The 48,643-nt window shown below is 38.0% G+C and carries 47 protein-coding genes (1 of these 47 running past the window's edge); 24 read left to right on the top strand and 23 right to left on the bottom strand.

The features are described 5' to 3' along the window. The 16 genes from CH364_RS18740 to CH364_RS09715 form a co-directional block, all read right to left on the bottom strand. Positions 1-248 (bottom strand): hypothetical protein (locus tag CH364_RS18740; protein ID WP_208859277.1); only part of this gene is annotated, 248 nt, incomplete at its 3' end. After that, the gene (locus CH364_RS09790; protein WP_100787857.1) at positions 236-2,218 is read right to left on the bottom strand and encodes a Piwi domain-containing protein; all 1,983 of its coding nucleotides are present in this window, start codon (positions 2,216-2,218) and stop codon (positions 236-238) included. The genes CH364_RS18740 and CH364_RS09790, both read right to left, overlap by 13 nt. A gap of 106 nt (positions 2,219-2,324) precedes the next feature. Then, entirely contained in the window at positions 2,325-5,285 is a 2,961-nt protein-coding gene (locus CH364_RS09785; RefSeq protein ID WP_100787856.1) for an Eco57I restriction-modification methylase domain-containing protein, read from the bottom strand. 319 nt (positions 5,286-5,604) lie between these two features. Further along, positions 5,605-6,009 carry a type II toxin-antitoxin system tRNA(fMet)-specific endonuclease VapC gene (vapC, locus tag CH364_RS09780; RefSeq protein ID WP_100787855.1) on the bottom strand — a complete coding sequence of 135 codons (405 nt, stop codon included), beginning with the start codon at positions 6,007-6,009 and terminating at the stop codon, positions 5,605-5,607. After that, positions 6,006-6,236: a type II toxin-antitoxin system antitoxin VapB gene (gene vapB / locus CH364_RS09775; protein ID WP_100729144.1), complete on the bottom strand. Its 231-nt coding sequence runs from the start codon at positions 6,234-6,236 to the stop codon at positions 6,006-6,008. The genes vapC and vapB overlap by 4 nt, the downstream gene beginning before the upstream one ends. 270 nt (positions 6,237-6,506) lie before the next feature. Further along, entirely contained in the window at positions 6,507-7,166 is a 660-nt protein-coding gene (locus CH364_RS09770; RefSeq protein WP_100787854.1) for a hypothetical protein, read from the bottom strand. Between the two features lie 14 nt (positions 7,167-7,180). Continuing rightward, the gene (locus CH364_RS09765) at positions 7,181-7,846 is read right to left on the bottom strand and encodes an HNH endonuclease (RefSeq protein WP_100787853.1); all 666 of its coding nucleotides are present in this window, start codon (positions 7,844-7,846) and stop codon (positions 7,181-7,183) included. A 223-nt stretch (positions 7,847-8,069) separates the two neighbouring features. Next, positions 8,070-9,758, bottom strand: a complete 1,689-nt coding sequence (locus CH364_RS09760) for an ATP-dependent nuclease (protein WP_100787852.1) — start codon at positions 9,756-9,758, stop codon at positions 8,070-8,072. Positions 9,759-9,974: 216 nt separating this feature from the next. Next, entirely contained in the window at positions 9,975-11,240 is a 1,266-nt protein-coding gene (locus CH364_RS09755) for an STAS-like domain-containing protein (RefSeq protein WP_100787851.1), read from the bottom strand. A 263-nt stretch (positions 11,241-11,503) separates the two neighbouring features. Beyond that, complete coding sequence (locus CH364_RS09750; RefSeq protein ID WP_100787850.1) at positions 11,504-12,091, bottom strand: hypothetical protein; 588 nt, start codon at positions 12,089-12,091, stop codon at positions 11,504-11,506. A 397-nt stretch (positions 12,092-12,488) separates the two neighbouring features. After that, on the bottom strand, positions 12,489-13,379 hold the full coding sequence (locus tag CH364_RS09740) for a hypothetical protein (protein ID WP_100787848.1): 891 nt from the start codon (positions 13,377-13,379) through the stop codon (positions 12,489-12,491). 199 nt (positions 13,380-13,578) lie between these two features. Beyond that, positions 13,579-14,373, bottom strand: coding sequence for a hypothetical protein (locus CH364_RS09735; RefSeq protein WP_100741155.1), 795 nt, complete (start codon positions 14,371-14,373; stop codon positions 13,579-13,581). Positions 14,374-14,841: 468 nt separating this feature from the next. After that, positions 14,842-17,130, bottom strand: a complete 2,289-nt coding sequence (locus CH364_RS09730) for a DNA polymerase domain-containing protein (protein WP_100743302.1) — start codon at positions 17,128-17,130, stop codon at positions 14,842-14,844. Positions 17,131-17,151: 21 nt separating this feature from the next. Next, positions 17,152-17,409: a DUF8156 family protein gene (locus CH364_RS09725; RefSeq protein WP_100743301.1), complete on the bottom strand. Its 258-nt coding sequence runs from the start codon at positions 17,407-17,409 to the stop codon at positions 17,152-17,154. A 1-nt stretch (position 17,410) separates the two neighbouring features. Then, the gene (locus CH364_RS09720) at positions 17,411-18,016 is read right to left on the bottom strand and encodes a hypothetical protein (RefSeq protein ID WP_100743300.1); all 606 of its coding nucleotides are present in this window, start codon (positions 18,014-18,016) and stop codon (positions 17,411-17,413) included. 294 nt (positions 18,017-18,310) lie between these two features. Further along, positions 18,311-18,688: a hypothetical protein gene (locus CH364_RS09715; protein WP_100743299.1), complete on the bottom strand. Its 378-nt coding sequence runs from the start codon at positions 18,686-18,688 to the stop codon at positions 18,311-18,313. 414 nt (positions 18,689-19,102) lie between these two features. Between CH364_RS09715 and CH364_RS09710 the strand changes: the two genes are divergently transcribed. After that, positions 19,103-19,666 carry a penicillin-binding protein activator LpoB gene (locus tag CH364_RS09710; RefSeq protein WP_100743494.1) on the top strand — a complete coding sequence of 188 codons (564 nt, stop codon included), beginning with the start codon at positions 19,103-19,105 and terminating at the stop codon, positions 19,664-19,666. On the opposite strand, the gene CH364_RS09705 is transcribed toward CH364_RS09710, so the two are convergent. Genes CH364_RS09705 through CH364_RS09695 form a run of 3 tightly spaced genes read right to left on the bottom strand, consistent with a single transcriptional unit; the run spans position 19,654 to position 23,708 of the window. Next, positions 19,654-20,940: a hypothetical protein gene (locus CH364_RS09705; RefSeq protein ID WP_100743298.1), complete on the bottom strand. Its 1,287-nt coding sequence runs from the start codon at positions 20,938-20,940 to the stop codon at positions 19,654-19,656. The genes CH364_RS09710 and CH364_RS09705 overlap by 13 nt on opposite strands. A 32-nt stretch (positions 20,941-20,972) precedes the next feature. Further along, positions 20,973-23,219 carry a phosphoribosylformylglycinamidine synthase subunit PurL gene (gene purL / locus CH364_RS09700; protein ID WP_100743297.1) on the bottom strand — a complete coding sequence of 749 codons (2,247 nt, stop codon included), beginning with the start codon at positions 23,217-23,219 and terminating at the stop codon, positions 20,973-20,975. Positions 23,220-23,228: 9 nt separating this feature from the next. Continuing rightward, positions 23,229-23,708 carry a flavin reductase family protein gene (locus CH364_RS09695; protein WP_100743493.1) on the bottom strand — a complete coding sequence of 160 codons (480 nt, stop codon included), beginning with the start codon at positions 23,706-23,708 and terminating at the stop codon, positions 23,229-23,231. A 104-nt stretch (positions 23,709-23,812) separates the two neighbouring features. Between CH364_RS09695 and CH364_RS09690 the strand changes: the two genes are divergently transcribed. The 4 genes from CH364_RS09690 to CH364_RS09675 are packed head-to-tail and all read left to right on the top strand — an operon-like array spanning position 23,813 to position 27,282. Then, positions 23,813-24,187, top strand: a complete 375-nt coding sequence (locus CH364_RS09690; RefSeq protein WP_100743296.1) for a Fur family transcriptional regulator — start codon at positions 23,813-23,815, stop codon at positions 24,185-24,187. A 41-nt stretch (positions 24,188-24,228) separates the two neighbouring features. Then, a complete protein-coding gene (gene mutL / locus CH364_RS09685) occupies positions 24,229-26,055 on the top strand; it encodes a DNA mismatch repair endonuclease MutL (protein WP_100743295.1) in 1,827 nt (608 codons plus the stop codon). A 59-nt stretch (positions 26,056-26,114) separates the two neighbouring features. Then, positions 26,115-26,720, top strand: a complete 606-nt coding sequence (locus CH364_RS09680) for an RNA polymerase sigma factor (protein ID WP_004784002.1) — start codon at positions 26,115-26,117, stop codon at positions 26,718-26,720. 4 nt (positions 26,721-26,724) lie between these two features. Further along, positions 26,725-27,282, top strand: coding sequence for an LIMLP_12425 family protein (locus tag CH364_RS09675; protein ID WP_100743492.1), 558 nt, complete (start codon positions 26,725-26,727; stop codon positions 27,280-27,282). A gap of 4 nt (positions 27,283-27,286) precedes the next feature. Here CH364_RS09675 and CH364_RS09670 read toward each other — a convergent pair whose 3' ends face one another. Beyond that, the gene (locus tag CH364_RS09670; RefSeq protein WP_100743294.1) at positions 27,287-28,159 is read right to left on the bottom strand and encodes a hypothetical protein; all 873 of its coding nucleotides are present in this window, start codon (positions 28,157-28,159) and stop codon (positions 27,287-27,289) included. A gap of 8 nt (positions 28,160-28,167) precedes the next feature. Continuing rightward, on the bottom strand, positions 28,168-28,455 hold the full coding sequence (hpf, locus tag CH364_RS09665) for a ribosome hibernation-promoting factor, HPF/YfiA family (protein WP_100743293.1): 288 nt from the start codon (positions 28,453-28,455) through the stop codon (positions 28,168-28,170). Positions 28,456-28,558: 103 nt separating this feature from the next. Here hpf and CH364_RS09660 point away from each other — a divergent pair, with 103 nt between their 5' ends. The 3 genes from CH364_RS09660 (at position 28,559) to CH364_RS09650 (ending at position 31,165) form a co-directional block, all read left to right on the top strand. After that, positions 28,559-29,302: a DUF4912 domain-containing protein gene (locus tag CH364_RS09660; protein WP_100743292.1), complete on the top strand. Its 744-nt coding sequence runs from the start codon at positions 28,559-28,561 to the stop codon at positions 29,300-29,302. Further along, the gene (locus CH364_RS09655; RefSeq protein ID WP_100743291.1) at positions 29,302-30,891 is read left to right on the top strand and encodes a glycoside hydrolase family 57 protein; all 1,590 of its coding nucleotides are present in this window, start codon (positions 29,302-29,304) and stop codon (positions 30,889-30,891) included. The genes CH364_RS09660 and CH364_RS09655 overlap by 1 nt, the downstream gene beginning before the upstream one ends. 67 nt (positions 30,892-30,958) lie before the next feature. After that, on the top strand, positions 30,959-31,165 hold the full coding sequence (locus CH364_RS09650) for a hypothetical protein (RefSeq protein WP_100743290.1): 207 nt from the start codon (positions 30,959-30,961) through the stop codon (positions 31,163-31,165). A 69-nt stretch (positions 31,166-31,234) separates the two neighbouring features. Here the strand turns inward: CH364_RS09650 and CH364_RS09645 are convergent, their stop codons facing one another. Next, complete coding sequence (locus CH364_RS09645; protein WP_100743289.1) at positions 31,235-31,672, bottom strand: SET domain-containing protein; 438 nt, start codon at positions 31,670-31,672, stop codon at positions 31,235-31,237. Between the two features lie 105 nt (positions 31,673-31,777). Here CH364_RS09645 and CH364_RS18700 point away from each other — a divergent pair, with 105 nt between their 5' ends. The 14 genes from CH364_RS18700 to CH364_RS09580 all read left to right on the top strand — a co-directional run bounded on the left by CH364_RS18700 (position 31,778) and on the right by CH364_RS09580 (position 45,219). Then, entirely contained in the window at positions 31,778-31,930 is a 153-nt protein-coding gene (locus CH364_RS18700; RefSeq protein ID WP_165779494.1) for a hypothetical protein, read from the top strand. Between the two features lie 23 nt (positions 31,931-31,953). Further along, on the top strand, positions 31,954-32,421 hold the full coding sequence (gene ribH, locus CH364_RS09640; protein ID WP_100743288.1) for a 6,7-dimethyl-8-ribityllumazine synthase: 468 nt from the start codon (positions 31,954-31,956) through the stop codon (positions 32,419-32,421). Further along, positions 32,418-32,840, top strand: a complete 423-nt coding sequence (gene nusB, locus CH364_RS09635; protein WP_100743287.1) for a transcription antitermination factor NusB — start codon at positions 32,418-32,420, stop codon at positions 32,838-32,840. The genes ribH and nusB overlap by 4 nt, the downstream gene beginning before the upstream one ends. Before the next feature lie 8 nt (positions 32,841-32,848). Then, positions 32,849-34,951, top strand: coding sequence for a tetratricopeptide repeat protein (locus tag CH364_RS09630; RefSeq protein ID WP_100743286.1), 2,103 nt, complete (start codon positions 32,849-32,851; stop codon positions 34,949-34,951). Continuing rightward, the gene (locus CH364_RS09625) at positions 34,948-35,751 is read left to right on the top strand and encodes a class I SAM-dependent methyltransferase (protein ID WP_100743285.1); all 804 of its coding nucleotides are present in this window, start codon (positions 34,948-34,950) and stop codon (positions 35,749-35,751) included. Before CH364_RS09630 ends, CH364_RS09625 begins: the two co-directional genes overlap by 4 nt. Positions 35,752-35,759: 8 nt before the next feature. Next, positions 35,760-37,364, top strand: coding sequence for a DEAD/DEAH box helicase (locus CH364_RS09620; protein ID WP_100743284.1), 1,605 nt, complete (start codon positions 35,760-35,762; stop codon positions 37,362-37,364). Next, positions 37,328-38,440 (top strand): N-acetylmuramoyl-L-alanine amidase family protein, encoded by a 1,113-nt coding sequence (locus tag CH364_RS09615; RefSeq protein WP_100743283.1) that lies wholly within the window; start codon positions 37,328-37,330, stop codon positions 38,438-38,440. The genes CH364_RS09620 and CH364_RS09615 overlap by 37 nt, the downstream gene beginning before the upstream one ends. Next, complete coding sequence (locus tag CH364_RS09610) at positions 38,415-39,242, top strand: LIC_10740 family protein (RefSeq protein ID WP_100743282.1); 828 nt, start codon at positions 38,415-38,417, stop codon at positions 39,240-39,242. The genes CH364_RS09615 and CH364_RS09610 overlap by 26 nt, the downstream gene beginning before the upstream one ends. A gap of 379 nt (positions 39,243-39,621) precedes the next feature. After that, the gene (locus CH364_RS09605) at positions 39,622-40,467 is read left to right on the top strand and encodes a flagellin N-terminal helical domain-containing protein (protein ID WP_100743281.1); all 846 of its coding nucleotides are present in this window, start codon (positions 39,622-39,624) and stop codon (positions 40,465-40,467) included. Positions 40,468-40,641: 174 nt separating this feature from the next. Next, a complete protein-coding gene (locus tag CH364_RS09600; RefSeq protein WP_100743280.1) occupies positions 40,642-41,490 on the top strand; it encodes a flagellin N-terminal helical domain-containing protein in 849 nt (282 codons plus the stop codon). A 172-nt stretch (positions 41,491-41,662) separates the two neighbouring features. Next, complete coding sequence (locus CH364_RS09595; protein ID WP_244280404.1) at positions 41,663-42,553, top strand: hypothetical protein; 891 nt, start codon at positions 41,663-41,665, stop codon at positions 42,551-42,553. A 124-nt stretch (positions 42,554-42,677) separates the two neighbouring features. Then, a complete protein-coding gene (locus tag CH364_RS09590; RefSeq protein WP_100743278.1) occupies positions 42,678-43,970 on the top strand; it encodes an adenylate/guanylate cyclase domain-containing protein in 1,293 nt (430 codons plus the stop codon). Further along, complete coding sequence (locus CH364_RS09585) at positions 43,967-44,809, top strand: alpha/beta fold hydrolase (protein WP_100743277.1); 843 nt, start codon at positions 43,967-43,969, stop codon at positions 44,807-44,809. Before CH364_RS09590 ends, CH364_RS09585 begins: the two co-directional genes overlap by 4 nt. Then, on the top strand, positions 44,806-45,219 hold the full coding sequence (locus CH364_RS09580; RefSeq protein WP_100743276.1) for a DoxX family protein: 414 nt from the start codon (positions 44,806-44,808) through the stop codon (positions 45,217-45,219). Before CH364_RS09585 ends, CH364_RS09580 begins: the two co-directional genes overlap by 4 nt. Here the strand turns inward: CH364_RS09580 and CH364_RS09575 are convergent. Further along, positions 45,195-46,790, bottom strand: coding sequence for a DedA family protein (locus CH364_RS09575; RefSeq protein ID WP_100743491.1), 1,596 nt, complete (start codon positions 46,788-46,790; stop codon positions 45,195-45,197). The two genes, CH364_RS09580 and CH364_RS09575, sit on opposite strands and share 25 nt — an antisense overlap. A 93-nt stretch (positions 46,791-46,883) precedes the next feature. Here CH364_RS09575 and CH364_RS09570 point away from each other — a divergent pair, with 93 nt between their 5' ends. Next, the gene (locus tag CH364_RS09570; RefSeq protein WP_100743275.1) at positions 46,884-47,426 is read left to right on the top strand and encodes an NAD(P)H-dependent oxidoreductase; all 543 of its coding nucleotides are present in this window, start codon (positions 46,884-46,886) and stop codon (positions 47,424-47,426) included. Further along, positions 47,419-48,643: the 5' portion of a monovalent cation:proton antiporter-2 (CPA2) family protein gene (locus CH364_RS09565; RefSeq protein ID WP_100743274.1), read on the top strand. 629 nt of this gene lie beyond the right edge of the window; only the first 1,225 of its 1,854 coding nucleotides appear in the window; the start codon lies at positions 47,419-47,421; its stop codon lies beyond the right edge, outside the window. Before CH364_RS09570 ends, CH364_RS09565 begins: the two co-directional genes overlap by 8 nt.

The following is a 48,643-nucleotide window of genomic DNA, read 5'->3' as shown; positions in this document are numbered from 1 at the left end:
GTATAAATATTACTACTATAGTCTATTCCTTTAACTGGACTTCGAGAGATTACTCTATTGATCTCTTCATAGGGTATTGAAATTGATTTATAGCCTTTGATTGCAATTTCATCAATTTCTCCTTTTATAGACATTGATTTTTTATCAATCGAATCTTTTGAGAAAAAATAGTAATATAAATAATCTTGAATGCTCTCGGTTAAGCATTTATCACGAGCCCACGCTATCAGCTCTTTCAAATAAACCAAAGTTTATCTCCCATCTTCTTTAATAATTCATAATCCCAGCCTTCAACTTTTTTCAATTTCTCGGTCAAATTGACCAACAGATTGGGGTATGAAAGTGTTACGGGCTTTTTAGCTGCCATATAACTTCGGTAAGACAGATGTGAAAACCAATATATTTGTTTAGCAATATAGTATAAGTCAACGAATGTAGAACGACGATCGATATATATCAAAAGAGGGATTGTGCTTTTTGGTTCAAAAGTTAGCAATCCACGTAAATCATCGATTTTTATAAATGAACCTTTCTTATTTTCTGATTTTCCATCATTATTAAAAATTCTAAAATTGTGCCCAAAATCTAAATGGACGATTGAATAAGTGATCTTTTGCGCAGGGAAACTTTCGACGACGTTATAAATAGCCTTAAATTCATGTTTCTCACTCGCAGACTTATAAACATGAAAGACGAGTCGAATTTCGCTATCTTCTCCAAAATTGAAATCAGCTATATATTTTTTTAAATATAATTCTAGATTCTCTGAATAGTTTTCAAAAGTTGAAATTGACGTACAATCAGAAACGAGATATTTCCCATTATAATTAAATATCTGAGCAATACCTAGCACAGTTTTGGTTGAATCATCGGTCGTAGACGCAATACCAATCACTAGTTCGTTCTTTAGTTTGTCTTCTTTTTCAATGGTCCAAGGTGTTCCGCCTAATTTAGCATATATATTTAAGACCATATTATCTAATATGAATTCATTGTACTTTTTTACGTTATGGATCATTACCTCTTGAGTTGGGATTTCGTGACCAAGTAATTTTGCTTTGCAAAAGTAATATGGATCATGTTTCCTTGGCAAATTCTTATGTTCTTCGGACAGAACGACAATGACTAAATCTACAACCTTGAAATCAAAGCTGTAAAGTGCAGTAGAGTATCCATTTAAATCATTTGTTGCTACAAGCTTAATATCATATTTTACTTTTTTTAATTGAAAAACAGAAAAGAGTAGTTCTTGAATTTTTTTCAAAAATAGTTCAACGGTCCCTTCATTTTCCTTTAGACAAATTATGCCAATTACAATCTCCTTAGACTGAAAGTTTTCTAAGCTATAGGGTCTTAAATTTTTAATTCTGTCGCTAATCTTTCCGCTCCCCGATTTTTCTGAATAGAAGTAATACTGCGGAATTGGCAATACTTCTTCTTTTAGCAGATTGTTTTTATAGGGAAGATATACTTTATGAACAGAATCGATTTTTAGATCAGATATAATTTCTATATTGCTAATATTCTTTCTTATCCATTCAAATAGGCGTATAATAATTTTAAAATTTTCCGAATTATTATTTATTTTTGCTATGATAGTCTCGTATTCTTTTTCTTTTCCTGTCGCCTCAAGGAAACGAGATATAGATTGTTTGTTGGCAAATATACGATTGTCGTTTTGTTTTAGGTCTTCAACCGCGATACCATTTTTTTTAAATTCCTCACGACTCCAAATGAACTCATTCTTCGTATTTGAAGAAATGCAAATACCGAAGTTGGCTACTCCTGCATCATAATAATAAAACGAGTTTAATAAAACTTCTCGTTTTACCATTAGACCAGGTATTTTATTATCTAATAAGTCTTCAGTTTCTTTAATTATGCTCCAAGTACTCGAATACTTATCTTTCTTTACTTTGTATTGATTCAAACCTCGTAATGATAATGCAATCGATTGAGAAATAATAGATGAAACTAATGAAGGTTTTTCATCTATATTTATTTTTACTTCTTTACCTCCAAGCCTTTCTATTTCAACTCCACCAGTTGGCCAGAAATATATCCAATCATTATCTCTATAAAATTCAATGCCCAAATTTTCTTTCTTTAAAGATGAGAAAGCATCCTTTGTTTTATAAGCAGCATATGGAATTCTTTTAATGTCGAAACTTGTCGAGTTAAGCTGAACTTGAAAATAATTTAAAAATGTACCAGACATATCGGTTAATACTTTGAGTAGTTACTTTATTGCATTCATTAATTCTAATGAAAGTTTGTAAATAGTTTAATAAGCCTGCCACGGACGGCGTATCTTATAATTTTTATCAAATCGTATATAGCTCTTCAACTAACGTATCTATTTTTCCCTCCAGAAATTCAGCATCCTTTAGTTTCTGATTTTTCTTAAATTCAATTATATTTTTCGAGAATTCCTCAATTTTCTTCGTGATAGCGAATTTCACAGTATCGTTTGAATCGGGAACATAGATCGGTAAAGATTTAATGAATCTAGATTCGAAACTATACCAGCCACCTCTCATTTTTGTGGCAATTCTTTTGTTAAATTCATCTAGCAATTTAGAATTTAGCAAGCCGAGAAGATAGTATGGATTAATATTTTCTTTCGGAAGTATCCCATATCCTCCCGCTGCACCACCTGTAAAAAACATTTCACCTGAATCATCGAATGTATAAGAAGCGATTGGAGCAATGTCGGGAGTAAAGATTTTTGGTCGGGATATTACTTCAAGAGCCTGTGTTCTACCGAAGGCATACCAATTGCTACCTTTCATTTTTCCGTTTTCTCTGTTTTCGAGATAAGATTTACATTCTTTTAAATAGTTATAAATCTCTGGATATTTCTCTTTAATTTCTTTTTCAGGAATTAGTGAAACTTTTTCATCATTCTGCTTATCATAAGGAAAAAGGATTAACAATCCAGTATTTCTGTTTAGCGCATATCGCTTTGAGTCACCACCCTTCATTAAAGGATGAAGTATTTCTTTTTCTAGTTTCAGATCTTTCTCAAGATGTCTAGAATATACTTTATAAAACTGCTTAGTTTCTTCTTTAAGTTCTAGGATATAGATTTTATCCGCACTAGTTTTTAATCCTTGGAAAATTCTTTCGGTGACATCTTCTAGAGTAGTAGTGATATGTGAAATCTTTTCGATTTTTTGAATATCCTCGCCAATGGAAAAATTCCAATGATTAGAAAGTGAGTTTGAGGCTACTTTTCCAGAAACGGATTCTCCGTTTTTTATCCAGTTCTCTAGATTTTCTACTTTTGAAACCGAGATATCTGTATTTGAAAATTTTGTTAAGAATAGAAGGCAAGTATAGGTAGTCGCCTGGTTAAATATTTGAATATCTCCAAAATGTACAATTTTAGATAAATGGTTCCCTTTTTTTATTAAATCTCTTATATGGTCACCGTAAGCTGCATTTAAAAATTTATGGGGTAAAATCATTCCTGATATTCCGTTTTCATTAAGGAGATGAAGTGTTTGTTCAATGAATAAAATATAGATGTCAAAGTTTCCTTTTGATCCAGATTTAAAAATTTTCTTATAAAGTTCTACTTCCTCTTTCGCCCATTTTTGCAATTCTTGTATTCTAATGTAAGGTGGGTTCCCAATTATACAATCGAATCCACCAAAAGGAAATTCCGTATTCCAATCGAATGTCTTTATTTCGGTAGTCATTGAATGAGTCATCTTATTAGAATCATTTTCGGTCATTTTGAACATATCATTTGCGAATAGATCTTCACGACTTATCAATGAATTGCCACATTTTATATTTTTAGTCATGTCAGGCAATATTTTGCCTTTCAAAAATAGGTAAGAGTCGTCTTCTAATCCTTCTTCTAAAAGTTTTAAATATAAACTTAAAATAGCTACTTCTGTTGCTTCTCTATCCAAATCAACTCCGTAGATATTATTTAATAAAATCTCACCTTTCTTCTTAGCCGAAAGCTTGAGTTCACCATTTGCATCTATGAAAAAATCATCTTTGTACTTCTTTGATTTATCTTTTTTGTAAAAATCAATATGATAATTCATAATATATTGATAGGCGCCTAAAAGGAAACTTCCTGAACCGCAAGCTGGATCTAGAATTTTTATCTTTGTAATTGTGTCGGGAGTCATTTTTTGGATTTTTTTTCCGACAGTTTCTTTTACTATTTCCTCTACTATGAATTCTGGTGTGTAGTAAACGCCTTTGGCGTGAATGACTTCAGGTTTTTCCTCAACCTTTGCAAGATGTTTTTCGGTTAATCTAATTTTTGAACCAAGGAATTTCTCGTAAATTCGACCTAAAATTTCTGGCTCAATTATATCAAATTGAAAAGGTGATTTAGGGTAACAAAGTTTTAATGCAATTTCTTTAATAACTTTATCATCTACCAAAAGTTTTTCACTTAGGTGAGGTTTAAAAAGTAAACCATTATACTTTGCATTTAATTCACCAAAAAATGGCAATAGATTCGAATAAGTTTCAGTATTTTTTTGAATCAAATTTCGAAGTGTATTTTCTTCAATGATATTTCTATCCTCGAGTTGTCTTATAAAAACTAGACGATCCAAAATTCTCTGTACGGCTTCGTTTAATTCATCAACTGAAAGTGTAAGATTTTTTCTAGCGATATTAAGTGCTAATGTTTCTCGCCAATTACTTAGTTGTGTTAAGAATTCATCATCTAAGGTTTTTGTAGATTTCGAAATTTTACCGCGTAGTGTATCTAAACTACCGTTTAGAACAGCTTCCTTAGAAAAATTATCATAAATAAAATCCCATTTTTCTATGTAATCAGTATATTTTAGATCAAATTCTTTAATTAAACCTTGTGTTGGATTCTCATAAATCGGCTTCTCAAGTGCATTGAATACTCTAAACTCCTGAAAATCAGTTATGATAACAATCGGTGCTTTTCCTCTTGTTGAATAAGCATATCTCTTTGCTTGAAATACCGGGTCTTTATCAGTTAAGGGAACCCACGGTGCCTTGGCTTCGACGAAGAACATCAGTTTGCTGTTTAGTCTAAAAGCATAGTCTGGTTTCTTTGTTGAAGAATTGTCTTTTTGTGAGTATTCTCTATGAACATCCCATAAATTTCGTGGTATATTAGTTTGATCAAATTCCCATCCTAGAGACTGGAAAAAAGGATCGATAAAGCGATTTCTTGCTTCCGTTTCTTGAAATGTTTTTGAGAGATAAAGATTTTCATTTTTTCCAAAATCTTCTACCTTTTTTTCAATTATTTCTAGTCCTTTGTTTTTCATTTAGTTCCTTTAAAGTTTTATAAAATAACTGATTTGCATATTTTTATTACATTAAATTTAGAAAAAATCTTAGCGAAAATCTTTTTATTTTAGCCTGCCACGGACGGCAGGCGCTATAAATGAAGGGGCGCGGCATGGCAGATAACGAACTAGACTAACCGACGTAGGCTGACCCTGAGTCCCGGAAACGGGACGTTAGGGACTGGCCACGACACTTGCGTAGGCAAGGGGAGTGCCAGAAGCCTATGTGTCGCAGACCGAGCGAGGGCGTAAGTCCCGAAGCGAAGCGGTTAGTTGCTGTTATACGACGGTCAGCATTCTAGTTAATCCAATTTTCGATTTTAAGTTCTTTAATTCTCTTAAATTCTTTTTCATTATTTGTAACTAGTATAATATCATTTGCGATAGCTTGAGAAGCAATGAGTAAGTCGTAAGGACCTATAATTTCTCCCTTTTTTTCTAGTTTTGTTCTTATTGATCCAGCTATAGAGGCAGATTCAGAGTCGAAGTGAATGATGTTTAGAAATCCCAGAAATTCATTAAGAGTTTTTTGATTTTGTTCTGATTTTTGACTTTTTTCAACTCCATATCTAAGTTCAAACTCAGAGATAGCAGAAATAAAAATGTTATCTAGGCTTATTTTTTTGAATTTTTTATAAACGATTTCAGGCTTTTGGTTAATGATATAAATGCAAATATTTGTATCTAACAAATACTGATTCATATAGAATTTCGCTTATCGAAAGTTTTCGGTTGATTTCTTTCAATGTTAAAATCATCAGAAAAATCATTGAGAGATTTCCATAGTCTATCAACAGCATCATCGATCGGCGATATAATGACACAATTTCCGTCTTTTCTGATGTAGACTTCTTTACCTTTAAAACGAAATTCTTTTGGAAGCCTAACCGCTTGACTATCGCCGTTTTTAAATAATTTTGCACGATTCATATATACATTTTAGTATATATGTTTTAGCTTTGTCAAGTCTGAAATCGCTAGATTTTCTTCAGCTTTTTCCATCTCCTGAGTGATATTTTTGCTGACTGTCGTATAACGAACTAGTCTTCCCGAAGTTCCCTGTAGCCGAGCCTACGAAGTAGGCGTTGGCGTCGGCGCGTCTTCTTGCGGAGCAAGAAACGTGACGGAAGGGAATTTGCCGTAGGCCGAGTGAGGCCTTGTGCCGAAACGTAGCGGGAAGACGCTGTTATGCGTAGTTGCTCATTGATGCAATGAATACAGCTCTATTTCTTTGCTAACAGAATCATCATATAGACTTATATGTTCAAAGATTCTTTTTATTAGTGCGATAAAATCATTTTCCCAGGAAGTTAGTGTTCCTTCTGTTTTAGCCTTATTATACTTTTGGTTATTATCATTTCTAAGTTTTGTGTAAATAGGTAGAAAAATTGATGAACCACTTCCGATGGCAGCCACCACAATTTTATCAGATATTGGGTAAAAGTTATAGGAATAAAAGTAGGACGAATATTCATCTGAAATATTTCTATAAATTTTTGTATAGAAAGTATTCGTTGTTTTGTATGAAACTGTTAGCTCATCTGGGGAATCAGATTTATTAGCGAAATAATAATCATCAAAAAAATTGAAAATTGTATCTTTTAAGTCAGATGGAATTTTACTTTTAAGTAATTCAATTTTGCTTATTACTCCAGCACCACCAATTATAGTATTATCGTTTAACTGTAAAATTTTAGTACCAGAGTTAATTCTGATTTTCGGTGCTTGCATATGTATGGTCGAATTTCCCATTTTCAGGGTAGCCTTAACTGGATTTTCAATTGTACCGTCGATTGAATGCATTTTGTCGCAAATTTTTATAGTTTTTTCTTCTGTAATTATATCTATGATTAATGTCATACAAGCTGTTCCTATTAAGTAATTTCTGGTTTTAATTTTCCATCAGTTAATAGTTCAAGTTCTTTGAGTTTTTTATCTAGTTCCTTAGAAGATAAAAGTCCTGACCTATAAAGGTCTCTGACATAGTCATCGCCAGTTTTTCCTGATTTCTTAGAATTACATTCATGACATGAAGCAACAATATTTTTATATGAATTACTTCCTCCACTAACTTGCGGTAAGACGTGGTCAAGGACGTAGTTATCTAAGTTTATTTTCCTGAAACAATAGAAACATTGATTATTTTCTCTTTTTAATATAGATGGTCTAAACTTTGCTTCTTTATAAAAATCAATTTGTTCAATGTCTTTTTCTTCAAGTGTTTGTGATTTTGGTGGAATACAACCTGAAATCTGTTCTGGAAGATATAATTCAATTTGTAATCCATCTCTAGTTGTTTCTAGAATTCTGATACAACCCTTCTTATCTAATTTTCGAATTCGATCACGAGCTGAATAATCGGTCATTTGTACCGTTTTAGGTGCACTCGATATTACAAATTGAAGCTCATTCTTTCCAATTAGTTTTGAGTGTCGAAAAAGATGATAATAAAGTGCCTTTTCGTATGTATCTAAATTTAGGAATGGTATTAAATAATCTTCGATTTGAATAATTATTTTCTCTAATTCATTTTCATTCATTTTTTAATTCCTTTTTAGAATAAAATTAGAGCAATTACGCATAACGAACTAGACTTAACGACGTTCCTCGACCCTGAGTCCCTGAAGGGACGTTAGGGACTGGAACGAGGCTTGCGGAGGCAAGAGGAGTTCCAGAGAGGAATGTGTCGCAGACCGAGCGAGGGCTTGTCCCGAAGTGAAGCGTTAAGTCGCTGTTATGCGCAGTGCAAAGATTAAATTCAATCTAATTCCATAATGAGTTATTTTCTAATTTATTCTCTAATTTGTATTTTGAAATTTTTTCATTGAATTTGGTTTCGGAATTTTGAAAGACTAATGTTTCTCTCTTTAATATTTTCGTATATTGATCAAATAACAGCTTATATTCAGAGCTTGTTTTATCGGAAAGAAGTTCAATAACTCTGTCCACTTTTCCATTGGATAATTCTTCATTTAAAAATTCACCTTCAAAATTGGGAACTTGAACATACAAATTAGAATTGAGCGAGAAATCGATAGATTGACGAATTCTCTCATTTATTGTCCACATAGCTGACTGAATATATTTTTCTTTACGTTTTATTTTTGGAGTGTCAGAGTCATGAATAACAATATAAGGTACTTTGAATTGATTTAGGATTCGTGCAAACAAAGTAATATTTGCTTTTCCGAAACAATTTATTACATGAACGTTTAAGTCTAATTCTTTTGCTATATGGTGAATAGCAATTTGTTCGGTTGGTCCCTCTACTAAAATTATATTTTCATAAAAAAAGAATTCATTAACCATTGGATTTGAAGCACGAATCATTTGTAGTCTTGTTCGCTCATCTACTTCAAACGATATTTTGTCTGTCGAGACGTATCGCTGAGTGGGAGAGGTTGCATCGACTCTAATAATTGTTGTGTGATCTTTGGATAAATCAATAAAAACAGGAGAATGAGTTGTAGCTAATACTTGCCAATCTGGATTTTGCAATGCAAAATCATATAAAGATTCTCTAGTTTCACGGATTGTTGGGGGATGCAGAAATGCTTCTGGTTCGTCTATTAATAGAATTCTTGTAGCTTCTCCAGTTTGTTTTGTTTTCTTTTTTCCATCGCTAACGTCAGACATCACAGAAAGTGCTGACCATAGTAACGCACGCTGAATTCCAGTGCCTTGTTGCATTAGTGGACTATTATAGGTATGATCGGTTCCTACTTTCAAAAATGATTCGGCTCCGACTATTTTTTCATCAATTGCATCTTTTGATTGGGGAATTAATTCTATTTTTGTTCCTGGAAATATATTAGAAACATTTTTTGTAATTCTATTTGCTATATCATCGAATGCAGTTTTCGATTCAGAAAAAATAGTTTGAGCTAATTTTTCAATTTCATCAATTGCTGCTTTTGTTTTACTTGAATCAGCTTTTAATCGATCTTTAACTATTGTTTTTAATAGAGTTACAATTTTTGTTTGAGTAGTTTCGACTGACTCTGTAGGTTTAATTCTAATCGGCTGTGGGATTCTACTCTGGATAAGTGTATCCCAACCGCCCATGCCACCTTCTTCAAAAATATTCGTCTCTGGATTAAATGATTGTTTTGTTGCCTTTTTTTCAGGTAAAGTCCATATCCATCGTAATTTAATACATTCGCCATAATTTAAATCATTATGTTTCCATTTTTTCCCGATGGTATCCTCGTCATCTGCTGTTATTGAATCGAAAATTCCAGTAATTTCTATAGGCTTTGAAATGTCTTCATTATGGAAATATGTTTTTGCCAATTCTTTTCCAGAAGAAGCAAATGACTCGTATGCATCAAGAATAGTCGATTTGCCAGCGTTATTTTGTCCGATTAATACTACGATTTCATCAATCCTTATTTCATAAGGAATGTCTCCAATGATTTTATAATTTTTTACAATTAAGCCTGCTAGTCTCATTTTTATTATCCTTTTTTAATTTGATGTTCTTTGCATTGCACATAACGAACTAGACTAACCGACGTAGGCTGGCCCTGAGTCCCAACGGGACGTTAGGGACTGGCCACGACACTTGCGGATGCAAGGGGAGTGCCAGAAGCCTATGTGTCGCAGACCGAACGAGGGCGCCAGTCCCGAAGTGAAGCGGTTAGTTGCTGTTATGCGAAGTTATATTGCTTAATGATCTGGTGTATATTCTTCGAAAATATATTCCACAATTCCGTTAATGTCTTTTGTGCCGTTTATTACTTTTATTTTTTTATAGGCAATCAATCCTAGTTTTTCTATTGGGGATGCAATTAAAGCATTAATGAAGCTATGTGGCGAACTCGTTACATTTGAAAAATCAAAGATGACATTTTTTCCTTCATTGATGGCGGGAATAATTTTTTCCTCTCTAAACTTAATTGCTTTTTCTTTGTCTTCTGCAAAAGAGCCAAAATGATTAAAAATATTTACGTAAAATTTGTTTGTGTTTTCTTTAGAATCATTGTGCTTTTGTTCTTCCTGCGCAGATTTCCTGAAAGTTTCTAATAGATTATCAAAGCTTTCATTCAATTGTCGATTCAATTTGATCGTTAGGTATATAAATGTACCTGGCCAGTTATATTTTAAATTTTTAGTTGTCATATCGTTTGGTGAAATATGGACCATGCCATTTCCTGATATTATATACATATCTGAATGCAATCTTTTTACTATATTTGAAGATAAATACAAACCCATTCCGGCATTGTTAATTTGTGAGTATGGATTTCGCATTCTTTTCGCGAATGTACCCGATATGTTTGGTTTAAGTGAATGCGTAATAGCTTCTATATCATTTTTGAAACCAGGATATGTTTGTTCAATATGCTTTTTTATTCCAATTCCTAAATCTGCTATCATAAATGATATTTCATTTCTTTTTTCGTAGAATGAAAATTGAACTGTAGCAGGAAGTGGAAAACTTTTATATCCGTGATTGTAGTAAGAGCAACCGTGTTCAATCGAATTGTAAAATAATTCTGAAAGTATATAACGTAATGTTTTTTCATATTGAATATCGAATTCATCGGTAAAGTCCGCTATTTTGTTTAATATTAATTGAAAATCTTTGTTTGATCTTAGGGCAAACATCGGCTTAAATTTGTTACTTACAAAATTATTAGTTTCATTTAATAATACATTGAATAGTCCTTGGGCTCCCATCTTCTTCCACATATTCGAAGCACTTCTCGGGTGGTCATTGTAAATTATTTTGATCAGCTTCCCTTCGGATTTTTTTTTCATTATAAAAGGGACTAATAGACTTAATGTTTGATAATTTGCGTCGAAGCATTGCTTGAAATCAATTGTAATTTCGTTTTCTTTAGTCTCCCAATTGAAAACACTTAATATTTTATCAAAATCTATTATTCCATTATTGCTAAAATTAAATTCTGTCGGTATTGTTATTATCATAGTTTATTTTACTGTTTGCAATATAATTTCGCATAACGAACTAGCCTTCCCGAAGTTTTCCGCCCTGAGCCTTCGTAGAAGGCGTTAGGGAAGCGGAAAATTTGCCGCAGGCCGAGTGAGGCCTTGTGCCGAAACGTAGCGGGAAGGTGCTGTTATACGAAGTGCCTTGGTTATATAAAGAGTATTTCGATTTTTATCTTATGCTTCGGAAGTGAAAATTTTTGAGAGATGTAGTTTCGGCCTAAAGAAATATAACTCAATGTTTAGTAAGCCGTGATTGAATATAAGAAACATTTCTGATCAAATCCACTGGGGCAACGAAACCAAATGTCCAAATCCCGTGAGTCATTATAGGGTTCGTCCGGATGAAAATATCTACCTCCAAAAAAGGCTACATCTACTTCTTTATTTTTCATAGCGAAAAATCGAATCTCCCTTGATTTATTTAGCCAATCACGAGGAGAAATTAAAGATTTGATAATTTCTTCATTGCTAGGTAACAAAACCCTAAATTTTGTCTGCATTATAGTTGAGTTAAAAAACAAATCACAGATAGAAAATTTATTATGTTTTTCAAGGTATCGATCGATTTTTTTAAAAGTAAAGCTTACATCTCTAAAGTCACTTAAATAATAATAAACCACTTCATCAAGATTATCTTGAATTGCTTTACAATCATCGCTTTTAATATTCTGAATGAACTCTTTATAAAAATGGCCATCGCCAATTTCTTTATCTACTATAATTTTTGGTTCTAGTTTAGTTTCGATAGTCTTATCAACACTTTGTTCAGTTTTAAAACAAGATAGCATAACAAATGGGAAAATCAGCAACAAAGGTAATTGTTTCATTGTTTATTTCCCTTCGAGTGGGAGTGAGATTTATTTCTTTTCATTAGATCTCCAATTATTTAATGTATAATACTTATATATTGCATTTTGAATGGCTGAATTTATTTGGACTAGTCTTCTGATTAACTAAATAAGGTGTTATTAAATTGATTCTCTGATGTGATTTATAGTAATAAACTTTTTCAAGATGAGTTTTTTTCATGCTTATTTAAGGCATTTCGTATAACGAACTAGTGGAGACGACGTTCCCTGACCCTGAGTCCCGGAACGGGACGTTAGGGACTGGCACGGAGCTTGCGTATGCGAGCGAGTGACAGAAAGGGAATGTGGCGCAGCCCAAGCGAGGCCGTAAGTGCCGAAGCGCAGCGTTTCCACGCTGTTATGCGACGTTTTGAAGTTATATATTTGCTCCGATTTCAATAACGACAGAACTAAAAGTTTCTGTTTTTGTATAATTGCCGCGAGTACCATATTCGATATTTTGTATGGTATCATATCTAGAATCTCCAGAGTAAACTCTCATATCGTCAGGTTTGATTTTTGCTACAATTGATTTTAAACCTATAGTCATAAAAACATTTTCAGTAAAGAAATATCCAGCTTTCAAATATACCTCTCTGCCAATATATTTACTATAAGGTTGTATATTAACATTAATGTATCCCTGATCCGTATTCAAAGCAGTAAAATAGTAATTATTATAGATTCTTCCATATAGTTGAAAAAAACTTAGTCTTGTAGCAAAGAAGAAGTTTGCATATTTATCAGATTGATATTCAAATCCAATTTCAGGTCCTATATACTTTTGGCCAAATTTGATAGAATAGATATAAGGATAATTATCGGTAAGTTCAGACTTAATGTATCGTGATCCAATAATGATATTTAAGTTAGTAAAGTTCGGTAAAGTATATAGAAATCCAATTCTAATTTGAGATCTAAAATAATCTCCAATTGAAACGGGTGCTGTTGCAACTAATTCACTATTTTGATAGAAGTCATATTGCTGTGAGAAAGCTCTTTTGTTAAATTCAAGAAAGTCTGTATATATAGAGAAATTTGAATTTTCCAATTTTTTCTTAAAAGAAAACTCGAAGTTATTAACAGTTTCATTCCCCTTATTTCTATAACCTCCAATAGTATCTTTGAATTCATACTTTTCATAAGGAAATAAATAGGTTGAATTTCTAATAAATGTAAAAGTCCAAAGTTTTTCATTTTGAACTGCATTTTGTTCCGAATATACAGATGAACTTGCAAGTAGAATAGCTAATATAATTTTTTTCATGTAATTCTTAATAGTTTTCAAAATGTCGCATAACGAACTAGACTAACCGACGTAGGCTGGCCCTGAGTCCCGGACGGGACGTTAGGGACTGGAACGACGCTTGCGTAAGCAAGAGGAGTGCCAGAAGCCTATGTGTCGCAGACCGAGCGAGGGCGTAAGTCCCGAAGCGAAGCGGTTAGTCGCTGTTATGCGACGGTGTTTATTTTAGCTTTAAGACACTTTCCCTCAAAATTTTTACATTGTCAGTTATCCACTCGAATCTATTAGAATAGTAAAGTCGAGTTCCAGTTTCCGGTTCATCAGGAATTAATCTGGAATAATCGTTCCATTGTTCAACTAACGCATTTAAATTTTCCATCGCTATTAATAACTGCTCTTGAACATATTCATAAGCGACAGTTTCCTTAATATGTTTTATAGAGAGGTCAGGGTAATGTAAATATTCAGAAAGTAGTGGACCAGTCATTAAGTTTCGATAATCAACTGTATTTTTAGTATTAGGATTGTATACTAAATATGGTATTGGCTTTTTTAGAAGATTTTCAATATCAATATTTAGAGATTGTAAAACATTCAGAACGCTATCTGTTTTCTTTCGTTCGAATGCTAGCATTTCCGCTTGTTCAATTTGTTTTTCAAAAAGTATATTGTTCCTTTCTGATTCTAATCTGTTTTGAGCAATTTGTTCGGAAGCAAACTTTAGTTCTTCTCTTGTCGCTCTTAATTCCTCTATCTGAAGATATATTGTAATTATCAGTAATAGGACAGTTATAAAACTAAGAAATGTTCCTATCGTTCCAGAGATAAATCCACCAAATTCACTCCAATGTTCATGAATAGCTGAAAGTTCAGTTCCAAAAGTTTCTCTGTAAAGTAATAATATTTGGATAATATAATAAATCGATAGGAATAGTATGATTATGAATATGATATTTAAATATTTATTATTTCTAATTGTTTGCATTTTTTTAAAATTTATTAAACACTGTCGCATAACTCTCCCTATTGTTGTTTCGGTTAAATGCCAATAGATGTTTGCTCTTTGAGTTGTTGTTCGTTTTATGTTCTCGTACAGTTGCTATTCGATCAGCGTATTCGGGTGGTATAAGGTTGATATATTGTTAACGGGTTATCTTTTGATCCGTCTTAGTTTCTGTAATTCGTTTATCATGCTCCTGGCAATTTTATTCTGTTGTTTTGATTGTATGAGACATAATAACTTTTCGTTTTCTACTTTTTGTGGCTGGGCATAGCTCCGCCCCCTGAGTCCCAATTGCTTAAAAACGAATCTGAGTCTTTTTTGTGATGGGGTTGTTGCAAACGTTTTTTAAATGGGCCTTCGAAATTCTCATCTAACAGCATTTCTTTTATTTCGTATTTTGTGATTTTTTTTTTAATTTATGCAATAAAAGTAAATTTGCATATTGTAATGAATCTTTTTTTATTTTGTATAGTTCTAAAGTTAAAATGGTAATAACGGCTCATTGCTAATGAGGTCATTAAAGTTATTGAAAGTTGCGATACTTATCCAAATTTCTTTGAATGAAGAAAGTAATAGTTTTCTGTAATGGTTTTTGTCGTAGATTAGAATGTTTTGCGGGTTTTTTGTTTCTATTCTCTCTTCTGTTTTGTATCTTTCTCCTTTTCGTTCCGACTGTTTGTTTACTACCAAATAACGAATTTTTTCTCCAGCTTGGACATGAATTCCCATTTCTAAGAGGTCTTTGACTGCTACTGCGCTCGGGGCATCGACACTATAACCTTCTGGATCTTGTGATGTGGATCTGAGGATAAGGAGGTCTTTCCAAAAAATATCTCCTTTCGAAAGTGGGGTGTCAAATTTTTTGAAGATTTCTAGAATCTCTTCTTCTCGCGATTGCATCTCCGCTATGGTTTCAAACTGACACATCCATCGGATCATTTCATCTTGTGCTTTTTTTATATAACGAGGAAAGTCTTTCCGTCGTATAGCAATTCCTCTTCCTTTGAAGTGACCATTGATGAACCTTCCCATATAACGGTTGCCTACTGGCATTTTTTCATCTTGAGTGGATGGTGGAAAAGATAACCAAGAAAAGATACCTTCTACATCCATTGTTATTTTTGTTTTTTGTTTTATCGTTTCACAAATCATAACAAGGTTTTCTTCGCTAATGGGTGACTTGTCTTTTTTTTGTATGAAGATACAGTCTGTAATGGCATGTACTAAGTTGTACCCATGATCTTCTGCAATTTCTTTTGCCATAAGTAATTTTTCTCTTCCGAACGCAGTGACAGCTTCATGACTTTCTAGTTTTCCAAATTTTGCATTCCTGTAACCTAGGTAACCGAAAGAGGTAACCAACATCCATTTTAAACTAGATTGTTTTTGTTCGATGTATTCTTTGTTGACGATGTTTTTGTCTTTTATTTGCTTTTTGTAATGAGTTCTTCTTTCTATAACGTGCGCTAGTGCCTCAGAAACAACACCATTTCTTTTGTTGCAAACTCTATACTCAAGTGATGGAACTCTTTCTCCTTCAAAATCATTTTTGCAGCACAAACAATTGATGGTTTCGGGAGATATATTGTGCGTGACCATTACTTTGGGATACATTTGAGAAAAATCTAATTGAGCCACATTTTCTAATACAAACCCGTTTTGAATGTCTGCTTGAAAAACTAACCCACCTTTGTCGGCGTTTAAAAGTTCAAGTGCTGTTTTTGGGGCTTCTAGTGCACTTTTTTGCCAAGGAACAAGATAGTTCATCCTCAAGGCCACATCTACTTCAATGTAAGTGAGTGCTTTTCCCGTGGATGCTCTTGCCATTTTTTGGATCGGTAAACGAGAGATTCGAGCCAGTTCGATGATCCCCATAAGATCGGCTTCTTTATAAACAAAACCATTTTTTGAATCAATATGCCAGCGACCAAAAAGTGGGTAGGAGGGGGCTCTGAATACGATGGTTCCATAGGTATTAAAGCTAGTCCCTTGTGTTTGTATGGAACGTTTGATAGTGCTTGTTTTGTCTCTGTCGAATTCTGTTGTTAGGTGATTTTCTTGCGACGTTTTGAAGAGGTAAGGAAATAGGATTTGATCTCCGTAGGACGTGAGGACGATATCTGGGTCATGTTTTATAAAGATCTGATTTAATTTTTGAATTAAGTTTTTAGAATCATTTGTGGGTAGTTTGTACTGGTCTAACTGAGTTTCTACAATGAGTGTATTATTCCCAAGAGGAATCCTGTGGCTTTTTTCTAGGTAAATAGAAACGGTTCTGAAGTTTGGAACTTCGTAATCTAAGTCTGTGATACTTGTGAAACACTGAATTTTTTTGATTTGGTTTAACGTATTTTTTGTTTCATAACTTATTTCTAAATATGCCAGTGGGTAGATGTCTTTTTCGACCATATAACCTGTGGTAATTTCTATATCTGAGTGGTAGATGTCGTATTTTCCATAAAGATAAAAAAGTTTATTCGTGATTTTGGGTAGGAGTTGTGGTTTAGAAATTACCAGTTTCAGAACTGAAATCGTTCTATTTTCATAGAACAGCTTTTTCTCCACAAAGGTCGGAATTTCTGCCAATGCGTTTAAGTCATAGAATCGTTTGACTAACTTTTTAAGTATGTTTTGGGGTGCATCAATATAGATTGTTGGTAAAAACTCATCGGAGAATAATCTTAATTCTCCTTCGAGAGACCTTAGCCAAAGGTAAATTTTTTGTTCAGAGTGGTAGATATCAAACAGGTAACCTTTGAATGTTTCCATAATCTTTTTGTTGTATCATACTCACTTGTCTTGGATTTTTTTTAGGCTTTTCTTTGTTTCGTTCACTTCTTTTTTTAAATCAATGAGCATAGATAGAATCATTGAGTCGATTGGGTATGGTAATGAGGCCATAACACCAGCTTGTACTTGTAATTTGGAGATTCTGATGAGATCATCAAAAATTTCTTGGTCTTGTTTGCGGAGAGACCTTCGGAAGTCTGATAAGTTCTCTTCTATTTGTAACATCTGGCGAGAATAGGGGGCAATGGTTCTTCCCATATTATATTCCTGTAATTGAAGTTTTTCTTGTACGAATGCGAGAAAGGCCTTTATCTGTTTTTAATTCCCACAGGTTTTGTGTAGTGCGTAGTAGTTTGGGAAAGAAGATTTGAAAGTTTTTGTGAGAATAGGTCCAGGATTCGATAATGAGTAGTGGAACATTTTCGTTAGGAAATTTTTCTATAAACTGTAACATTAAGTTTAACAGAAATAGGCCCTCGTCTTCTTTGACATCCCCATCCAAAAATTGTTTGCAAGGAGCTAACAAAAAGTAAATGGTGTTTTCTTCTTTTGAAGTTAATATGATTTTAAGTGCATCTAGGATTTGATAGGGGGTGAAAGCTCTTTGGACTTTAATTTGTTCTAAAAATGGTTCTGGTTGTAAATTTTGTTTCCTGGTTTCTTCAGCAATGGTGAAGGGATTAAACCGAATGGCACAGTCTAGGTTGAAAACTTGGAACCCAGAACAAACCAGGGCATATTGCCAAAAATGAGCAAGCCGGTACATCCCTCTTTCTCCGGTCAGTAAACCTAAATCTCTCTGGTTCCAATTCTGAATGGGTTCGTAGACATTGGTTGAAACTTGAGATTGTTCCGTGAGATCCATGTTTACTATTTATATGTATAGTAAAAATATGTAAAGTGTAATTTGTAAATGGGTTTCTTTTTTCATCTGCTTGAAAAAGTAAGTCACTTACCTTTTTTACTAAAAAAGAGCACCCGATTCGCTCTTCTATCCGAATGGATCTGATATCGGTTGGGAACAAAAATGAAAAGAGTGATTGAAAATCAGAATTGATAAAAGAATGAAATGGGCATTGAAATGGTAGAATATGGCATTCAATGACAATCGTGCATCTCTAGAGGCTTTTGGGGCCTCTAGAGAAAAAAGAACCAGAACTTAGAGAGGAGGAACTTCTTGGACCGTTTTGATTCCGGTCACAAAGTAACTAGTTTCCGCAAAACAGCTGAAGGGAACTCCAACATGTTCTTCGTATTCTAAAACAACTCGTTTGCCAATGGAACCATTCAGTTGTTCCGCAATGGCTTCATCTCGAACACTGAAGAAGAACTTTTCTGTCATCGTTCCTGGCATTGTGACAAGGGCCATTTCCCCTTCCCAAGTTTTGCAAACCCAACCTTTTTTGGAAAGTTTTTGAATGTATCCGGCACGGTCTCCCTCAGAGTAACTCCACCGGAGAGTGAGCCAAGTGTAACCCGCAAATAGAATGGCGAGGAGGACGAGAAAAAGGCTGAAACGAATTAAAAATTTACCCATGATTTAATCCAGAAGTTTCGCAAACGAGAGGAAAGATTCAAGACAATATTTGAGGTGAAAGTTGACAATTTTTAAAATGCGAGGGGATCTTTTACGCCAGGGGTATGGAGGGCTTGGTCTGCCTTTGGCAGACGGGAGCGAATGCGGACCCCGGAATGACCCGGTCCTTTTTGCAAAGAGTCATCTCCACTAACAGAGTGGAGGCGCCCAAAACAAAAAAAAATGATCCAAAGTATGAACTTTTTGAATCATTTTTTTTTTGAGATGTCGAATCGAAGTGGCAAGTTTTGGCCACTCGTGGTAAGTGTGAACCATTGGGTGGCGGGTCTAGTTCCCCACCCAAAGTCGGGCGGGGATACTATATTCGCACAATCTTTCTTGCCAAACTCCCGATCCCCCACCAAACTCTCCCCAATGCGCATTTTATTTTTTTCCATTTTTGTCTCGTTTTTATTTGTTAGTTGCTCTAGTGTTTCCTATCAAAAAATAGACAAAGCAAAGGCGACCAAACAATGGGGAGTATTGGAAGTCAAAGAAACAGCTCGCAGTATGAGCCATTCCTTATCTACATATTATAAGTCCGATTTGAAGACCGGGTATTTGGAATGGAAGGCAATCCAAAATTCCACATCAGAACATATTGATACAAAACTTATCAGCAACGAAATTTTAAACCAACTAACAAAAGATAAGGTGCCGTTTGTAGATACTTCCATCCGTGAAGAGGCAACCGCTGAAATGGCATTTGGGAAAACGGGAATGGTTTCAGCTGATTCTCGTTTGGCGGTAGGAAAGTTTAAATCACCTTCCCATAAAATCAAAGGTGAAATTAATGAAGTGGTGAATTTCGAATCCGGGTCTCGCATCCAATACATCACTGTGACACTTTTTCTTGTGAGTTTGGAAACCAATCAAATTGTTTGGTCGGAACAAACCAACTTTTTAAAAAAAAGTAGAGTGGAAGGTTATGGCCTTTGATTGTCAGGGAAAAAACCAAACCGAACTTTTACTTTTCCCATAGCGGGACTTAACGTATAAGGTAAGGTTTCAGGATTCATCTGGAGTTTTGGTGAAATTAGAGCTGACTTTGACTTTCCTATCCAAACATATTCTGGAAAAAAACGAACATAACGATATTCATCGGAGACATCTAAATCTTTTCTCATATTCCTTCTCGCATCATCGTAAGAAGTTTCAATCCACTCTGCACCGAGTTTGAAACCCGCATACATAGTGGCAACCCCGAGCCCACTCAATTCTCCAGAGTTCACTTTGACACCAGCATACACAACACCAGCACCAAGGGCAACAATGGTAGCACTTGCAAGGATGGCACCTGTGACTTTCACCGTTCCCTTGGTTCCTTCTTTTAAGGCACTGGCAGAAACAAGCTGAAAGTATCTCGAATCTTGGATGAGTTCTGAGATTTCATTATCACGAGTTAGGTGGCGTTCGTACCAACTCAGAGTATCTTTTTCTAAAACGAGACTTGTTTTTTGAACACCATCGACGATTGTGAGAGGGGATTGTTTTCCTGTTTGGCGGAATTTGAGGTTTCTTAGGCCTCGAATGAAGTTTAGGTTTACGGATGGGTCCATTTCTGGCTCCGCACCAGGGCCACCAAAAATCAAAATGAATTCTTCGTTTTTATCGTACCTTTCATTTGCCATTGCGCGAAGAGCGGCAGAATGGGGTTTGAGTTGGCTCGCTTTTCTGAAATCAACCTTTGCCTCATCAATGGAACCTGTGGAGAGCCAAAGCGAAGCAAGTAATAGACGTAAGGTGGGGTCATCAAATTGACCTTCCGCACTCCATTCTCCACTGAGTAAGTTCCCGGCGAAACGTGCTTGGATTTTTCCCTTATCAATTTCTCCTGCTCTTACATAATACAAACCAAGGAGGATGTGAAGGTAAATAATTTCTGCTTCAGAAGCGTAGTATCCTTCCTCAGTTTCCAGATAAAAAAAAGATTTTAGGGATCTTGAGGCACTGAAACGAAGGCGTTCCTTACTTTCTTCTGCAATTTTTTCTAAGGTTTTGTAGTTTGTTTCCCCTTTTAAAAATCCTAAGTGTGCTTTTTCGAGAACAGCAATAAAACCTTTCTTTTCTTCTGTGGGAAGGTAATCAATAGCCTTTTCTAAATTTGCTTTTTTGTAAGCACGAAGGGAATCTTCATATTCTTGCCGTTTGGCGATACTTGTACATTGGATACAAAGTAATAATAAAACAAAGGAATAGAAGGATAGGCGCATTCGGCCTATCCTCTAAAAAAAAATAGATTTGTCTATTCGAAATAGGTTTTTAGACCAGATTCAAATTCTGTTTCTAAGGACTTTGCAGTCCATTCCCATTGGAATCCATTTCCTTTGACAGAAAGAGCCGATTTAGAATTGGATTTACCTAAAGTTGTAAAACCTAGTCCTGCTTTCGTATATTTTTCTTTGACTTTTTCTTCGTCTTTCGCAAGGAAACTGATCACAAAGGATGCTCCCGTTTCACCAAAACAAAGTTCGTCGAGGCGAGAAAAACTTTTTTGTAACCCTTCTAGGTTTACTTCCAAACCTTTGTTACCCGAGATTACAATTTTTGCAAGTGCTACAAGGAGTCCACCGAGTGACAGATCTTTGGCGGAAGTAAGAAGTCCTTCTTTTCGGCAAGAGATGAGTGTATCAATACTTGCTTTTTCTTTGGCGAGAGAAATGTTTGGAATTTTTCCCGTATCTAGACCATGAAACCGGTAAAGGTATTCGGAGGCTGAAATCGTAGGTTGGAATTCTCCCACAAGGGCATACAGAACTTCTTCTTCTGTCCGCGGGTAGGTGTGAAGTCCTTTTGCTACGTCATCAATCACTCCCACCATACCAATGGTAGGTGTTGGGAATACTGGGCCTTCGGGAGATTCATTGTAGAAGGATACGTTTCCACCAGTCACAGGAAGTCCAAGGAACCGGCATGCATCCCCAAGTCCTCTCACACATTCGCTAAAGATATAATAGTTTTCTGGGATGTAAGGGTTTCCAAAGTTCAGGTTGTTTGTGACCCCGTAAGGTTCTGCACCTGTAGATGCCACGTTTCTTGCCGATTCACAAACAGCAATTTGTGCCCCTTCGTATGGATTTAGATACGTATAACGAGAGTTACAATCTGTGGCGACAGCGATTCCTTTTTTAGTTCCAGGAATCCGCACAAGGCCTCCGTCTTCTCCCGGCTCTACCACTTTCACAAGTCCCACTTCTGTATCATACTGTTCGTAGAGAGGTCGTCTGGAGCTGATATTTAAAGAAGAGAGAAGGGTATTTAAGGTTTGGGAAACAGTGTCTTTGGATAAGTCATTAATTTTTGTTGGATCAAACTTTGTCACCTCATCCAGGTAAGCCGGTCTTTTTTCTTCTCTCACATACCTGGGAGCACCACCACCAAGGACCAGTGAGTCAGCAGGGATTTCGGCTTTGAGTTTTCCATCCTTTCTAATCCGAAGGATTCCGTCACCGGTAACGGTTCCAATCTCCACGGCGTTCAGTCCCCATTTATGAAAGATAGAAACAAGTTCTTCTTCTTTTCCCGTTTCAGGAATGACAAGCATTCGTTCTTGGGATTCGGATAACATAATTTCGTAAGCATTCATATCCGATTCACGAAGAGGGACTTTGTCTAAGTCCACATCCATTCCAGTTTTACCTTTGGCACTCATCTCTGAAGTCGCACAAGAAATTCCGGCAGCACCCATGTCTTGGATTCCCACAAGGAGGTTCTTTTGGATGGCTTCCAGGGATGCTTCCATTAGAAGTTTTTCCATAAAGGGATCACCCACTTGCACAGCAGATCTTTTCTCTTCCGATTCTTTGGTGAGGTCTTTGGAAGCAAAACTGGCACCGTGGATTCCGTCTCGTCCCGTTGTGGCACCCACGATGTACACTTTGTATCCTACTTTTCCTTTGGTAGAAGCAGAAGCCATTTGGTCATGACGAGCAATTCCCACTGTCATTGCATTCACCAGTGGATTTTTGGTAAACGTGGGATGGATGAATAGTTCTCCACCACCTACTGCAATCCCAAGAGAGTTGCCATAGTCTCCGATCCCTTTCACGGCACGAGTGAGTAAATACTTGTTACGTGCTTCTTTTGGATCACCAAACCTGAGTGAGTTGAGAGAAGTGATGGGTCTTGCACCCATCGTAAAAATATCTCGCATAATTCCACCAACACCAGTGGCCGCACCTTGGTAAGGTTCTACAGCGGTTGGATGGTTGTGACTTTCGATTTTGAAGACTACGGCAAGTCCATCCCCAATGTCCATGGCTCCTGCATTTTCTTCCCCTGCCTGAGCGAGGAGTTTATCCGACTTTGTCGGAAGAGTTTTTAATTTTAAAATTGAATTTTTATAAGAGCAGTGTTCCGACCACATGGCGGAGAAAATTCCCAGTTCTGTGGAGTTGGGCATTCTTCCTAAGATCTTTTGGATCTCTACAAATTCAGTTTCTGTAAGTCCGTGTTCTTTTGCATCTTCCAGATTCACTTTCTCTTTTTCCATACTGATTCCTTAAACGAGTTCCCTATAATTGCGATTGAAGTAGAGGAGAGGAGAACCTTCTCTGGTGACCACTGCTTCCACAAGACCGATGAGGATCCAATGGTCCCCCGCATCGATAGTTTGGTTCACTGTACAGTCAAGTGAGGCCAACGAATCCGGTAAAACTGGGGCACCTGTGGAAAGAGTTCCTGGTTTTAGTCCTTCCAAAACAACCGCTTTGTCCAGGGAACCAGAAGCAAAATCAGCGGAAATTTGTTTTTGTTCGGAAGAAAGAATATTCACCACGAAGTTTCCCGCTTTTTCGATGGGTTCTTTGGCACTGGAATCTTTGGCCAAACAGAATAAAACTAACGGCGGTTCGAGGGAGACAGAAGAAAAACTAGAAACAGTAATTCCTCCTTTTTTTTCTGTGGATTCATAAGTAATCACACACACTCCACTCGCCCAAAGCGAAAGTGAAGATTTAAACTTGTCGATGGATGCTGGCATAAAGGCTCCGTATTGACAAATATCAATTTCTGGAAGGATTCTAAAAACCAAATTCCATTTGACCCTTTGATAATTTGCGAATGATTTAGGGGTAGGGCAATAATATGAAAGCACTCACAAAACATAGAGAACTAATTTTCAATGACCTAAAAGAAAGAAAAGACCACCCTACAGCAAAGATGGTTTTTGAATCCGTTCGTGGAAAGGCTGACAAAATTAGTTTTGCCACTGTCTACAATTCTTTGGAATACTTGGTAGAACACAAGATGGTGAACAAACTGAATATTGAATCGGATTCGGTCCGTTACGATGCATTTTTGGACGACCACTCCCATTTGCTTTGCAGCGAGTGTGGAAACATTTTGGACGTGGCTCCATTAAAACTCAGTGCTGACACCGATTGGCAAGGATTAGGATTTCAGGTGAAACATGTTGATATCGTGGTTTCAGGCACCTGTTCTTCCTGCCACTCTAAGTAATTTTTTCTGGATAGGGAGGTTCCCTATCCCATGATTGTCCTATGGGCATCATTCATTCACTTTCGGCGGACTTAATCAACCAAATTGCCGCCGGAGAAGTGATTGAATCTACCCATTCGATTCTTAAAGAACTCATCGAAAATTCCATCGATGCCGGTGCTACCAAAATCGAAATAGCCACTGATTCCGCCGGATTCGGTCGCATCCTTGTTTCCGACAATGGACATGGAATCCAAAAAGAAGATTTACCTCTTGCCATCAAACGTTACGCCACTTCCAAAATCCAAGATTTCCATGACTTAGAACATCTCTTTACCTTTGGGTTTCGGGGAGAGGCTCTTGCCTCCATTGCTTCTGTATCTCGGATGGTTTTGGAATCGGGAACAGAGGGAAACCGCACTGCCTACCGTGTGACAGTCGAGGAAGGGAAAATTGTTTCGGAAGAGGAGATTCCTTTTTTTATTGGAACCAAAATTGAAATCAAAGATTTGTTTTATAATACGCCTGTTAGGCGGAAATTCTTAAAAACCGAAACCGGAGAAGAGAAAAAAAACAGGGCCCGAGTACAAACCATGGCGGTCTCCGAACCAAAAATTGGGTTTCGGTATTTGCAGAATGGAAAGGAAGTTTTGAATGTAGTTCCCGAAGACGGCCTCGAACGAGTGTTATCTGTTTACGGCGAAAACTTACGTGACCATCTTTTGCCAGTGAATTCCAGTCGCAACGGTATGACCCTTCGTGGTTGGATCTCCCATCCTGATTTTTATAAATCATCCCGCACGGGACAATTTTTCTTTGTGAACAATCGTTCTGTGGAATTAAAATTTTCGGCTCAAATTCTCAAACGTTGTTATGGAGAGCTCCTTCCTAGCGGTGCCTTTCCCTATGCCTTTTTATTCTTTGATCTTCCTCGTGAATTTGTGGATGTGAATGTCCACCCACAGAAAAAGGAAGTTCGGTTTTTATCAGAAGAAACCATCACAGGAATTCTTTTCCAAGGGATCACTGAAGTTTTACGAACCTCCACCCCTGTGGAATTTTTAGAAATGCGCCGTAGACTTTCTATGCCAATCCCCTATGAAAATCGGGGAGGGGAATCATCTTTCGGATCTGGATTTGGTGGTCCTGGTTTTGGGTTTGGTGCAGGCCAAGGGATGTTTGGGAATCTCCAAACAGAGGGTGAGTCCCTCATTGGTCCAAGTTCCATTGAAGGAAGACAAGGTTTTTCTTTGGAAGGAATTGGGGCTGGAACCAACTTGCACTTATTAGGTGAGAATCTTACCAAACACAATTTGTTTGTCCCGAAAAAACACTACGGGGTTTTATTTGAGACCTTTATCTTGGCTGAGGCAGAGGATGGACTTTATATCATCGACCAACATACGGCCCATGAAAGGATTCGTTACGAAGAAGTTTTGCGAGACTTAAAATCCAAAGCGTATAAATCCCAAAGCCTACTCACACCGATTCGTTTGGAACTGACGAAGGAAGAAGCGGAAGAAATGTTAGAAGAGAAAGATCGGTTTTCCGAACTCGGGATCAGCCTCGAACCATTTTCTGGAGGAACCATTCTCATCCGTGAAGTGCCATCCTATATCGATCCCGGTAAAGAAACCGAAACCATTTTGGATTTATGGGAAAGGTTCAAACAAAAAGACCCGGAAGACAAAGAACTTTATGATGAAATGGCCAAATGTGTGGCCTGCAGGTCGGCCATCAAAAAAGGGGACCAGGTCTCGGATCCCATCATTGGGGAACTATTACAAAGGTTGTCCTACTGTGAAAACCCTTCTCTTTGCCCTCATGGTCGGCCGACTCTTATCAAACTCACAAGAAAAGATCTAGAAACCATGTTTCACCGAATCTAAGTCAGAAGAAAGAACCGAAAAACATTGATAGAATTCTCGGATTCGAAATTCTAGGCCTCATGCCACGCCCCCTAGAAGGCAAAAATATGACCCTGCGGGAGAAGGAAAAAATCCTACTCCAAAAGATCAAAGCAGGGGATCCGACTGCCTACATGACCTTAGTGTCCCCATTTCGGGAACGATTGTTCCGCAAAGCGGTTTCCATGGTAAAAGATGGAGACGATGCGGAGGATATTGTCCAAGATGCCCTCATTTCCGGTTATAAATCCATCCAAAACTTTCGGGCTGAGGCCGGAGTTTATACCTGGCTCTACCGAATCGTAGTGAATAAGTCCAAGGATTTACTTGCCAAGAAGAAACGAGGCAGGGAAAAACCCATGGATGACTCGGGAGATAACCAATTTGTGGATTCTCGTGTCGGATATGAAAAAAAATTGGAACTTTCTGAGGAGTCTCGTTATCTAATGGATAAGATCGCACTCTTGGAAGATTCCTACAAACAGGTTTTGGAACTTCGTTATTTCGAAAATCTTTCGTATAACGAAATTGCCGAGATCATGGAATGTAATGTAGGTACTGTTAAGAGTCGTCTCTTCAAGGCCAAGGAGTTTTTGAAGCACCTCATCCAGAAAGACGAAAAGGGAGAAGGGTTCTTTGAAAAATAAGTTTATGAGTTTAAAAGATTGGTTTCGTTCACAATATCCGGGTCTCTTTACAGATGAGACAGACAATGTGGTTTTGGAAAATAAGATTTGTTCTCTTTTCCAGCATGTGAAGGAAAAAGAAGACACCATCCTTCCTCGAATGTCGGAAGACTTCGACACCCGCCTTTTCAATCTTCTTGAATCCGTCACCATTGACAAACCCAACCAAAAGATTTCCTTCACATTCAGAGACCTAGTGGAAAACAGAACGGTTCAGTATTCTTTTTCTGCAGTGATGGCCCTGAGTTTAGTGTTTGTGCTTGCTACTCGCAATTCCCAAGAACCAACTCTTGCTGGAAACAATGACAGCGCTGGTGTTGTCATCGAACAAAACAACTACCAATACGAACCTACAAGCCTCGACCTAAATGAATCCTATCAAAAACGCGTGTTACTCGATCGTTTGCGATCGGCTCCTGGTGCTGTTTATGGACTTCGTGAACTAGAATTGTATTATGAAAAAACCGGAAGAGAATCTTCAGCAGATGAATTAAGACTTCTTATCGAATCTGTAGAAAAATAAACTTCTAAACAAATCCTTTGGCAAATTGGACGGCGTCGCGGGAACGGATGTCGTCAGCCGAATGGAGGATGGCCAATGCCAACTGCTCCATCCTTGCTTCCAACCGAAACGAACCACCACTTCTTTCTTTGCTATCAGCCAGTCTCTTTAGTTCCGAAAACCAGATCTGAATTGTCGCTTCTTCTTTTTTTACGAGAGGGTGAAAGACTCCTTCTCTCCATGCAAGGACAGGAACGAGTTCCTTCATTTCTTCTTCTTTCGTGGTAATTTCACCCGCTTTTTGGATGAGGGTGAGTAGCGGTGGCCAGCGTACCATAGTGTGGGGAAAAAGTTGTGGGTCATTTAAAAAGGCATTACGGTAGGTTTCAATTCCTTCTCTTTCATTTCCCGTCATCACCTGTGTTTCTGCCAAATAGTATTGGAGGACTGGGGATTGTTTGTTCCCACCATAGAGGAGGACTTCAAGAGCCATTCCATAGTCTTGGATTTTGATGAGGCATGCCGCCAGTTCACGTAACAAGTCTTTGTCGAGAGCGTTAGCTCCTTCCCATTGGTAAGCCAGTTTTAGGTGGTCTCTAGCTTCTTTAAGGATGCAGTCTTGCGTGACAAAAAAACTTTCAGTGGTATGATACCCTCGTTTTCGGATTTCTGATTCAAAGTCGGCAAAGAGAGAAAGGAGGAGTTTCCCTCGATCTTTTCCTTCTCTTGTTTTTAGAATTAGATCAAGTCTATGGTCCCAAAAACTGGCAATATAAAATCCGCTGATGGAGGAAAGGTCAAGTGGGTCTCTGTCCAGAAGTACGGAATAAAGAGATTTTGCAGTTTCAAACTCACCGTTAGAAAGATAGGTAAGTGCTTCTTCCGACTTCTGAATCATATTAGAGATTAGTGTTGGCTTTTTTTATCGTGGTGTTTGCTAGTTTGAGATAGAATTTTGTCTTCCAATCCATCGATACAAACATATACATCTTTGTCTTGGTTGTGTGCGTTGAAATTATTGCCATCAGCATGTAACTTCAGGTTAGAGTGGATTTCTCCATGAATGGCTTCAAATGATACTTCACAGGATACGATTTTTTGAACGTATTTTGATACTCGTTCTAATTTTTCGTCCGCATATTTTTCAGCGGCTTCAGATCGATCTAGATGTTTCCAGGTATAATTGATTTTCATAGTTTGTCCCAATTTGGTATGGAATGATTGTATTTTAGAAAAAAAGCAAACGTCAAATAAAAAAGAATTGAAGGCGAGTGTTTCTCGTCTTTAAGCTTGGAGGATGGCAAATGAAGAAAAAAAAGATGGAAAGGTAAAAAAAAGTGCGCCTAAAAAGAAAAAGTTAAGTGCCACCATTGCCAAAAAAACTGTAACAGTTGCACCTAAGAAAGCAGCAAAAAAAGTAACGAATCCTCCTGTCCAATCCCATACCCAGTCCATTTACAACGATTCCAGATTTACCAAACATCCCGAATTTTCGCAGGAAGATCTGATTCGAGTTCTTGTGCGAACTCCCAAAGAAGCCTTTGTATTTTGGAAGTTTTCTGAAAAAACTATAAAGAATCTTTTAGCTGATTTGGACTCTCCTTCTACTGATGGATTACAATTTCGTTTGAAGGTAGAATATAAAAATATCTTTGGAAGTGAACGAACAGAAATGTTTGATCTTCAACCTTTTACCGAATCGTACTACTTAAAATTTATGTTTCCCGTGAGAGACATCCAAACTTCTATCATTGTTTCGTTTAACCAAAAAGAAATTTCTTCTCTTCATTCTTCAGGAAAAGACCTCCCTTTGGGGAGTGAGTCCTTTCGATTGGATAAAGAATGGATCCACCCCCATTGGATCGAAATGGGAATTGTGGCCAAATCTGCGGGAAGTGATGAATACTACGTAAAAGATGGAGAAGCATCTGAGTTTTATGTGAATCCGAGAAATAGTGACCAAGGCGATCCCAATCGAGATCCAAACCGACCCTCATCAAGTTTTGGAAATGGATCAGGATCAGGCAAAGGACTTTTGTAATGAATCATTTTTTAAAAGGGCATTTGGTTTTTGTTTTGCATGCCCACCTACCATTTGTTAGACACCCAGGATACGACACTCCCTTTATCGAAGAAAACTGGTTAAACGAAGCCATACTCGAAACCTATATCCCACTCATCCGAGTGTTCCGAAATTTAAAAAAAGAATCGGTCCCCTTTCGGATCACCATGTCTTTCACTCCGACATTATCTTTGATGTTGACAGATCCTTATTTACAAAATGGGTTTCGGAAATACATAAAAAACCTGATCCAACTGGCAGGACAGGAAACCAAAAGAAATACAAAAGACCCACATCTACATTACCTTGCGACAAGATACTTAGAACATTTTTTAGATACAGAATCCATCTTTGAAGAAACTAACGGTGATTTAACAAAGAGTTTTCTGCCCTTTGTAGAATCGGGGGAATTAGAAGTGATGACAAGTCCTGCCACTCACGCCTTCCTCCCTTTTTATGATTCGGAAAGTTCGATCTTTCGTTCCCAGTTAAAAAACGGGAGGCGGACCTTCCGGCGTATCTGGGGAAGAGACCCAAAAGGGATTTGGCTTTCGGAATGTGGATACACTCAAAAACTAGAAGAAGAACTGGACCGAGAAGGATTTCGGTATTTCTTTGTCGACACTCATGGAATCACTCATGCAAGCCCCAGACCAAAATTTGGTGTCTATGCTCCCGTTGAAGTAGGGTATGGAGTGTTTGCTTTTGGACGAGATCCAGAAAGTAGCAAACAGGTTTGGAGTTCAATCGACGGGTATCCCGGAGACTTTCGGTATAGAGAATACTATAGGGACATTGGCCACGACCTTCCTTGGGAAGAAATTTCTCCATATTTAAATTCCAATGGAGTGAGGATCAATACCAGTATCAAATACTTTCGGATCACTGGGAAAACTCAGGACAAAGGATATTACCATCCAGACTGGGCGATGGAAGCGGCCGGTAATCATGCAGAAGATTTTTTACGAAATCGCATCCGCCAAGCAGAGTATTTATTCGAAACAAACAAACAACAGGCGGTGATAGTTTCCCCGTATGATGCAGAGTTATATGGTCACTGGTGGTATGAAGGCCCACAGTTTATCGAATTTCTATTTAAAAAAATCCACTTCAACCAAAATACGATCAAACTTTCCCATCCTTTAGAAGCAGCAAGGGCCCTCCCTCGGGTTCAGTCAGTGGAAATGAAAATGTCCAGTTGGGGAGAAAATGGCTATGGGGAAGTTTGGCTCAATCCCACCAACGATTGGATTTATCCTCTCATCCACGGTCTTAGCATTCGGATGCATAAGAGGGCCCATGAATTTGGATCCACTGGAACCGAATTACAAAAACGAATTTTGAAACAAATGGGAAGGGAACTTTTATTATTACAAAGTAGCGACTGGGCCTTTATTATGAAAACAGGAACCATGGTGGATTATGCCGTTCGGCGTACCAATGTGCACACCAATCTCTTCCTTAGTTTGGAGGAAATGCTTACGGGGACTCTCGATGAGGCGGTCCTTTTGGCGGCCGAAACAGAGAACAATGCGTTCCCAGATATCCGTATAGAGGATTTCTATTAGAATCTCTCTAAAAATTTCTTGCCGGGAGAAGGCCGGGTAAGAGGCTTAACTTAAATCGGAGGGTTTTATGTCGAATTCGTATCGTTTTCCCTTGGTTCTCGCGGTTCTCTTTTTTGCTGCAAATTTACTGGTTTGTCGGTTTGTGCATAGGGAAACGACGGAAGGAGTGTTTCGTATGGATGATTCAGTCATTCGGTACACGGAAGCTTTGGAAGCTTCTGATGCTCTCAAAACCTCCACTAAAACATCTTTTGGAAATAACGGTCTCCTTTAAGAGACCTTTTTCTTAGGATTCAGTTTTGTGTAAGGCCAGTTGATTCTGGCCTTAATGATTCGATTCTGCTTACTTCGGTTTGAAGTCCACATTATCCCAGTAGTCTTTTCCATAATCAAAAAATATTTCTGATCCTTCTGGGATTGTTTTTAAAACCTTAAACCTAGCCGTTTTCCATCGGACAGATGTGACAAGTTCTGCATTGGGTTTTGAAGAGTGGTTGATGTAACGAGTGTAATTCGACTCGCGTCCTTCCCCATAAATCCACCAGTCTTTACAGATCCAAAGTAGGTATTTTGAGTCTACGTATTTGTTCGATTCCGCTTGTTCATCGGTAATGATTTTACCCATGTAATAACCAACGGTATCTCCCTTGTATAATGTTTGTTTGGTGAATAGTCCCATTCCAATATTGGGAACAGAGGAAGGTTTTACAATAAAGTCACCCTCGGTATACACTACCGGTTTCCTTTTTTTGACCTTCTTTACGGATTTCTTTTTCTTCATTTTCTTCCTATATGACATAAGAGGAAAACAATTCTACCTTGTAAAGCCATTGGCATTTAAGATTGGATGGTTAGGCATCCGACCTTTAAGTTTAAGAGGGGATCTATGAACCGGGAATCAGAAAAACTGCAGGATGAAAAAACCAATGTTGTGAATCTGGCCATCTACCGAGCCAAAAAAGCACTCGAACGAGATGGGTTCGAAGTGGTAGAAAATCCAGACGGAAAGATTACCCTCGTCATTCGTCTTGCGAAATAACTACCCCCTAGGATTTTGGATACATGACAGCTACACTGGAAGGCACACGCATCGGAAACGGACAAAAACATTGTGTCATCGTTTCTAAGTTCAACGAATTCATCACGGAGTCTCTACTCAAAGGGGCAAAAGATGCTTATAGACAACATGGGATTAGTGATAGTGATGTCACTGTCATCTATGTTCCCGGTGCCTTCGAACTCCCACAAACCGTAAAACGTGTTTTATTATCTAAAAAGTACCAATTCTCAGCCATTGTTTGCCTTGGGGCAGTCATCCGTGGGGCTACTTCTCATTATGATTTGGTTTCCGGGGAAGCCGCTAAGGTTGGTTCAGTGGCGGATGGATCTGTTCCTGTGATTTTTGGGGTCATCACCACAGAATCCATCGAACAAGCCATTGAAAGGGCAGGAACCAAAGCAGGCAACAAAGGATACGAAGCAGCCACCACAGCCATCGAAATGGCAAATCTTTTCAAAGAGATCGGATGAGTTCTAGACACCGCGGGCGAAGTCTCGCCTTAATGTGCCTCTACCAAATTGACTTAGTGGGAACCGATCCGGATCGGGCCATGAAATTCGATTGGTATGACAAAAAAATCACTCGTGAAGAAAAGGATTATGCTGTCTTTCTTGTGAAAGGAGTGGTCGAAAATCGAAAAGCGATCGATACTCTAATCAAGAAGTATTCGGAGAATTGGGAACTTTCGCGTATTTCCGTGGTCAACCGTTGTATTTTACGTCTATCGATTCTTAGTTTGCAAAAGGAACCTTTCCTTGCGGCCCCCGTTGTCATCAATGAAGCGGTCGAACTCACTAAAGAATTTGAAACAGACGAATCGGCACAGTTTATCAACGGATTACTTGATGCCTTCTATAAGAAGGAGATCGTAGCGAACAAACCCCAGTAAGAGATAGAATGGATCCCATCCAAAAAAACCGGTTTCGTATTGAGGAACAATCCTCACAGCCAAGTTATTACCAGGAAGATCCATACTTACGGAACCTGGGTCGTGAAAAAGAAACCACTTACGAATCGGAAACTACTGCCCGTCGTCCCGTTTTATCTTTTCTATTTTGGTCCTTTCTTGTCGCCCTTGTTCTTGGATTTTTAACCGCTGGTTACTGGTGGTATCTACAAAAAAAACAAAACCCCGAAGAGATCGCAAAAGCCTTAAAAAATCTCCCCACAGATAAAAAGGCACTGAACCTTCTTGTGGATAAACCTTACCTTCCTGATGATTCCGTAAATCCGAAACTGGCGGCCTGTCTCAATGCCTATCACAACCGTTATATGAACCGTGTGGGAAATGTTTGTGAGGAGTTTTTAAATTCACCAGGCAGTGACGAAGACAAATCCATTGCCCTCACCGTCCTTGGGGTGATGTATGATGAAGCAGGTCGTTATATCAATGCCATTGAACGATTGGAAAAAGCCATCCAATATGATTCCAAAAACTATTTTGCATTTTATAATTTATCCCTCGCATTCAAACATGCGGGAAAATTTGAAGAAGCAAGACGGGCCGCAGAAAGAGCCAAAGAAATTGCGCCGAATGATTACCGTGTGGCACTCCTCCAAGGCAATTTATTCCAAGAGATTGGAGATCCGGCTAGTGCCATCGAAGCTTACAAAGAAGGGCAGTCTTTGGCACCAACTGATGTCACCCTCACTTACAACTTAGCCATTAGTTATTTGAAACAAGGAAATATGGCAGAGGCCATTTCCGAATTCCAAAAAGTAATACAAACAGCACCCAATTCCCAAACAGCAGTTCTCTCTTACGGTCATCTTGGAACTATCTTTTACCAAAGAGAGGATTATGACAGGGCAGAGTTTTATTTTCGAGAAGTGATTCGTTTGAAAACAAACGATGCCAAATCCTACTATAACTTAGGTTTGGTGTATTTAAAAAAGAAAGTCCCTGAAGAAGCAGCTAAATACTTTCAAAAAGCCCTTGATTCCAATGCCAATGAACCAGAAGTGTATCGTTATATTGCAGATGCCTTTCTATCTATGGGACAAACCAATATGGCCATCACTGCCTTAAAAAAAGCTTTGTTACTCAAACCAAGTGACGTGGATTCTCTTTTTGCTTTGTCAGAACTCTATTATAAAAAAGGGGAACTGGTAGAAGCCGAAAGTTTGTTTCGCCGGATCATTCGCCTCACTCCGGGAGATAGCTATTCGGAAACTGCTTATGTAAATCTCGGTATCATTTTGGACGAGATGGAAAGGTATTCGGAAAGTATTACTGCTTTCGAAGGGGCTCTGTCCCTAAATCCGAAAAACCAATCAGCCTATTACAATTTGGGTCTAACTTATTTGCATGCGGGAAAACCTACGATGGCCATTGAGTCCCTTCGTAAATCGCAAGCCCTTGATCCGAACCATACACAGTCACGACTTGCAATCGCTGATTATTATTTAGAAAACCGTTTTTATTCAGAAGCCATTGCCGAATACGAAGAAGCCATTGCTTGGAAACCGGAACTTTATGAAGCAAGATTGAAACTGGCAGATGTTTACATCCAAACCAAAAACTATCCAGCCGCAGAAAAGATGCTCGTTTATGTTTTGGAAAATTCTAAAGATCCAAAAGAAATCAAACTTGCCCATAGAAAACTGGCTTTAAGTTATGCAAATAGCGGAAACTCTGGGTTATCAAAAAAAGCCAAAGAGGAAGCATTTCGTGCGACTCATATTGATCCCGAAGATATGGAATCAAAACTTGTCCTTTCCAAAATTCTCATTGATTCGGGTTCACTCGTGGACAGGGAAAAAGCAATTGAGGAACTAACAGTCATCACTCGTTCGGATGTCACTCCTACCATTTCCTCTAAGGCTCACAATTATTTGGGAGTATGTTATTTTAAAAATGGGGAATTTAAACGGGCACTTTCTAGTTTCCAAACAGCCATTGATCTCAACCCAAGCCTTACCGAAGCCTATGAAAACAAAAGGGCGGCAAGGGCTCAGTATGAAAAATCTCTCGAATCAAAAAAGAGAACGTATTTTTGAGTTTATTCGAATTTATCCCACATAAAAAATTCCCAGAATATTACGAAGAATGCCAGCTTACAGGTGTTCTTCGGTATCTGCCTGCAAAACATAGAGAGTATGGGGATAGTTACTTTATGGAAGAATACAAGTCCCAATACAAAAAATCTTATTATGAAGATGAACCAAACCTTCGGGTGATGGCAAAACGTAGGCTCCACAATTTGGAATCGGTGGGGGCAAATCCAATGGGAAAATCCCTTTTGGAAATTGGATCGGCTGCTGGATTTTTTTTGGATGAAGCCAAAAATGCCGGGTACCAAACCAAAGGCCTTGAACTTTCTCCGAAAGAAGTGGAATATTCTAAATCCACACTCGGACTTGATGTAGGCCAAACTTCTGTTTTGTCAGTGGAAAGTCTTTTATGGAAAAATACTTTTGATGTCATTGCGGCCTTTTTTGTCATTGAGCATATCGAAGACATAGAAGGGATTTGGAAACGGCTAGGGGATTGGATTCGGCCAGGTGGGCATCTCTATCTAGCGGTTCCTTCCAGTTTTGGCCCGAGTTTTCAATCCAATCCCAAGGAATGGTTTTTGACCCATCCTTCTGACCACTTTTTTGACTACTCGGTGCACTCTTTGAAAAAACTCTTGTCAATCCTTGGCTTCGAGGTGAACTATGTTAGACCTATGTCGTATCACTCCTACCGGGATTTAGGGCCTAGAGGCAAACTCCCCGAATGGCTGTATCGCCTCTATGCAAACCAATTTGCCTATGGTGATACCATCGAACTAATCGCCAGAAAATTAAAACACTGAAATCCATTATGAAATTTAACGAATTACCCTTTCACGAGTCTCTTGTAAAAGCACTAGATAAAATCGGCTACACAGAACTCACCCCCATCCAAGCCAAGTCCATTCCTTTCGCGATGGAAGGAAATGACCTCACAGGCCTTGCACAAACAGGTACTGGAAAGACTATGGCTTTTTTACTTCCCACTCTCCATAGGCTTTTATCAGCCGAAGAAGAGGAGGCTCTCCCTTACGCCCTTGTCCTTGCACCCACAAGAGAACTCACCATCCAAATTGCAGAAGAAGCTAAAAAACTTTTAGAGTTCACTGACTTTGGAGTGGCTACCATCATCGGTGGGACTGATTATAAATCCCAAGAACAAGCGCTCGGCAACAAAGCATGTATCATTGTCGCAACTCCTGGGCGGCTCATTGACTTTGTTAAAAACCACGGCCTCTCTTTGGAAAACATCAAAGTGGTGATTTTAGATGAAGCGGACAGAATGTTCGATATGGGATTTGTCCAAGATCTCAAATACATCTTTCACAAATGTAAAAACAGAAAACAGTCTCTTCTTTTTAGTGCCACTCTCAGTTACGAAGTGGTTCGTCTTGCGAGTAAATACTTAAACGATCCGATTGAAGTCCATATCAATCCAGAAAAAGTTATCACCGAACGAATTGACCAAAACTTACTCCATTTAGGAAGAGAAGAAAAACTTCCTTACCTTGTGAATTCACTTCTACATAATGAAATCGAAGGCCTGGGAATCATTTTTACTAACTACAAAATGAACATCCCAAAGATAGTTTCAGTTCTTCGAAGGTTTGGAATTACGGCTACGGGACTTTCTTCGGAACTCGATCAAAAAAAACGGATTCGTTTGTTACGCGACTTCAAAGCGGGAAAATACAAATACCTGATTGCCACTGATGTCGCTTCTCGCGGAATCGATATCGAAAATATTGATGTAGTTTATAATTATGACCTTCCCCAAGATGCAGAAAACTATGTGCACCGCATTGGACGTACTGCCCGTGCGGGAAGAAAGGGTATGTCCATTGGGTTTTGTTCTGAAACAGATTATACCGAACTGGAACGAATTGAACGTTACCTAAATTCCAAAATTCCGATCGGGGAAATTCGAGAAGAGTATTTGGAATTTCCGAAGGGAGAGTTCACTCCTGTATTTGCCGATGAAGCCATTCCTGGAGAAAAAAAATACCAAGACCGGGAACGCGGAGAACGTGGCGGCCGTGGTGGGAAACCAAGACGCGGGGGAGAGCAAAGAGGCGGCGAACACAGGTCAGGTGACCGTAGTGAAAATCGTTCGGGAGACCGTGGACGTGGGAAAGGAAAAGGGGAAAAACACCATCCGCCGGCGAAGATGTCACACCCTCATGAGGGAGAAGGCGACCATAAACACCCGGCCAAAATGACTCACCATGAATTCAAACATGGTGGGCATTCCAAAGATGGTAAGGGCAAAGGCCAACATAAGAAAAACCAGTCAGGGAATTCATATAAAAAGAATGACCCAAGACGGAATCTCTTCGATATCAACGAAGTGAAAAAATCTAAAAAACAGAAACAATCGATTTGGCAGCGAATTCTTTCTATTTTCAAAAAAGATTAGTTCTCCTTTGTTTTTGTATTTTCCCGTGTTTCCTTGGAGCTGAGGTCGCCAAACTTCCGCTCTATGGGAAAGGGAACTACGTAGCATTTTCGGATTTAAAATCGATAATGCCAGAACTCACAACCAAACTAAAAAAATTCACAAGAGTTGGTTCCATCTACACTCCCCAAGGGAATCTTCAATTTCGCCTAGGGTCCAGTTTTTATACTTTAGATGGCAAAATTTACAAAATCCCCAAAGCCATTTTAAAAAAGGAAGAAGATGTGTATCTTCCTTTGGATCTTGTGGAAGCGATTTTACTGAATTTAATTTCCTATGATGTTCGTTACCAATTCAAAGAAACTGAACTTTGGGTTCTCATTCCGAAAGAACCAGTTCCCAAACGAAATCTAAATGTAAAAGCCATTGTGATCGATGCAGGACACGGAGGGAAGGATCCGGGGACTTCTGATCCTAGCGGATACTTTGAAAAGGATGTGAGTCTTGGTGTGGCCCGTTATACTTATCTGTACTTACGGAAATACTATCCTGAAATTCGGGTGCAGATGGTTCGTAAAAATGATAGTTTTGTGGAACTCGAAGATCGTTCGAAACTGGCAAACCAAATGTTGCAGGATACAAGAGACGTGGTGTTTATTAGTTTCCACTGTAATGCTTCCCTGTCGGATAAAGCAGCTGGTTTTGAAGTCTATTACCTTTCCCAAAGTCCAAGCACAGAGGCTGCCCGTGAAACTGCCCTTTTAGAAAATCGGTATGTGGGAAAACATAAGAACCCCGTTGTTTCCCAAATCCAATCCCAGATGTTGTCCAGTGTCACCCAAAGACGATCAAAGAAATTGGCAAGTACGGTGGCAGAACAATTTGAAAAGGGTTTAAGCCCCGAGATTCCGTCCCGAGGTGTGAAAAAGGCAGATTTTTCCGTCTTGCGAGGAAGCCTTATGCCTGCTGTACTTGTGGAAATGGGGTATCTGACAAACCCAGAGGAAAGTAGGAAACTACGGGATAAAACCTACCAAAAGAAAATTGCCCGGAGTGTCATCAAAGGAATTCATGAATACGCATCTTCAAAAGATTAAGGAATATCTTCGTTCGCTAAGCGAAATTACTAAAATACTCGTCATTCGATTTTACAAAATCGGAACGGGAGAAACCAAACTCACTCGCGATTTTATCTTTTTGTTTGCTTCTTGGTTTTCTCTGCTTATTTTCTTTAGTTTTTTTATTTTAGCAGAACAAAACCCATTTCGGTTGCTTGTTCCTTTCCAACTCTATTCTTATCCCTCACTTGATCATAGAGAACCCATAGTGATTTATATTTCCAATGGAGAAGGGGAACAAATCCCCATCCACAGAAAGGTTTTAAAACAGGAAGAAACAGGAGCATTCATTTACCAACTTGTTGGTGAAGTGGGTTCACCACCTTACTTTGATTCTGTGGAAGCTTTGGCAAAAGATGGTAAACTTTTTTCTCCCAAAAAACTTTTGGACATTCGATTTGCTTTGAAACAAACCTGGTTTGTTGAAAAAGGAAACAAACTTGTGATCGATTGGAATGTACAAATTTTACAAGATGTGATGGAGAAATATAGACTGCCTCGGACAAAGTCTGATGAAACCAGTGATGCGGAAGATGAAAATCCAAATGCACCAGTGGATACCATTACCTACTATTCGGGTGGGACAGAAACTGGACCTAAAGAACCGGAAGAAGTCATTCAAAAACGCAGATCACTTGCGATGGAGTCCACCATACGTGCGTTAAATGCAAGTTTATTTGAAAACTTTAAAGACCTAAAAACAATCGAACATAAATTTTCTGGAGAGGGGAATCCTGTTTACCACTGGGATTCGATTTCTCCCCTCGCCATTCGCCCCTAATTTCGGGGCAGTCCCCTTTTCCTAGTTTTCCACCCTCTCCTGGCTAAAACCAGGGGAATTCCTATACTTTTCCCTACTTTTCAAAATTTGCTTATGGAAAATGGGGATTTGCCGATCATCGTATGGGGAAAATTAGAACTTTTTTTTAAAAAAAATAAAACGCTAAAGTCGTTAAGAAATCTCCAAAAAGCGCAAAAAACCACAAAAAAATCCAAAAACATCGTTAAATCTTCGAATTAATTTCTTCTATCCGATCACCGACATACTAAGGGAATAAATAGAGATTTTAGGCACCAATGGGGCCTGAAAGCCAGACACAAAAAACCAAAGAGAGAAGGGATTCTCTCTTTTGCCAGATCAAGTTTCAAGGAGGAAACCAATGATCATAAACCACAATTTAGCCGCGATCAACTCACATCGCGTCCTCAAGTTCCAAAACGAGGAAGTCTCCAAAAATATGGAGAAACTATCCTCTGGTATGCGAATCAACCGAGCAGGTGATGATGCATCAGGCCTTGCCGTTTCGGAAAAAATGAGAACGCAGGTGAATGGTCTTAGACAAGCAGAGAGAAATACCGAAGACGGTATGAGCCTTATCCAAACAACGGAAGGGTTTTTGCAAGAATCGAATGATATCATTCAAAGAATTCGAACTCTTGCAATTCAGTCGTCTAACGGTATTTATACTGACGAAGACAGGCAAATGATCCAAGTTGAAGTTTCACAACTTATCGACGAAGTGGACAGAATTGCTTCGCAAGCAGAATTCAATAAAATGAATTTGCTTCAAGGTGATTTTGCTCGTGGATCTAGAGCAACTTCCATGTGGTTCCATATTGGACCAAACATGCACCAAAGAGAAAGAGTGTTCATTGCAACAATGACTGCACGTGCACTTAATCTTAAAGGTCAAAGTGGAGACCTCTTGTCTTTGTCAACAGCTGACAAGTCAAACGATGCGATCGGAACTTTGGATGCTGCGTTAACTCGCATTAGCAAACAAAGAGCAAACTTAGGTGCTTACTTTAATCGTCTTGAGCATGCTGCAAAAGGGCTCATGAACGCTTATGAGAATACCCAAGCCTCCGAGTCTAGGATCCGTGATGCGGATATGGCAGAAGAAACTGTGGCTTTCACAAAGAACCAGATTTTAGTTCAATCTGGAACTGCTATGTTAGCTCAGGCGAATGTTCGTCCACAAGGAGTTCTTTCTCTCCTACGTTAACATTGGTTAACGTAGTGAGTGGTTAGTGTAACTGAAGAGTTGTAATTAGATAATCAGCCGGCTTTCCCCTGCCAGGTGGCAAAATGAAAGCTCATCCTTGACACCGGACAGGGATTGTCCGGCTAAGAACGCAATACATATCGTTCTTGGTAATACACAAAGGAGTGTAGGCCAATGATTATCAATCACAACATGAGTGCGATCCAATCACATCGTGCTCTCAAGTTTACACAATGGGATGTAGATAAGACCATGAGGAACCTCTCCACCGGGCAAAGGATTAACCTTGCCGGTGATGATGCTTCTGGTCTTGCTGTTTCGGAAAAACTACGAACACAAATTCGTGGTTTACGTCAGGCCGAAAGGAATACGGAAGATGGACTGAGTTTCATCCAGACTGCAGAGGGTTACCTTGACCAGTCGGCTGAAATCATCCAACGAATCCGGACCTTAGCGATCCAGACTTCGAACGGAATCTACACACCGGAGGACAGGCAGCTCGTGCAGGTAGAAGTATCTGCGCTGGTGGATGAGATCGATCGAATTGCTTCGCAAGCAGAGTTCAATAAAATGAAACTGTTTGAAGGAGACTTCGCTCGAAAGTCAACGAAGGCATCGATGTGGTTTCATATGGGAGCAAACGCAAAGCAAAGAGAGCGTTTCTACATTGGAACTATGACTTCGAAAGCTTTAAAGATGTCAGAAGGTGCAAATAAAATTGCTCTTTCTACACCTGGAAAAGCAGATGAAGCGATTGCTAAAGCGGACTTCGCCTTGAACAAGATCATGAAGCAGAGAGCAGATATGGGAGCTTATCAAAATAGGCTCGAAAGTACTGCTAAAGGCCTCATGGGTGCATACGAAAATATGCAAGCATCCGAATCAAGGATTAGGGACGCAGATATGGCGGAAGAAATGGTAGCGCTCACGACGAAACAAATTCTCGTGCAAAGCGGTACGGCAATGTTAGCGCAAGCCAGTCTTCGGCCAAATTCTGTATTACGACTTTTGAATAACGCTTAAGTCGTAGTAAGGCAAGAGTTGCCTTAAGACGGTTGCCTCTTCTCGAAGGAAACTTCGGGGAGGGGCTTTTTTGTATATAAACACAAATTAGAATTTCAGTATATATAAATGTAATGTTTTTTATAACTTAAAATACCACCTAACTTTTTAATATTGACAAAAAACAAGAGTAATGCGATATTGCCCTATGTTTCAGTTTGTTAGAATTATCTTTGTTATTCTTTTTATTTTTAATTGTGCTAATGTTTTTTCTCCCACTGGGATCAAAGGGGAGCAGGCAAAAAAGAAAATCGAAGAACATCGAAGCAATTTGAGTTTTCTGTCAATTTCTAATTTGTTAATGGGTTCCACGGCAAGCCCGTCTTCAAATCCTTCCTCTTTGAATTATTCCTGCCCCACTGAAAATGCCGCAGTCCTAGGTTTCTCTGGACCAACGACAACGGCTAATTTTAGTTTACCCCAAGTAGGGGCTTATATAGATCTAAGCGTTACATCATCTGGAACTTCTTATTTTCGTTCCAATCCATCTTTCACAAATACTTTGTTTGTTTCCAAGATTTTAAAAACGGAAAGTACATCGGCCAACGCATCCTGTTATTATACCACCACTAGCGTTTGCGGGACTACTGATTTATCTATGGCCTCGATTGGTTTACTTGTTGATTCGACCATCTCAGTTAGTCCTGGAACTTGTTTGGCGATAAAGTGTTCGAGCCCTGCCTACATAAGGATGAAACAATATAGTGTGGAGACAGTCAGTAATTTTTTATTAGATCCAATTTTGTCAGTAGTTTTTACACCGGTATTATTTGAATCATTGTCGGGAATCAATGATGATACTTATTATACTTTAGAGTCCTATGCTAAATGCAAAAAAGAAATTACAAATTTTGCTCTTATTGAACTGCAGTATTCAAATTATCTTTCTGCTCTTTTAAAAGAAATCAGTAGTTGTAATAAGCCAAATGCTGCCATCCAAGCTGCTACTCTGAATCCAAGTTTAACAGCAAGTTTACAAGCTGATGCTTGCAAATTAGAGCCAGTCAACGCATTAGGATATTAAATTCATTTTTAGTAAGGGTATTTTTAAGGAATTTTTCCGAAATTTTATCATTTGATTTGTTTCCTTCCCAGTTAGAAAAAAGGTTGAATCCTCCCGATTGGAAGGGTGAAACTTACCAATTACAATGAAATGGATATACTTCTTACTCGGAGATCCCAAAAAACATTCGCTCGAACACCGATTATTTAATACGGTTTCCCTGGTCAATGGGTTATTGAATTTGTTTGGGACTTTTGGTGTTTTGTATTTAGAAAACTACCTGGTTCTCATTGCTTTGAATGTTGGTTCTGGACTACTCATGCTTGCCATGTATTACTTGAGTCGAGTCAAAAGTATTTATTTTTCACTATATTGGCCATTCAATCTAACCATTCTTTTTTATTTATCATCGATGTGGTTTTTTAACGGTGGTTCGCTGGGAGGAAATCATTATTACCTGATTCCCGCTCTCGTCATTGCCCTGATCCTCATACGAAATCATAATGTGTTTATTGTTTATTCCATTTATATCCTTTTGTCTGCGTCTTTGTATGTGGTTGAGTTTTACCACCGGGATTGGGTGACCTCTTACCAATCCGATTTGGATCGTTATTTAGATGCTGGCGGAAATTACCTGTTTGTTCAAATTCTAACAGGGTTCCTAATTTTTATTTTGAGTCGGAATCTGAACGTAGAAAGAAAAAAATCAGATTCATTATTATTAAATATTTTACCTGAGTCCATTGCAGAAGAATTAAAAAAAGAAGCCCGTGTGACACCCAAACGGTATGAATCCGCTTCTGTGTTGTTTTGTGATATGGCGGGATTTACAAAAATAGCAGAGAAAATGAATGCGGAAGAACTGGTTGGTGAATTGGATACAATCTTTCGTGAGTTTGATCGTCTGTGCAAAGAATATCGATTGGAGAAAATCAAAACGATTGGAGATGCGTATATGGCAGTTGGAGGAATTCCAACTGAAAATAAAACCAATGCCGTTGATTCTGTGTTATGTGGTCTTTCTTTTCAGTCTTATATGGCCGATCAAAAAGAAATACATTCAATAAGGGGGCGGGATTTTTGGGAGATTCGTTTGGGAATTCATCAAGGTCCTCTTGTTGCAGGAGTCGTTGGTACAGACAAATTTGCTTACGATGTTTGGGGGGATACCGTCAATACTGCAAGTCGTTTGGAAAGCTCTGGAGTGGTTGGAGAAGTCAATATATCCTCTCAAGTGTATGAAGAGGTGAAACTATACTTTGATTGTGAACCTCGTGGGTTCGTTTCAATCAAAAATAAAGCCGACATCGAAATGTACTTAGTAAAAGGTTTTTTGCCAGAATTTGCTGATATCATCAGTTCAAAAGTTCCCAATGATCTTTTTAAACGTCTCTACGATTCAGGGGCTTTGTTTACACATAGTGACGAATTAGAATGAATTCGCAAATTAAGGATAACTCAAAAAAGTTCATTTTAGTCACTTTCAGTGTTTTCTTTTTATTTTGTACAAACCAATCCGTTGTAGGAGAAGAAAAAATTATCGAAAACGTTTCTCGTTTTGAAGAAACTCAAATTCATTTTTTATCGAATGATTGTAGAAATAAAAAGAAAGTTTTGGTATTGATTCATGGTTCACCTGGTGCAGCCTCCGACTTTCAAATTTACTTAAAAGACAAAGATTTACAGAGACAATTTTGTATTCTCGTTCCTGACCGATTGGGTTATGGAAATTCAATGAAGGAAAATTCTGTTCCTAATATCTTTCAACAAGGAAGGAATCTTCAAACAGCAATTTCAAATTATCTAAAAAAGGAATCACTTGTTTTTGAATCTGGAATTGTGGTGGGGCATTCTTATGGTGGTCCAATTGCACTTGTATATTTGATGGAATCAGATTCCAAAGTTTGGAAAGCGGTATTGTTGTCTGCTCCCGTTGACCCAGATTTAGAAGAGCTTGTATGGTACAATCATCTGGCAAATTTAAGTTTTGTTTCATGGATTTTACCTAAGTCCTGGGTACATAGCAATCAGGAAATGTTTACTTTAAAATCCGATTTAATCCAACTAACAAAAATGTTGGAAAACAAATCTTTAAATATTTTGTCAATTCATGGAGAAAAGGATTTTTTAGTTTCCGTCGATAATGTTAATTACTTAACCAATCATTATAAACATATTAAAAATAAGACTTTGATCCTAAAAGGTGAAAACCATTTTATCCCTTGGACTAATTTTGCAGAAATTAAAAACATAATACTTATGGAGGTTTCATTATGAAATTTTATGGATACGGAAAAATTCTTTTTCATAGCTTTCGACTTTTGTCCGCAATCATCATAACGCAAACTTTGTATTTTAAGTTTTCAGGAGCAGAAGAATCCAAATACATTTTTTCAGTATTGGGAATGGAGCCATGGGGTAGGTATGGCCTTGCTATTTTAGAGTCATTTTGTGTTTTATTTTTATTGATCCCCAGATTTGTTTGGTTTGGTGCCTTTATGGGTTTTAATTTGATGTTAGGTGCAATTCTTTCTCATTTTGTGTTTTTAGGAATTAACGTACAAAATGATGGTGGCCTTCTTTTTTTTCTGGCTCTTCTTGTGTTTTCTTTTTCTACATATTTATTGTATGTTGAAAGAAAAAAAATTCCTTACATAAAGGATTATTTCGATTCGGGTGTGGAATAAAGTTTGCGATAGTTTCGATGGTTTTTGACCAATTTGAATAAATCCAGATAAGGAAATAGGGGAACACCTCGTTTGTCATTTTCATAACCAATTTGAAATAATATCTTCCATTGGCCAAATAAAAGAGAATAACTTTGTGAAATCGAAAAATTTGGATCATAAAGATTTGTGGATTCGCTGGTAGCACCATTTAATTCAATAATTTTGAATCCTCTGCCGGTGCGGAACTGGTTTGGATCAGAAAATCGAATGTCAAATCTTCCAAAATAAAATCCAGGGATGGAGTCACCTATAGAAATGATTTTTTTTTCCATCTCTTTGGTCCTCCAATGATCTCCATCTTGGAACATACATCCCTGGATATGATTTCCGATGGAACCAATGGAAGTTGTTTCTCCAAGAGGAAGAACTTCATTTAATCTATGTTTGTTGTGTTCGAAATGTGCTTTGGATTGGAAACGAAACCTTTGATGGTTTTTAATTAAGGTTTCTAGGTCGGAAATCCCGTCACCGGTGATTTTAGGAAAAATTTTATCGGTGATCGAAAAAATTCTTCCTTCTTCTTGGTTTGGAAATCGGTAATAGAAGACACCAACTTCGAACGGTCCTTCCTGGTATTCTTGAAAAAGCCAATCAATTGGATAGGTTTGAATTAAATCCCTACAACTTTCTATAGAATACACTTTTTGAATCAAAAATCCTCGCTCACCTTTGTCAGGTTTGGCGATGATGGGAAATTGAAGTTTTTCGGAGTTCATCCAATTCTGTATTTTATCCAATGGATTTGTATCTATTTTTGACACTAGAAGAGAACTCGCTACGGTTTCACTTGGAATGAGATCTAAGATCTCTGATTTGGATTCCCCAGCAATTCCAGATGCCAAGATCCCTGGATTTACGATCGTAATGTAACGAATTCCTTTGTAACGAATCGCTAAATAAAAAAGGTAAGGAACAAGTGGCAGATAAAATAAGGGAGCCGGCCAAAACTCTAAAGTTTTTAACTTTGACAGATTCAGTAAAAACTGGTCCCGTTCGGAAGGGTTCAAACCAATTCGAAACAGTTTGTAGATAAAATAAAAACTGAAACCAAATACAAAACTAAAAAAAATTGTATGGTTGTGATTTAGATATTGATCCAAAATATTTCCATATAAATAAACCAAGGTAACGAAGGCTGTGGTCCAAATACTCACAGCGATGAAACTTGTATATAAAAATGGAAAAAAGGGAAGTGCAAAAAACCCACTACTGAGGTATAAGGTGAGCCGAGTCCCTGGTAGAAATCGCGAGAGGAAGATTGATTTTCTATAATGAAGTTTCCACTCACCAACAAATTTACCATTTTCTATTTTTTGTCGGAGGTTTGTGAGAAAACTCCATTGCACCAATCCCTTTCGAATTGCTAACCCCAAAAAGTATAAAATACAATCTCCCACAAAAATTCCGAGTCCTGTAAAAAATATGGCAAGTGATAGAGATAATTTTCCTTCTTTTGCTAGTATCCCAGCGGCAATACAGGTTAGATCTTCGGAAACGAACGTTGCAAAAAAAATGGAGAGTAAGGTCACAATTGAAATCAGAAAGAAATTTTTTATGAAGGTCAATGGAAAAGTATTTTTTTTTACGTTTCCCTTTCATTCCATTTTGTGAATTTGTCTCGTATGCCCAAAATTTTGGTTCTGCTCGTCCATCCCACTCTTGAGAAGTCCAAAGCCAATCAACTCCTTTTGGATTCCTTGCCGGTATCTGAAAACATCACCTTACATGATCTATACGAGGAATACCCAAATTTTTCGATCAATGTAAAGGCAGAACAAAATCTAATCGCAAAACACCAAACAATCATATTCCAACATCCATTATATTGGTACAGTTGCCCTCCGCTTATGAAATTATGGATGGATCTGGTACTTGAAGACGGTTGGGCTTATGGAACCAATGGTGTTCATTTATCTGGAAAAAGATGGATGCAGGTGATCACAACCGGAGGATCTAAAGATGCCTATTCTAAAAGTGGATTCCATGGTTATGAAACAGGGGAATTTCTTTTGCCTTTCCGCCGAACGGCTGAACTATGTGGAATGGAATATTTACCTCCTTTTTTAGTCCAAGGTACTTTCCAGCTGAGTGAATTGGATTTGCAAAAGGAATCCAATCGATATTCGAAATTGATCAATCAACTGTTAGGTGCACAGAATGAATGAAGTTAGTTTTTTTATCCAAGCTTTGATTTATTTGACAAGTGCCATTATTGTAGTTCCAATTGCCAACAGGCTTGGATTGGGTTCGGTGCTTGGTTATTTGATTGCAGGTATTGTGATTGGTCCTTTTGTTTTTGGTTTTGTTGGAACAGAAGGCAAGGATATGTTGCATTTTGCTGAATTTGGTGTAGTAATGATGCTATTTGCCATAGGTTTAGAATTAGAATTAGATCTACTTTGGCGATTGAAATTTTGGTTACTTGGACTTGGCGGATTACAAATTATCATTACCACTGCACTGACCGCAGCTTTTTCTTACGTGTTTGGTTTTTCTTGGAAAGCATCTTTTGCTCTTGGGTTAATCATGTCTTTATCTTCAACGGCCATTGTTTTACAAACTTTGAAAGAAAAAGGATTAATGAAAACTTTGTCTGGTCAGGCAGCTTTTTCTGTTTTGCTTTTTCAAGACATGGCTGTTATCCCGATTCTTGCCATCTTTCCTATGTTAAGTGATTCAAACGTCAAAAATTCATCACAACACCATTCTCTGATTGAACATTTGCCAGGTTATGCAAAAACCTTGGTTGTGTTCTCTGTTGTAATTGGAATTATTTTGGTTGGTAAGTATTTATTAAAACCTGTGTTCCGAATTTTAGCCAAATCAGGAAGCCGTGAAATTTTTACAGGTGCGAGCTTATTGCTCGTTATCGCCATATCTTTGTTAATGGGTGCCATTGGAGTATCGGCGGCTCTTGGTACTTTTCTAGGTGGAGTAGTTCTTGCGAGTAGTGAGTTTCGTCATGAATTAGAAAGTAATATTGAACCATTTAAGGGATTGTTACTAGGATTGTTTTTTTTGAGTGTGGGAGCTTCCATGGAAATTCCTGTTGTGATGGAAAGTCCCAATAAAGTTCTAGGAATTGTTTTTGGTATTATTTTTCTCAAAGCCTTTGTTTTATTTTGCCTTGGTTTTGTTTTTCGACTACCTTTGGACCAAAACCTCTACTTTTCTCTAGCATTATCTCAAGTGGGTGAGTTTTCATTTGTACTGTTTGGGTATTCGGAAGGATTGGGGATTTTTGAAGAACAAACCATTGTGGTTTTGGTTGCTTGTGTTGCCGTGAGTATGGCCCTCACCCCCGTACTTCTTTTGTTATATGAAAAAACAATTTTTGGATTTTTAGAATCAAAAATTCCCAAAAAACAAACTACACAAGACA

The organism is Leptospira harrisiae (assembly GCF_002811945.1).
GTDB classification, from domain to species: Bacteria; Spirochaetota; Leptospiria; order Leptospirales; family Leptospiraceae; genus Leptospira_A; species Leptospira_A harrisiae.
Note: the sequence above shows the minus strand (reverse complement) of the source record. Positions and strands in the feature narration are given on the sequence as shown.

What these genes read in the sequence shown, in the direction of transcription:
- vapC (WP_100787855.1), bottom strand. Translation starts at nt 6,009, where the DNA reads ATGAATCAGTATTTGTTAGATACAAATATTTGCATTTATATCATTAAC.
- CH364_RS09765 (WP_100787853.1), bottom strand. Translation starts at nt 7,846, where the DNA reads ATGAATGAAAATGAATTAGAGAAAATAATTATTCAAATCGAAGATTAT.
- CH364_RS09680 (WP_004784002.1), top strand. Translation starts at nt 26,115, where the DNA reads ATGCCACGCCCCCTAGAAGGCAAAAATATGACCCTGCGGGAGAAGGAA.
- CH364_RS09740 (WP_100787848.1), bottom strand. Translation starts at nt 13,379, where the DNA reads ATGAAAAAAATTATATTAGCTATTCTACTTGCAAGTTCATCTGTATAT.
- CH364_RS09570 (WP_100743275.1), top strand. Translation starts at nt 46,884, where the DNA reads ATGCCCAAAATTTTGGTTCTGCTCGTCCATCCCACTCTTGAGAAGTCC.
- CH364_RS09725 (WP_100743301.1), bottom strand. Translation starts at nt 17,409, where the DNA reads ATGGGAAGAACCATTGCCCCCTATTCTCGCCAGATGTTACAAATAGAA.
- CH364_RS09595 (WP_244280404.1), top strand. Translation starts at nt 41,663, where the DNA reads ATGCGATATTGCCCTATGTTTCAGTTTGTTAGAATTATCTTTGTTATT.
- CH364_RS09610 (WP_100743282.1), top strand. Translation starts at nt 38,415, where the DNA reads ATGAATACGCATCTTCAAAAGATTAAGGAATATCTTCGTTCGCTAAGC.
- CH364_RS09655 (WP_100743291.1), top strand. Translation starts at nt 29,302, where the DNA reads ATGAATCATTTTTTAAAAGGGCATTTGGTTTTTGTTTTGCATGCCCAC.
- CH364_RS09770 (WP_100787854.1), bottom strand. Translation starts at nt 7,166, where the DNA reads ATGACATTAATCATAGATATAATTACAGAAGAAAAAACTATAAAAATT.
- CH364_RS09790 (WP_100787857.1), bottom strand. Translation starts at nt 2,218, where the DNA reads ATGTCTGGTACATTTTTAAATTATTTTCAAGTTCAGCTTAACTCGACA.
- CH364_RS09760 (WP_100787852.1), bottom strand. Translation starts at nt 9,758, where the DNA reads ATGAGACTAGCAGGCTTAATTGTAAAAAATTATAAAATCATTGGAGAC.
- CH364_RS09705 (WP_100743298.1), bottom strand. Translation starts at nt 20,940, where the DNA reads ATGCGCCTATCCTTCTATTCCTTTGTTTTATTATTACTTTGTATCCAA.
- CH364_RS09585 (WP_100743277.1), top strand. Translation starts at nt 43,967, where the DNA reads ATGAATTCGCAAATTAAGGATAACTCAAAAAAGTTCATTTTAGTCACT.
- CH364_RS09660 (WP_100743292.1), top strand. Translation starts at nt 28,559, where the DNA reads ATGGCAAATGAAGAAAAAAAAGATGGAAAGGTAAAAAAAAGTGCGCCT.
- CH364_RS09620 (WP_100743284.1), top strand. Translation starts at nt 35,760, where the DNA reads ATGAAATTTAACGAATTACCCTTTCACGAGTCTCTTGTAAAAGCACTA.
- CH364_RS09710 (WP_100743494.1), top strand. Translation starts at nt 19,103, where the DNA reads ATGCGCATTTTATTTTTTTCCATTTTTGTCTCGTTTTTATTTGTTAGT.
- CH364_RS09600 (WP_100743280.1), top strand. Translation starts at nt 40,642, where the DNA reads ATGATTATCAATCACAACATGAGTGCGATCCAATCACATCGTGCTCTC.
- CH364_RS09695 (WP_100743493.1), bottom strand. Translation starts at nt 23,708, where the DNA reads ATGCCAGCATCCATCGACAAGTTTAAATCTTCACTTTCGCTTTGGGCG.
- CH364_RS09670 (WP_100743294.1), bottom strand. Translation starts at nt 28,159, where the DNA reads ATGATTCAGAAGTCGGAAGAAGCACTTACCTATCTTTCTAACGGTGAG.
- CH364_RS09750 (WP_100787850.1), bottom strand. Translation starts at nt 12,091, where the DNA reads ATGAAACAATTACCTTTGTTGCTGATTTTCCCATTTGTTATGCTATCT.
- CH364_RS09690 (WP_100743296.1), top strand. Translation starts at nt 23,813, where the DNA reads ATGAAAGCACTCACAAAACATAGAGAACTAATTTTCAATGACCTAAAA.
- CH364_RS09755 (WP_100787851.1), bottom strand. Translation starts at nt 11,240, where the DNA reads ATGATAATAACAATACCGACAGAATTTAATTTTAGCAATAATGGAATA.
- vapB (WP_100729144.1), bottom strand. Translation starts at nt 6,236, where the DNA reads ATGAATCGTGCAAAATTATTTAAAAACGGCGATAGTCAAGCGGTTAGG.
- mutL (WP_100743295.1), top strand. Translation starts at nt 24,229, where the DNA reads ATGGGCATCATTCATTCACTTTCGGCGGACTTAATCAACCAAATTGCC.
- hpf (WP_100743293.1), bottom strand. Translation starts at nt 28,455, where the DNA reads ATGAAAATCAATTATACCTGGAAACATCTAGATCGATCTGAAGCCGCT.
- CH364_RS09645 (WP_100743289.1), bottom strand. Translation starts at nt 31,672, where the DNA reads ATGAAGAAAAAGAAATCCGTAAAGAAGGTCAAAAAAAGGAAACCGGTA.
- CH364_RS09730 (WP_100743302.1), bottom strand. Translation starts at nt 17,130, where the DNA reads ATGGAAACATTCAAAGGTTACCTGTTTGATATCTACCACTCTGAACAA.
- ribH (WP_100743288.1), top strand. Translation starts at nt 31,954, where the DNA reads ATGACAGCTACACTGGAAGGCACACGCATCGGAAACGGACAAAAACAT.
- CH364_RS09605 (WP_100743281.1), top strand. Translation starts at nt 39,622, where the DNA reads ATGATCATAAACCACAATTTAGCCGCGATCAACTCACATCGCGTCCTC.
- CH364_RS09590 (WP_100743278.1), top strand. Translation starts at nt 42,678, where the DNA reads ATGAAATGGATATACTTCTTACTCGGAGATCCCAAAAAACATTCGCTC.
- CH364_RS18700 (WP_165779494.1), top strand. Translation starts at nt 31,778, where the DNA reads ATGAACCGGGAATCAGAAAAACTGCAGGATGAAAAAACCAATGTTGTG.
- purL (WP_100743297.1), bottom strand. Translation starts at nt 23,219, where the DNA reads ATGGAAAAAGAGAAAGTGAATCTGGAAGATGCAAAAGAACACGGACTT.
- CH364_RS09580 (WP_100743276.1), top strand. Translation starts at nt 44,806, where the DNA reads ATGAAATTTTATGGATACGGAAAAATTCTTTTTCATAGCTTTCGACTT.
- CH364_RS09785 (WP_100787856.1), bottom strand. Translation starts at nt 5,285, where the DNA reads ATGAAAAACAAAGGACTAGAAATAATTGAAAAAAAGGTAGAAGATTTT.
- CH364_RS09735 (WP_100741155.1), bottom strand. Translation starts at nt 14,373, where the DNA reads ATGCGACAGTGTTTAATAAATTTTAAAAAAATGCAAACAATTAGAAAT.
- nusB (WP_100743287.1), top strand. Translation starts at nt 32,418, where the DNA reads ATGAGTTCTAGACACCGCGGGCGAAGTCTCGCCTTAATGTGCCTCTAC.
- CH364_RS09720 (WP_100743300.1), bottom strand. Translation starts at nt 18,016, where the DNA reads ATGGATCTCACGGAACAATCTCAAGTTTCAACCAATGTCTACGAACCC.
- CH364_RS09675 (WP_100743492.1), top strand. Translation starts at nt 26,725, where the DNA reads ATGAGTTTAAAAGATTGGTTTCGTTCACAATATCCGGGTCTCTTTACA.
- CH364_RS09650 (WP_100743290.1), top strand. Translation starts at nt 30,959, where the DNA reads ATGTCGAATTCGTATCGTTTTCCCTTGGTTCTCGCGGTTCTCTTTTTT.
- CH364_RS09630 (WP_100743286.1), top strand. Translation starts at nt 32,849, where the DNA reads ATGGATCCCATCCAAAAAAACCGGTTTCGTATTGAGGAACAATCCTCA.
- CH364_RS09715 (WP_100743299.1), bottom strand. Translation starts at nt 18,688, where the DNA reads ATGGGTAAATTTTTAATTCGTTTCAGCCTTTTTCTCGTCCTCCTCGCC.